At 66.8% G+C, this 57450-nt stretch carries 50 protein-coding genes (1 of these 50 cut by a window edge); 23 read left to right on the top strand and 27 right to left on the bottom strand.

Going from position 1 to position 57450, the window contains the following annotated elements; translation table 11 throughout:
• The first annotated feature begins 193 nt into the window (after positions 1 to 193).
• From A3CW_RS47285 to A3CW_RS0123180, 4 genes are all read left to right on the top strand, one after another.
• Positions 194 to 799: a diacylglycerol kinase gene (locus A3CW_RS47285; protein WP_051481657.1), complete on the top strand. Its 606-nt coding sequence runs from the start codon at positions 194 to 196 to the stop codon at positions 797 to 799.
• Positions 800 to 994: 195 nt separating this feature from the next.
• Entirely contained in the window at positions 995 to 1717 is a 723-nt protein-coding gene (locus A3CW_RS0123170) for a TetR/AcrR family transcriptional regulator (RefSeq protein ID WP_028205698.1), read from the top strand.
• Positions 1718 to 1730: 13 nt separating this feature from the next.
• A complete protein-coding gene (locus tag A3CW_RS0123175; RefSeq protein ID WP_028205699.1) occupies positions 1731 to 2315 on the top strand; it encodes an LOG family protein in 585 nt (194 codons plus the stop codon).
• A gap of 73 nt (positions 2316 to 2388) precedes the next feature.
• Positions 2389 to 3135 carry an SDR family oxidoreductase gene (locus A3CW_RS0123180; RefSeq protein WP_028205700.1) on the top strand — a complete coding sequence of 249 codons (747 nt, stop codon included), beginning with the start codon at positions 2389 to 2391 and terminating at the stop codon, positions 3133 to 3135.
• Between the two features lie 19 nt (positions 3136 to 3154).
• On the opposite strand, the gene A3CW_RS47290 is transcribed toward A3CW_RS0123180, so the two are convergent.
• The 16 genes from A3CW_RS47290 to A3CW_RS0123260 form a co-directional block, all read right to left on the bottom strand.
• The gene (locus A3CW_RS47290; RefSeq protein ID WP_035513696.1) at positions 3155 to 3742 is read right to left on the bottom strand and encodes a DUF924 family protein; all 588 of its coding nucleotides are present in this window, start codon (positions 3740 to 3742) and stop codon (positions 3155 to 3157) included.
• Positions 3739 to 4476, bottom strand: a complete 738-nt coding sequence (locus A3CW_RS0123190) for an alanyl-tRNA editing protein (protein ID WP_028205701.1) — start codon at positions 4474 to 4476, stop codon at positions 3739 to 3741. The genes A3CW_RS47290 and A3CW_RS0123190 overlap by 4 nt, the downstream gene beginning before the upstream one ends.
• Before the next feature lie 159 nt (positions 4477 to 4635).
• The gene (locus A3CW_RS0123195; RefSeq protein ID WP_028205702.1) at positions 4636 to 5046 is read right to left on the bottom strand and encodes a group II truncated hemoglobin; all 411 of its coding nucleotides are present in this window, start codon (positions 5044 to 5046) and stop codon (positions 4636 to 4638) included.
• A gap of 96 nt (positions 5047 to 5142) precedes the next feature.
• Positions 5143 to 7692: an ABC transporter permease gene (locus tag A3CW_RS0123200; protein ID WP_028205703.1), complete on the bottom strand. Its 2550-nt coding sequence runs from the start codon at positions 7690 to 7692 to the stop codon at positions 5143 to 5145.
• 170 nt (positions 7693 to 7862) lie between these two features.
• Complete coding sequence (locus tag A3CW_RS0123205) at positions 7863 to 8477, bottom strand: DUF4126 domain-containing protein (RefSeq protein ID WP_028205704.1); 615 nt, start codon at positions 8475 to 8477, stop codon at positions 7863 to 7865.
• Between the two features lie 211 nt (positions 8478 to 8688).
• Positions 8689 to 9009, bottom strand: coding sequence for a quaternary ammonium compound efflux SMR transporter SugE (sugE, locus tag A3CW_RS0123210; RefSeq protein ID WP_028205705.1), 321 nt, complete (start codon positions 9007 to 9009; stop codon positions 8689 to 8691).
• A 115-nt stretch (positions 9010 to 9124) separates the two neighbouring features.
• Positions 9125 to 9823, bottom strand: a complete 699-nt coding sequence (kdpE, locus tag A3CW_RS0123215) for a two-component system response regulator KdpE (protein ID WP_028205706.1) — start codon at positions 9821 to 9823, stop codon at positions 9125 to 9127.
• Complete coding sequence (locus A3CW_RS47295; RefSeq protein ID WP_081771770.1) at positions 9816 to 12788, bottom strand: sensor histidine kinase; 2973 nt, start codon at positions 12786 to 12788, stop codon at positions 9816 to 9818. Before A3CW_RS47295 ends, kdpE begins: the two co-directional genes overlap by 8 nt.
• A gap of 132 nt (positions 12789 to 12920) precedes the next feature.
• Entirely contained in the window at positions 12921 to 13499 is a 579-nt protein-coding gene (kdpC, locus tag A3CW_RS0123225; protein WP_028205707.1) for a potassium-transporting ATPase subunit KdpC, read from the bottom strand.
• A 44-nt stretch (positions 13500 to 13543) separates the two neighbouring features.
• Positions 13544 to 15628, bottom strand: coding sequence for a potassium-transporting ATPase subunit KdpB (gene kdpB / locus A3CW_RS0123230; RefSeq protein WP_028205708.1), 2085 nt, complete (start codon positions 15626 to 15628; stop codon positions 13544 to 13546).
• Positions 15629 to 15660: 32 nt separating this feature from the next.
• Positions 15661 to 17466, bottom strand: coding sequence for a potassium-transporting ATPase subunit KdpA (kdpA, locus tag A3CW_RS0123235; protein WP_028205709.1), 1806 nt, complete (start codon positions 17464 to 17466; stop codon positions 15661 to 15663).
• Complete coding sequence (gene kdpF, locus A3CW_RS0123240) at positions 17463 to 17555, bottom strand: K(+)-transporting ATPase subunit F (protein ID WP_027819619.1); 93 nt, start codon at positions 17553 to 17555, stop codon at positions 17463 to 17465. Before kdpF ends, kdpA begins: the two co-directional genes overlap by 4 nt.
• Entirely contained in the window at positions 17552 to 17674 is a 123-nt protein-coding gene (locus A3CW_RS0123245) for a hypothetical protein (protein WP_028205710.1), read from the bottom strand. Before A3CW_RS0123245 ends, kdpF begins: the two co-directional genes overlap by 4 nt.
• A 265-nt stretch (positions 17675 to 17939) precedes the next feature.
• Complete coding sequence (locus A3CW_RS0123250) at positions 17940 to 18914, bottom strand: quinone oxidoreductase family protein (protein WP_028205711.1); 975 nt, start codon at positions 18912 to 18914, stop codon at positions 17940 to 17942.
• 59 nt (positions 18915 to 18973) lie between these two features.
• Positions 18974 to 19363 (bottom strand): methylglyoxal synthase, encoded by a 390-nt coding sequence (locus A3CW_RS0123255; protein ID WP_028205712.1) that lies wholly within the window; start codon positions 19361 to 19363, stop codon positions 18974 to 18976.
• A 102-nt stretch (positions 19364 to 19465) separates the two neighbouring features.
• On the bottom strand, positions 19466 to 20245 hold the full coding sequence (locus A3CW_RS0123260) for an SDR family oxidoreductase (protein WP_028205713.1): 780 nt from the start codon (positions 20243 to 20245) through the stop codon (positions 19466 to 19468).
• Between the two features lie 373 nt (positions 20246 to 20618).
• On the opposite strand from A3CW_RS0123260, the gene upp reads away from it, so the two are divergent.
• From upp to mnmH, 10 genes are all read left to right on the top strand, one after another.
• Positions 20619 to 21269, top strand: a complete 651-nt coding sequence (gene upp / locus A3CW_RS0123265) for a uracil phosphoribosyltransferase (RefSeq protein ID WP_028205714.1) — start codon at positions 20619 to 20621, stop codon at positions 21267 to 21269.
• Positions 21270 to 21641: 372 nt separating this feature from the next.
• On the top strand, positions 21642 to 22370 hold the full coding sequence (locus A3CW_RS0123275) for a YebC/PmpR family DNA-binding transcriptional regulator (RefSeq protein WP_028205715.1): 729 nt from the start codon (positions 21642 to 21644) through the stop codon (positions 22368 to 22370).
• 123 nt (positions 22371 to 22493) lie between these two features.
• Complete coding sequence (gene purD, locus A3CW_RS0123280; RefSeq protein WP_028205716.1) at positions 22494 to 23768, top strand: phosphoribosylamine--glycine ligase; 1275 nt, start codon at positions 22494 to 22496, stop codon at positions 23766 to 23768.
• Between the two features lie 336 nt (positions 23769 to 24104).
• Positions 24105 to 25040, top strand: coding sequence for an oxygen-dependent coproporphyrinogen oxidase (gene hemF / locus A3CW_RS52465; protein ID WP_028205717.1), 936 nt, complete (start codon positions 24105 to 24107; stop codon positions 25038 to 25040).
• Positions 25041 to 25044: 4 nt separating this feature from the next.
• Positions 25045 to 25773 (top strand): nicotinate-nucleotide adenylyltransferase, encoded by a 729-nt coding sequence (locus tag A3CW_RS0123290; protein WP_028205718.1) that lies wholly within the window; start codon positions 25045 to 25047, stop codon positions 25771 to 25773.
• Between the two features lie 2 nt (positions 25774 to 25775).
• The gene (rsfS, locus tag A3CW_RS0123295) at positions 25776 to 26243 is read left to right on the top strand and encodes a ribosome silencing factor (protein ID WP_028205719.1); all 468 of its coding nucleotides are present in this window, start codon (positions 25776 to 25778) and stop codon (positions 26241 to 26243) included.
• Positions 26244 to 26279: 36 nt separating this feature from the next.
• Complete coding sequence (rlmH, locus tag A3CW_RS0123300) at positions 26280 to 26750, top strand: 23S rRNA (pseudouridine(1915)-N(3))-methyltransferase RlmH (protein WP_028205720.1); 471 nt, start codon at positions 26280 to 26282, stop codon at positions 26748 to 26750.
• Between the two features lie 125 nt (positions 26751 to 26875).
• Positions 26876 to 27499 carry a Maf family protein gene (locus tag A3CW_RS0123305; protein ID WP_028205721.1) on the top strand — a complete coding sequence of 208 codons (624 nt, stop codon included), beginning with the start codon at positions 26876 to 26878 and terminating at the stop codon, positions 27497 to 27499.
• 8 nt (positions 27500 to 27507) lie between these two features.
• Positions 27508 to 28977 (top strand): ribonuclease G, encoded by a 1470-nt coding sequence (gene rng / locus A3CW_RS0123310; RefSeq protein ID WP_028205722.1) that lies wholly within the window; start codon positions 27508 to 27510, stop codon positions 28975 to 28977.
• Between the two features lie 36 nt (positions 28978 to 29013).
• On the top strand, positions 29014 to 30114 hold the full coding sequence (mnmH, locus tag A3CW_RS0123315) for a tRNA 2-selenouridine(34) synthase MnmH (RefSeq protein ID WP_028205723.1): 1101 nt from the start codon (positions 29014 to 29016) through the stop codon (positions 30112 to 30114).
• Positions 30115 to 30168: 54 nt separating this feature from the next.
• Here mnmH and A3CW_RS0123320 read toward each other — a convergent pair whose 3' ends face one another.
• Positions 30169 to 30486, bottom strand: a complete 318-nt coding sequence (locus A3CW_RS0123320) for a DUF4148 domain-containing protein (protein WP_028205724.1) — start codon at positions 30484 to 30486, stop codon at positions 30169 to 30171.
• A 179-nt stretch (positions 30487 to 30665) separates the two neighbouring features.
• Positions 30666 to 31592: a glycosyltransferase family 2 protein gene (locus tag A3CW_RS0123325; RefSeq protein WP_028205725.1), complete on the bottom strand. Its 927-nt coding sequence runs from the start codon at positions 31590 to 31592 to the stop codon at positions 30666 to 30668.
• Between the two features lie 377 nt (positions 31593 to 31969).
• Between A3CW_RS0123325 and A3CW_RS47300 the strand changes: the two genes are divergently transcribed.
• Positions 31970 to 33052, top strand: coding sequence for a glycosyltransferase family 9 protein (locus A3CW_RS47300; RefSeq protein ID WP_051481658.1), 1083 nt, complete (start codon positions 31970 to 31972; stop codon positions 33050 to 33052).
• A 100-nt stretch (positions 33053 to 33152) separates the two neighbouring features.
• Here the strand turns inward: A3CW_RS47300 and msbA are convergent, their stop codons facing one another.
• Complete coding sequence (gene msbA / locus A3CW_RS0123335; protein ID WP_154678010.1) at positions 33153 to 34937, bottom strand: lipid A export permease/ATP-binding protein MsbA; 1785 nt, start codon at positions 34935 to 34937, stop codon at positions 33153 to 33155.
• Between the two features lie 289 nt (positions 34938 to 35226).
• Between msbA and A3CW_RS47305 the strand changes: the two genes are divergently transcribed.
• Both A3CW_RS47305 and A3CW_RS0123345 read left to right on the top strand, forming a co-directional pair.
• Positions 35227 to 36042 carry a glycosyltransferase family 2 protein gene (locus A3CW_RS47305; RefSeq protein ID WP_035513698.1) on the top strand — a complete coding sequence of 272 codons (816 nt, stop codon included), beginning with the start codon at positions 35227 to 35229 and terminating at the stop codon, positions 36040 to 36042.
• Positions 36039 to 36872 (top strand): glycosyltransferase family 2 protein, encoded by an 834-nt coding sequence (locus A3CW_RS0123345; RefSeq protein WP_028205727.1) that lies wholly within the window; start codon positions 36039 to 36041, stop codon positions 36870 to 36872. The genes A3CW_RS47305 and A3CW_RS0123345 overlap by 4 nt, the downstream gene beginning before the upstream one ends.
• 72 nt (positions 36873 to 36944) lie before the next feature.
• Here the strand turns inward: A3CW_RS0123345 and dnaE are convergent, their stop codons facing one another.
• A complete protein-coding gene (gene dnaE, locus A3CW_RS0123350) occupies positions 36945 to 40502 on the bottom strand; it encodes a DNA polymerase III subunit alpha (RefSeq protein ID WP_028205728.1) in 3558 nt (1185 codons plus the stop codon).
• Positions 40503 to 40802: 300 nt separating this feature from the next.
• Here dnaE and A3CW_RS0123355 point away from each other — a divergent pair, with 300 nt between their 5' ends.
• Both A3CW_RS0123355 and gluQRS read left to right on the top strand, forming a co-directional pair.
• Positions 40803 to 41684: a sulfurtransferase gene (locus A3CW_RS0123355; protein WP_028205729.1), complete on the top strand. Its 882-nt coding sequence runs from the start codon at positions 40803 to 40805 to the stop codon at positions 41682 to 41684.
• 9 nt (positions 41685 to 41693) lie between these two features.
• On the top strand, positions 41694 to 42644 hold the full coding sequence (gluQRS, locus tag A3CW_RS0123360) for a tRNA glutamyl-Q(34) synthetase GluQRS (RefSeq protein ID WP_028205730.1): 951 nt from the start codon (positions 41694 to 41696) through the stop codon (positions 42642 to 42644).
• A 70-nt stretch (positions 42645 to 42714) separates the two neighbouring features.
• Here the strand turns inward: gluQRS and A3CW_RS0123365 are convergent, their stop codons facing one another.
• From A3CW_RS0123365 to purT, 5 genes are all read right to left on the bottom strand, one after another.
• Complete coding sequence (locus A3CW_RS0123365) at positions 42715 to 44202, bottom strand: DEAD/DEAH box helicase (RefSeq protein ID WP_028205731.1); 1488 nt, start codon at positions 44200 to 44202, stop codon at positions 42715 to 42717.
• Between the two features lie 599 nt (positions 44203 to 44801).
• On the bottom strand, positions 44802 to 46238 hold the full coding sequence (locus A3CW_RS0123370; RefSeq protein WP_028205732.1) for an aldehyde dehydrogenase family protein: 1437 nt from the start codon (positions 46236 to 46238) through the stop codon (positions 44802 to 44804).
• Positions 46239 to 46262: 24 nt separating this feature from the next.
• Positions 46263 to 47909, bottom strand: coding sequence for an acetolactate synthase large subunit (locus tag A3CW_RS0123375; protein ID WP_028205733.1), 1647 nt, complete (start codon positions 47907 to 47909; stop codon positions 46263 to 46265).
• A gap of 115 nt (positions 47910 to 48024) precedes the next feature.
• Entirely contained in the window at positions 48025 to 48420 is a 396-nt protein-coding gene (locus A3CW_RS0123380; protein ID WP_035513701.1) for an MliC family protein, read from the bottom strand.
• Positions 48421 to 48470: 50 nt separating this feature from the next.
• Positions 48471 to 49694 carry a formate-dependent phosphoribosylglycinamide formyltransferase gene (gene purT / locus A3CW_RS0123385; protein WP_028205735.1) on the bottom strand — a complete coding sequence of 408 codons (1224 nt, stop codon included), beginning with the start codon at positions 49692 to 49694 and terminating at the stop codon, positions 48471 to 48473.
• Positions 49695 to 49950: 256 nt separating this feature from the next.
• Here purT and A3CW_RS47310 point away from each other — a divergent pair, with 256 nt between their 5' ends.
• Positions 49951 to 50550 carry an META domain-containing protein gene (locus tag A3CW_RS47310; protein WP_051481665.1) on the top strand — a complete coding sequence of 200 codons (600 nt, stop codon included), beginning with the start codon at positions 49951 to 49953 and terminating at the stop codon, positions 50548 to 50550.
• Positions 50551 to 50577: 27 nt separating this feature from the next.
• Here A3CW_RS47310 and A3CW_RS0123395 read toward each other — a convergent pair whose 3' ends face one another.
• Complete coding sequence (locus tag A3CW_RS0123395; RefSeq protein WP_028205736.1) at positions 50578 to 50763, bottom strand: hypothetical protein; 186 nt, start codon at positions 50761 to 50763, stop codon at positions 50578 to 50580.
• Between A3CW_RS0123395 and A3CW_RS0123400 the strand changes: the two genes are divergently transcribed.
• Positions 50762 to 55246 (top strand): DNA translocase FtsK, encoded by a 4485-nt coding sequence (locus A3CW_RS0123400; protein ID WP_028205737.1) that lies wholly within the window; start codon positions 50762 to 50764, stop codon positions 55244 to 55246. The two genes, A3CW_RS0123395 and A3CW_RS0123400, sit on opposite strands and share 2 nt — an antisense overlap.
• A gap of 54 nt (positions 55247 to 55300) precedes the next feature.
• Here the strand turns inward: A3CW_RS0123400 and A3CW_RS0123405 are convergent, their stop codons facing one another.
• Positions 55301 to 56599 carry a lactonase family protein gene (locus A3CW_RS0123405; RefSeq protein WP_028205738.1) on the bottom strand — a complete coding sequence of 433 codons (1299 nt, stop codon included), beginning with the start codon at positions 56597 to 56599 and terminating at the stop codon, positions 55301 to 55303.
• 232 nt (positions 56600 to 56831) lie between these two features.
• On the opposite strand from A3CW_RS0123405, the gene A3CW_RS51150 reads away from it, so the two are divergent.
• Complete coding sequence (locus A3CW_RS51150; protein ID WP_081771773.1) at positions 56832 to 56981, top strand: DUF3096 domain-containing protein; 150 nt, start codon at positions 56832 to 56834, stop codon at positions 56979 to 56981.
• Between the two features lie 176 nt (positions 56982 to 57157).
• Positions 57158 to 57450, top strand: the 5' portion of a protein-coding gene (locus tag A3CW_RS0123420) for a glycoside hydrolase family 15 protein (RefSeq protein WP_028205739.1). Its footprint extends 1570 nt past the window's final position; 293 of the gene's 1863 nt are visible here — the first part of the coding sequence; its start codon is at positions 57158 to 57160; its stop codon lies beyond the right edge, outside the window.

Consider the following 57450-nt stretch of genomic DNA (forward strand, 5'->3'; position numbering starts at 1 on the left):
CCGCGAGCGCGCCGGGGACACGGACGGCCCCGGCGCAACCGCCTCCCACGCGTGCGATACTGGGGTATTACCTGGCACCACCATGACGCCACGTCCTCCGTTACCGCCGCATAGCGCCCAGGGCGCACGCAGTCCCAATCCGCCAGCCAGCCAGCGTGCCGGCGGCTCTACGCGCGCCGCACGCGCCGCCGAAGTGCTCGATCCGCGCGCGCCCGCTTCCGCCGTTGCTGCACCTGGCGTTGCGCCGCCAGCCGAATCCGCAGCCGCGAGCGAGCCCGCCAAGCCCACTGCACCCACTGCACCCGCTGCGCCGCGCGCTGCCGCCGCGGAGCCGCCCGAGCCGCCGCATCTGCATGAACCGCTCGGCCCCGACGATCCGCTCGCCCCGCTGCCCTTCAACCCCTACAAGGGCAACCGCGGCATCACCCGTGCATGGAAGGCGCTCAAGTACTCGATCAAGGGCTTTCGCGCCGCCATCCGCGAGGAAAGCGCATTTCGTCAGGAGCTCACGCTCTCGGCCATCCTCGTGCCGATCGGCGTGCTCATCCCGGTCGAGCCCGTCGAGCGCGTGCTGCTGCTCGGCTCGGTCATCCTCGTACTGATCGTCGAGCTGCTCAATTCGAGCATCGAGAACGCGGTGGACCGCATCGGCCTCGAGCGCAACGAGCTCTCGGGCCGCGCCAAGGATCTGGGTAGCGCGGCGGTGACGCTCGCCTTGCTGCTTTGCGTCCTGACCTGGGGGCTGATCCTCGTACCCCGTTTCGGGCCGCTGCTGCTGCACGGAATCGGCGTACTCTAGCGCCACACGCCCCCGTACCGCGGGGGCCACGCCTCTCCTCCCCACTCCTGACAGACGCAAGCTGTCGGTGCGCGCGGGCCGTCGGTTTATAATCGAACGACAGTCTTATAACGACCAACCGCGTCCGGGCCGCGCGCACCGCAACATACGAGCGGGGCGCCTGAGCCCGGCACTGCATTTTCAGGGCCGGACGACATGGATGCCAAACCTCCCCGCCGTACACGCGAACGGATTCTCGAGCTGTCGCTGAAGCTGTTCAACGAGATCGGCGAGCCGAACGTCACTACGACGACCATCGCCGAGGAAATGGAGATCAGTCCAGGCAACCTGTACTACCACTTCCGCAACAAAGACGACATCATCAACAGCATCTTCAGCCAGTTCGAGCAGGAGATCGAAAAGCGTCTGCGCTTTCCCGAGGACCATCGCGCCACCATCGACGAGATGTGGGCGTACCTGCAGTACATGGTCGACTTCACGTGGCGCTACCGCTTTCTCTATCGCGACCTGAACGACCTGCTCGCGCGCAACCGCACGCTGGAGATGCACTTCAAGCAGATCATCAGCCACAAGGTGCACTTCGCGAAGCAGTTCTGCGAGCAGCTCATGGAAGACGGCGACATGGTCGCCACGCCGGCCGAGATCGACGTGATCTCGACCAATATCGGTGTGATCGCCACCTACTGGCTCTCGTACCAGTTCGTGATGAATCCGCGCAAGTACAACGACCAGGAAGCGATTCGCGACGAGCTGCACCAGGTGAGCGTGCAGATCGTCTCGCTGATGGCGCCGTATCTGCGTGGCCGCGCGCGCGAGCTGTTCGACGATCTCGTCTCGGGCAAGCTCGCCAAGCGCGAGTTCTACGACTACCTGCCGCCGCGCGAAGGCGCGGGCGCCGCCAAGGACAACCGGGAATAAAGGCCAAAGCCGAATGAAAGCAGTCTGCGTGTATTGCGGCTCCTCACCTGGAGTCAACCCGATTTATACCGAAGCCGCACAGGCATTCGGCCGCGCGCTCGTCGCCGCGAACCTCGCGCTCGTCTATGGCGGCGGCAAGGTCGGCCTGATGGGCGTGATCGCCGACACCGTGATGGCGGGCGGCGGCCGCGCCATCGGCGTGATCCCCGAGCTGCTGGTGGACAAGGAAGTGGGCCACGTGGGCCTCACCGAGCTGCACGTCGTGCCCGACATGCACCAGCGCAAGAAGATGATGGCCGACCTCTCCGACGCCTTCGTCGCGATGCCGGGCGGCGCGGGCACGCTCGAAGAGCTGTTCGAGGTCTATACGTGGGCGCAGCTCGGCTATCACCACAAGCCAGTGGGCGTGCTGAACATCGGCGGCTTCTACGATCCGCTCATGGCGCTGCTCGATCACACGGTGCGCGAAGGCTTCATGCGCCAGACCTACCTCGACATGCTGCAGACCGACAGCGACCCGGTCGCGCTGATCGCGAGGCTCAAGCGCTATCACGCGCCCGCGAAGGACAAGTGGGCGGACTTGCGCGAGAACGTTTGATCCCGCCCGCTTAGCGCTGTTCGCCCGACAAACCGAAGTCACCACGCGCAGTCACTACGATGGGTACATCGCGATGAGCAAGGTTGTCCTGATCACCGGCGCAAGCCGCGGCATCGGCCGCGCGACGGCGCGTCTGCTTGGCGCAAACGGCTGGACCGTGGGCGTCAACTATCTGCACAACGAACCGGCCGCCGACGAAACCGCCGCCGAAGTGGGCCGCGCAGGCGGCCACGCGCGCGTGCTGCGCGGCGACGTCGCGAGCGAGGCAGACGTCGTCGCGATGTTCGACGCGCTCGAATCGGCCTATGGCCGCATCGATGCGCTCGTGAACAACGCGGGCATCGTGGCCCCGGGCAGCCAGGTCGCCGACATGAGCGCCGAGCGTCTGAAGCGCATGTTCGACGTGAACGTATACGGCGCGTTTCTGTGCGCACGCGAAGCCGCGCGGCGCATGTCGAAGGATCGCGGCGGCGACGGCGGCTCGATCGTCAATGTGTCTTCGGCTGCCGCGCGGCTCGGCTCGCCCAACGAATACGTGGACTATGCGTCGTCGAAAGGCGCGGTCGACACGATGACGATCGGGCTCGCCAAAGAACTCGGCCCGCAGGGCGTGCGCGTGAACGCGGTACGCCCGGGCCTCATTGACACCGAAATCCACGCGAGCGGCGGCCGCCCCGATCGCGCGGCCGTGCTCGGCGCGCAAACGCCGCTCGGCCGGCCCGGCAGCGCCGACGAAGTCGCGCAAACGATCGTGTGGTTGCTGAGCGACGCCGCCTCGTATGTCACAGGCGCCCTGCTCGACGTGAGCGGCGGACGCTGAACGCGCGCGCCGGACTCAGCTAGAACGACGAACCCCGCTCGCGCAAAAACGCGGCCTCTTCGTCGGTGGAAATGCGGCCCAGTTGCGCGTTGCGATGCGGGAAGCGCCCGAAGCGCTCGATGATCTTCGCGTGGCGCACCGCATAATCGTAGTAGCCCTTCCCCTCAGGATCCTTCGCCAGCTCGCCGAACAGACGCAGCGATTCGCGCTGCGCTTCGGCGCCTTCGGCGTGTTCGAACGGCAGATACGCGAAGGAGCGGTGCTGCAGCGTGGGCAAGCGCAGATCCGCGCCGCTCGCCACCATCATGCGCGCGATGCCGAGCGCCTTGTCGTCCGCGGAGAACGCGTGCCGCGTGCCGCGATGGCAGTTGCGCGAGAACTGGTCGAGCACGATCAGAAGCGCGAGCGCGCCTTCGGGCGTCTCGCACCATGCGTCGAGTTCGCCCGCACACGCGGCGTCGAGCAGCGCGCCGAAGCGTTCGCGCAGCCTGGCGTCGAACGCGGCGTTCTTGCGGAACCACATCTTGCGCTCGCGGCCGAATTCCTCCGAGCCCGGCGCGCCGAACCAGAAGTCGAGCACCTCGCGCGCACGCGCGTCGAGATTCATTCCGCCAGTTCCAGCACGAGACGCCGCGTGCGCGCGCTCTTCTTCTCGAGCTTCGCCACCCGCAGCGCGCCGATCTCCTGCGTATTGCGCACGTGCGTGCCGCCGCAGGGCTGCAAATCGACATTATCGATACGCAAGAGGCGCACACGGCCCAGGCCCATCGGCGGCTTCACGCTCATCGTGCGCACGAGTTCGGGACGTTGCGCCATTTCCTCGTCGGTGATCCATTCGGTCGCCACCGCATGCGCGCCCGCAACGAGTTCGGCGAGCCGCGCCTCCACCATCTCGCGCTCGATCGGCTCGACGGTCGCGAAATCGAGGCGCGCGTAGTCGGTCGTGATGCTGCAGCCGTCCACGGAGTATGGCAGCACCGCGCACATCAAATGGCTCGCGGTATGCAGGCGCATGTGCCGGTGACGGCGCGCCCAGTCGATCTCGGCGCGCACGCGCTCGCCCGCGGCGAGACGCGCGAGCAGCGCTTCCTGGCCCGGCGCGGGAACGTGCAGCGCGTCGTCCGGCGTCGCGCCTTCGAACTTCGCCTTGCGCGTGTCGGCAATCTCGATGCGCGTGCCGTCGGCGAGCACCAGCGCGCCGGCGTCGCCGGCCTGGCCGCCGCCGAGCGGATAGAACACGGTCTGGTCGAGCCGCACACCGTCCTCGCCAACGGCAAGCACGGTCGCTTCGCACTGCGTGAGATAGGCGTCTTCGCGAAAGAGCGCGCGGGTGGTCGTCATCGTGGGTGTCTCCTTGTTTTGCGTACGGCGGGCCGTGCGCAGCCGCTCGCCCGCCAAAAGGCCATTATGGCCGCGAGGCAAACCACCCCGCTGGACGGCCGCGATGCATGAGCGCCTGACTGTACCGGCCCACCGACCGGAACAATCGTGCCCAGCGAATCAGCCCGGATGATTGCGCATCCAGTCGGCGGTATCGAAGAACGAGTGCAGCAGGCGTTCGCGCAGCGGCTCCGGCAGGCCCACGTCTTCCATCGCGCAGGCCATGCAGCGCAGCCACTGGTCGCGCTCCGACGAGGCGATCGCGAACGGCAAATGGCGCGCGCGCAGGCGCGGATGGCCGAAGCGTTCGATATAGTGGTCCGGGCCGCCAAGCCAGCCGCAGAGGAACCAGAACAGCTTGTCGCGCGAACCGTCGAGCGTTTGCGGATGCATCGCGCGGATGCCCGCGAAATCGGCCTCGAGGTCCATCAGGTCATAGAAACGGTCGACGAGTTCGCGCACGCGCGCCTCGCCGCCGACGAGTTCGAAGGCCGTGGGTTTCTGCGGCGCTTCGTCGGCTGGATCGGTCATACGGTTGAATCAGGAAAAAAGAGGGACGGCAGCGCACTGCCGTAGACCGATGATTTTCGCACAGCGACGCGTGACGGGTGGCCGCGGGTTGCTGCACTACGCGTCGCGCAGCGACTGCAGCGCCGGGCGCGCGAGCACGTGCCGCAAGCTGGTCCATCCGCCCACGCCCGCGCACACGACGCCTGCGGCGATGCCGGCCGGCAGGAGCCACGGATCGAACGGCAGATAGAAGAGAAACACGTGCGTGGCGAGCACCGAGCCCACCGCTTGCGCGCCGAGGGCCGCCATGAGCCCCGCGAGCGCACCCACGGAAATGAATTCGGCCACCTGCACCGCGCGCACCTGCTGGTGCGATGCCCCCAGCGCGCGCAGCAGCGCCGACTCGCGCATGCGCTCGTCGCGCGTGCCCGCGAGCGCCGCGTAGAGCACCAGCACGCCCGCGGCGAGCGTGAAGAGAAAGAGGAACTGCACCGCGCCGATCACCTGCTCCAGCACGCGCTCGATCTGCGCGAGAATCGGCGCGATGTCGATTGCGGTGACGTTGGGATAGCGGGCCACGAGACCGTCTACGACCTGGCGCTGCCCGGCCGGCAGGTGAAAGCTCGTGATGTACGTCGCCGGAAAATCGCGCAGCAGTCCGGGCGGCATCAGCACGAAGAAGTTGACCTTGAACGAGCCCCAGTCGAGCTTGCGCACGCTCGTCACGGGCGCCGTGACTTCCAGGCCCGTCACGTCGAACTTGAGCACGTCGCCGGGCTTCACGTTGATGAGCTTCGCGAGTCCCTGCTCGATCGAAAGCTGCGGCGTGCCCGAATCGCCATACCAGGTGCCCGCCTCGATGCGATTGTCGTCGGGCAGCTTCGTCGTGTACGAGAGATTGAACTCGCGATCCACGAGCCGGCGCGCGTCCTCGCTCTTGTACGAGTCGGGATTCACAGGCTTGCCGTTGATCGAGATGAGGCGCCCGCGCACCATCGGCTGGAGATCGCTGTCGGCAGCCCCGGCAATGCCATGCGAGCGCAGCCACGCGGCCACGGCGTCGCGCTGATCGGGCTGGATATCGATGAGGAACTCGTTGGGCGCGTCGGGCGGTGTGGACTTGCGCCAGCCTTCGACGAGGTCGTTGCGCGTCATCGCGATCAGCAACAGGCACATGAGGCCGATGGCGAGCGCCGTGATCTGCAGCGCGCTTGCGCCCGGCCGCCGTTCGAGCGACGCCAGTGCGTAGCGCCAACCCACGCCCGCGCGCGCCTGGCCGGAGAGACGAGCGCTGCGCGCCACGCGCGCCGCGCACCAGAGCGCCACGCGCGCCAAGCTGGCGAACACGAGCAGCCCGATCGCGAAACCGCCAGCGACGATGCCGCCGAGCTTCAACTCCCCCGCCGCGATCACGAGCAGCCCCGCGAAGAGCGCAATGCCGACGCCATAGGCCGCCCACGCGGCGCGTCCTTCGTCGCCCCACTCGCGGCGTAGCACGCGCACCGGCGGTACGCGCGTGAGCGGCAAGAGCGGCGGCAGCGCGAAGCCGAGCAGCAGCACGAGCCCCGCGGCGATGCCTTCGAGCACGGGCAACGGCCCGGGCTGCGGCAGCACGACGTCGATGAGATTACCGAGCCACGCCAGCAGCGCGAGATGACCCGCGTAGCCGAGCGCCACGCCCGCTGCGCCGCCCACGAGTCCGAGCCCCGCGAACTCCAGCACGAACAGCGTGCGCAACGTGCGTTGGCTCGCGCCGAGGCAGCGCATCGCGGCGCAGGCGTCGAGATGGCGGCGCGTGTAGCGATGCGCGGCCATGGCGATCGCCACCGCCGCGAGCAGCGCCGTCAGGAGCGACACGAGCGTGAGGAAGTGACGCGCGCGGTCGAGCGTCTGGCGCACCTGAGGCTGGCCGTCCTGGAGCGATTCCAGCGCGACGCCGCGCATCTTGCCGCCATCCACGCGCGCACGCGACCAGGACGCGAACTGCGCGACGGCCGGATCGGCGCCCGCCACGAGCAGGCGGTAAGTCACGCGGCTGCCATAGCCGACCAGACCGGTCGACGCGACTTCGTCGGCGCGCATCATGAGGCGCGGCGAGAAGTTCACGAACGAAAAGCCGCGGTCGAGTTCTTTCGTGATGAGCGCGTTCACGGTGAACGTGCGCGTGCCGACCTTCACCGTGTCGCCGACATGGAGCTTGAGCGCGTCGAGCAGTTCGTCGTCCACCCAGACGGTGCCGGGCGGCGGAATGCCTTGCGCCGCGTGATCGGGCGCGCCCGGCGCCGCGGCGATGCGCAGCGCGCCGCGCAACGGATAGTCCGCCGAGACGGCCTTGACGGCGGCAAGGCGAGTGGCCGTTGCGCCCGGGGCGGCGGAAGCGCCCGCCGCTGCCGCGGCTTGTGGCGCCCCCGAACTCACCATGCTCGGGAAGATCGCCGTGGTCGCCGTGTGCAGCGAGAGCGACTGCGCCTCGCGCGCGAACATCGGATCGACGGGGTGATCGGCGCGCACGATGAAATCGGCGGCGATCATGCGCCGGGCATCGCGCTCGAGGCCGCGCTGCAGTCGGTCGGCGAGAAAACCGACGCTGGCGAGCGCCGCCACGGCCAGCACGAGCGCGAACAGCAGCATGGTGAGTTCGCCCGCGCGCCAGTCGCGCGCCGTCATGCGCGCGGCAAGATGCACGAGATCGGACCAGCTCGGCGTAGTGCGCACGGCAACTGGCCCGCCCGGGCCGCCCGGGCCACCAGCGGCACCCGGCGACTCAGCCTGCACGAACCCCGGGCCGCCTTCGCTGCGCGGAGGCTTTGCGTTGGAGGGAGAAGGCGCGCCGCCGCTCAATCGTGACGACCTCGCAACGAAAGCCGCGAAACCATGTGCGTCGCCATGCCGCGAAAACCGCCCTGCACGCCGCGCCACAGGCGCGGCAGTGCCCAGGCCGCGAGCACGAGGAACGCCACGAGCATGACGAGGAAGAGCAGCGGCACGAACAACGCGAGCAGCACGCCCACGAAGGTCATGCCGTCCTCGGCGCTCGATGTGACGACGTTCGACACCGGCTCAGGCGACAAATTGATGAGCGCGCGCGTGCCCGCCTTGGCGAGATGCGCCGTGCCCGCAAGCGTGCCGCCCGCCAGCGCGGCGACGGTCAGCAGCGCCGGATCGGCATGGCCGAGCGCGCCGGCCGCGAGCACAGCCCCGGCCGGAATGCGGATGAAGGTATGCACCGCGTCCCAGAGCGAATCGAACGCGGGGATCTTGTCGGCGAGAAATTCGAGCACCGTGAGCGCGGCGGCGATGCCGATCACCCACGGCGAAGCGAGCACGGCAAGCGTGTCGGGCAGGTGAATCAGGCCAAGGCGTTGCAGGACGCCGGCCATCAGCACCGTGAGATAGAGGCGCAGGCCGCTGCCCCAGGACAGGCCCGCTGCTAGCGAAAGTGGTTCCAGCATGGCTGCCTCCTCGCGCGGCGCGGCCGGGGCGCCGGCGCTCCGCGCGGGGAAGCGGGAGAGCAGGCGCTGTGCGCACACGCTCGCCGCTCATGCGGCGCGGAGTGTTATCGGGTTATGACCGTTCCATTATAGCCACGCTCGCTGCGGTGCCGCAGCGGTGTTGCGCGGCCGCGGCACAAGGTCCGTACCGGGGTATGCTCAGCGAATTTAATCAGGCGGCCGAAGAAAGCTTGAGTCCGATGAGGCCAAGCACGATCAGCGCCGCGCTCGCCACGCGCGCGGCGCTCACTGCCTCGCCCATCATGACGATGCCGAACACGAATGCGCCGACCGCGCCAATGCCCGTCCACACCGCATAGGCGGTGCCGAGCGGCAATTGACGCATGGCCATGGCGAGCAGGACGAAGCTGCCCAGCGCCGTGACCACGGTGAACACCGAGGGCCAGAGCCGCGTGAATCCTTCGGAAGATTTGAGACCGGCGGCCCACGCCACTTCGAGCAGGCCTGCGACAAGAAGAAGAAACCAGGACATGAGGAACGCTCCATTTAAAAAAATGGGGCCGTCCCCGATGACGTCAAAATCCGTAAGGCCGTCCTTACAGAGCTGTAATTATAGCACCGGCGCCGTGCAGGCTCGCAGTGTAGGCCTACTGTACGCCGACCAGCCGATATCCCACGCCCGTCTCCGTGATGATGTGCTCCGGCTGCGCGGGATCGCGCTCTAATTTCTGCCGCAGATGCGCCATGTAGATGCGCAGGTAATGGCTGCTCTCCACGTGCGACGGCCCCCAGACCTCGCGCAGCAGTTGCCGGTGCGTGAGCACACGCCCCGCGTCGCGCACGAGGGTGGCGAGCAAGCGGTACTCGATCGGTGTGAGATGCACGGGCGCGCCTTCGCGCGTGACCTGGCGCAGGCCCAGATCGACGTTCACGGCGCCAAAGCTCACCTGGGGCGCCTCGTTCGCCCCGCCGCGGTTGCGCCGCCGTAGCTGCGCGCGAATGCGCGCGAGCAGCTCCGACACGCCGAACGGCTTCGTGAGGTAGTCGTCGGCGCCAGCGTCGAGTGCGGCCACTTTCTCACTTTCCTGGGTGCGCGCCGACAGCACGATCACGGGCAGATCGCTCCAGCCGCGCAGTTCGCGGATCACGTCGAGGCCGTCGGTGTCGGGCAGGCCCAGATCGACGATCACGAGATCGGGTTTGCGCGTAGCGGCCTCGACGAGGCCCTGCTTGCCGGTCTCGGCGTCGTGCACGACGATGCCCTCGCCCTCCAGCGTTGCGCGCACGAATCGGCGAATCTGTTTTTCGTCTTCGATCAGGACGACGGCGATGCTCGGGTCACTCATTTGCGGATTTCGGATCGATGGTTTTGGGGGGGACGGCCTCCCGTGCGGCGGGCATCCGTGGGACGGCCTCCCGTGTGGCGGGCATCCGTGGGACGGCCTCCCGTGCGGCGGGCATCCGCGGGACGGCCTCCTCTGCGGCGGGCTCGAGCGGCTCGAGCGCTTCGTGTGCCTCTGGCGCATCGGTCACATCGGCGGGCAGCGGCGGCGGCGACTCTACGGGCAGCGCGAACCAGAACGTCGCGCCTTCCACATGGCCATCCGCGGCAACGCGATTGGACGCGCCGATTGTACCCCCGTGCGCCTCGACGATCGCCCGGCAGATGGCGAGTCCGAGCCCGATGCCGGGCTTGGCCGACTCCTTCTCGCCACGCGTGAACTTCTCGAACACGCGCTCGCCCATGCCGGGCGGCAGTCCCGGCCCGTTATCCTCGACCGAGACGCGCACGAACGGCTGGCCGCCCTCCTCCACGCGGCGCGCCGCGATGGTGAGCGGCGTGTCGGCGGGCGTGTACTTGGCCGCATTCTCCAGCAGGTTCGAGAAGAGCCGCTCCATCAGCACGGCGTCGAGCTGGAGCAGCGGCAGGCCTTCCTCCAGCTTCACCTGCACGGGGTGCCGCGCGAGCACGCGGCGGCAAGCAGCGAGCGCGGCGCCCACGGTTTCCTCGAGCAGCGTCCACTGACGATTGAGATTGAGGCTGCCCGCCTGCAGCCGCGCCATGTCGAGCAGGTTCGTGACGATGCCCGTCATGCGTAGCGCCTCGTCGTGAATCGCCTCGATCAGCTCACCCGAGCGCGAGTCGCGCGCATCCTCGGGCTCGTGCGTTTGCGCGAGCATCGACGAGAAACCGACGATCGTCGTGAGCGGCGTGCGCAGGTCGTGCGAGATGGCCGAGAGCAGCGAGTTGCGCAGCCGCTCCGACTCCATGTTGACGAGCGCGTCGCGCGCGATGTCCACGTAGTGCACGCGCTCGAGCGCGAGCGCGATTTGCGCGGCGAACGCGTCGAGCATGCGCTGCTGCTCGGGCACCTGGAGTTCGCGCGCGTCGCGCGTCACGACGGCGAGCACGCCGCGCGTGCGCATCGGCGCCTTGAGCGGCAAGTAGCGCGCCACGGCCGCCGGCAGCGTGTCGGTGCCGTTGCCCGCGGGCTTTTGCTGGTCGTACACCCACTGGCCCACGTCGATGTCGAGGTTCTCGGCTTCGAGCATGATCTTCGGATCGGGCTCCTCGATCTTCTGCTGCACCTTGTCGACGCTATCCGGCAGGAGCAGCGCCACGCGCGCGCCGAACACCTCGCTCACGTGGCGGCTGCCGATCGCCACGATCTGCTCGGTGGTAAGCGCCGCGGCCAGCTCGCGCGCCATCGCGTACATCGCGCCGGTGCGCTGCTCGCGCCGCTGCGCGACGCTCGCCTCGCGGCGCAGGCTCGACGTGAGATGGCTGATGACGAGCGAGGTGAGCAGCATGCCGACGAAAGTCAGCAGGTATTGCGTATCGGAGACCGAAAACGACATGCGCGGCGGCACGAAGAAAAAGTCGTACGCCGCGACGCTTGCAAACGAGAGCATCACGCCCGGCCCGCGCCCGAGCTTCGTCGCCGCGAAGATCACGCCGAGCAGATACAGCATGACGAGATTCGCGAGATCGATGCGGTCGATCAGCTGGTTCGCGATGAGCGTCACGCACGCGCAGATCACGAGCGCGGCCGCGTAGGCGCGCGGCGGCGAGCGCTCGGTGCCCCCGGCCGCAAGCGCATCGCGCCAGGCGTTGGCAGCTCGCGTGGCGGCACTGGCCGTACCTCCTGGCTCGCTGCCCCCACGCACGGCTTCGCCCGCACTCGCCCGCACGAGCGTGAGATCGACGTCGCCGGCTTTCTCGGCCAGGCGCTCGCCGAACGGGCGCTTCACCCAGCGTGACAAGCCCGTGCGCAGCGACCCGCCCGCCACGAGCTTCGACACGTTGCGCAGCCGCGCGTAGCCGACCAGCGTGGTCGCGGCGTCCTCGCCGGCGAGCGTCGCCGTTTCGGCGCCGAGTTCGGAGGCGAGCTTGAGCGCGCCGAGCGTGCGCTCGCGCGTCGCGTCGGGCAGACGCTGGAGCTTCGGCGTCTCCACGTACACGGCGATCCAGTCGGCCTTCAGACTCGCGGCGAGACGCGCGGCGGCGCGCACCAGCGCGTTCGCCTCGGGCCCCGGCCCCACGCAGACGACGAGGCGCTCGCGCGCCTGCCACACATGCTGGATCGAGCGGTCGGCACGATACTCGCGCATCTGCGCGTCCACCCGGTCGGCGGTGCGGCGCAGCGCAAGCTCGCGCAGCGCGATCAGGTTGCCCTTGCGAAAGAAGTTGCGCACCGCGCGCTCGGCCTGCGCCGGCATGTAGACCTTGCCGTCGCGCATGCGGTCGAGCAGTTCTTCGGCGGGCAGGTCGACGAGCGTGACTTCGTCCGCGCGGTCGAACACGCGGTCGGGCACGGTCTCCCAGACGCGAATGCCCGTGATCTGCCCCACCACGTCGTTGAGACTTTCGAGGTGCTGCACATTGACGGTCGTATAAACGTCGATGCCCGCGTCGAGCAGTTCGTACACGTCCTGCCAGCGCTTCATGTGACGCGCGCCGGCCACGTTCGAATGCGCCAGCTCGTCGACGAGCACGAGCTGCGGCTTGCGTTCGAGCGCGGCGTCGAGATCGAACTCCTCGAGCAGCCGCCCGCGGTAGGCAATGCGCTGGCGCGGCATCACTTCGAGGCCGGCGGTGAGCGCGGCGGTCTCGCTGCGCCCATGCGTCTCGACAATGCCGACCACCACGTCCACGCCTTCTTCGGCGCGGCGGCGCGCGGCCTGCAGCATTGCATAGGTCTTGCCGACGCCGGCTGACGCGCCGAAGAAAACCTTCAGCTTGCCGCGGCGGCGTTTTTCTTCGTCGCGCTGCAGCCGGTCGAGCAGTTCGTCGGGATCGGGGCGGTTCATGCGGAAATCGGGATGAATATCAGGTGGGTTGCGCCTCGCGCACGAAAGATCGTCTCACCGTGGCACGGAAATGGCAAACCGCACGCTCGACGCGCCAGGCGTCGAGCGTGCGGTGCGGCTCAGCGCTCTCGTTCAGCTCACCTCTTTGCCGTCGAGCGCGAGGTTCAACTCGAGCACGTTCACACGCGGCTCGCCAAAGAGGCCGAACTGGCGGCCCTTCGTATTGCGGTCCACGAGCGCCTGCACGTCGTTCGCGCTCATATGGCGCGCTTGCGCCACGCGCGCCACCTGGTAGGCGGCCGCGGCCGGCGAGATCTCGGGGTCGAGTCCGCTGCCCGAAGACGTCACGAGGTCGGCGGGGATGGGCTGCGAGATATCGGTACCCGCGGCCTTGAGGGCGGCGATGCGGCCTTTAACCTCGTCGGCGAGCGCCGGGTTGGTCGGCCCGAGGTTCGAGGCGCCCGAGCTCGTCGCGTTGTACGGCATCGGCGAGGTGGCCGAGAGACGGCCCCAGAAGTACTGGGGCGCGTCGAACTGCTGGCCGATGAGCGCGCTGCCCACCACCTTGCCGTCGACTTCGACCAGACTGCCGTTGGCCTGGCGGTGGAACGCGGCCTGGCCGAACGCGGTCATCACGGCCGGATACACGAGGCCGGTGATGACCGTTAGCACGGCGAAGATCACGATCAGAGGACGAAACTGCGATTTCATTTTGGCTTCCTATGTATCTATCCGTGTGTGTCTGTCTGCGCGGCTCAGACCCAGCCCAACGCGGCGAGCACCATGTCGATCAGCTTGATGCACGGGAACGGCAGGAGAATGCCGCCGAGGCCGTAGACCAGCAGGTTGCGGCGCAGCAGCGTCGCGGCGCCGAGCGGCCGGTACTTCACGCCCTTGAGCGCGAGCGGAATCAGCATCACGATGATGAGCGCGTTGAAGATCACCGCCGACAGGATCGCCGACGAGGGCGACGTCAGATGCATGACGTCGAGCACGCGCAGTTGCGGATACGTCGAAGCGAACGCCGCCGGAATGATCGCGAAGTACTTCGCGACGTCGTTGGCGATCGAGAACGTCGTGAGCGAGCCGCGCGTCATGAGCATCTGCTTGCCGATCTCGACGATCTCGATGAGCTTGGTCGGGTTCGAGTCGAGGTCGACCATGTTGCCCGCTTCCTTCGCGGCCTGGGTGCCCGTGTTCATCGCCACGGCCACGTCGGCCTGCGCGAGCGCCGGGGCGTCGTTGGTGCCGTCGCCCGTCATCGCCACGAGCTTGCCTTGCGCCTGGTGCTCCCGGATCGTCGCGAGCTTGGTTTCAGGCGTGGCCTGCGCGAGGAAGTCATCGACGCCGGCTTCGGCGGCGATCGCGGCGGCGGTCAGGCGGTTGTCGCCCGTCACCATCACGGTCTTGATGCCCATCTTGCGCAGCTCGGCGAAACGCTCCTTGATGCCGCCCTTCACGACGTCCTTCAGCTCGATCACGCCGAGCACGCGCGCGGTGCCGTCATGCATTTCGGCCACCACGAGCGGCGTGCTGCCGCGGCGGGCCACATCGTCCACGGCGTTGTCGACTTCGCCGGGGAAACGGCCGCCATGGGTTTCGACGTATTGCTTGACCGCGTCGGCGGCGCCCTTGCGGATCTCGCGGCCGGGCATGTCCACACCGCTCATGCGCGTTTGGGCGCTGAAGGCGAGGAACACGGCGTGCAGCGAATGCATGTCGCGCTGGCGAATGTTGAAGCGCTGCTTCGCGAGCACGACGATGCTGCGGCCTTCCGGCGTTTCGTCGGCGAGCGACGAGAGCTGCGCGGCATCCGCGAGCACTTCTTCGGTCACGCCAGGCGCTGGCACGAACATCGACGCCTGGCGGTTGCCGAGCGTGATCGTGCCGGTCTTGTCGAGCAGCAGCACGTCCACGTCACCGGCGGCTTCCACCGCACGGCCCGAAGTCGCGATCACGTTGGCCTGCATCATGCGGCTCATGCCGGCCACGCCAATCGCCGAAAGCAGACCGCCGATGGTCGTCGGAATCAGGCAGACGAGCAGCGCCACGAGCGCCGTGATCGTGACCACGTGGCCCATCTTCGCGGCTTCGACCGAGAACATCGAGAACGGCAGCAGCGTCGCGGTGGCAAGCAGCAGCACAATGCTCAGCGCGACGAGCAGGATCGTGAGCGCGATTTCGTTAGGCGTTTTCTGGCGCTTCGCGCCTTCGACCATCGCGATCATGCGGTCGAGGAACGCTTCGCCCGGGTTCGCCGTGACGCGCACGACGATCCAGTCGGAGAGCACGCGCGTGCCGCCCGTCACCGAGGAAAAGTCTCCGCCCGACTCGCGGATCACCGGCGCGGATTCGCCCGTGATGGCCGATTCGTCCACCGATGCCACGCCTTCGATCACTTCGCCGTCGGCCGGAATCGTGTCGCCGGTCTCGACGAGCACCACGTCGCCGCGGCGCAGATCGGACGCCGTCATGATGCGGATCGGCGCCTTCGGATGCGGCTCGTTGAGCTTCTTGGCCATGACGTCTTTCTTGGCCTGGCGAAGCGACGCCGCCTGCGCCTTCGAGCGCCCTTCGGCGAGCGCTTCCGCGAAGTTCGCGAACAGCACCGTGAACCACAGCCAGAGCGCGACTGCGAGGATGAACCCCGCGGGCGCTTCGGCCTGCCCCACGAGCGCCGCGATCCAGAGGATCGTCGTGAGCACGCTGCCCACGTAGACGCAGAACATCACCGGGTTGCGCAACTGCGTGCGCGGATTGAGTTTTCTGAACGAGTCCACGATGGCCGGACGCACCAGCGCCGGATCGAACATGGACCGAGTTGCACTATGCTGATTCATTTTCGTTTCGCTCATGTTGCGAAGGCCCCCGTTCAATGCACGCCCATCATGATCAGATGCTCGACGCCGGGACCGAGCGCGAGCGCGGGCACATAAGTGAGCGCGCCGACCAGCAGCACCGTGCCGAGCAGCAGCACGACAAAGAGCGGGCCATGCGTGGGCAGCGTGCCGCCCGTCACTGCAATGCGCTTCTTGCTCGCGAGCGAACCCGCGATGGCGAGCACCGGCACGATGGTCCCGAAGCGGCCGAACCACATGGCAATGGCGAGCAGCCAGTTATAGAACGGCGTGTTCACGGTAAGGCCGGCGAACGCGCTGCCGTTGTTGTTGGCGGCCGAACTGAACGCGTACAGGATCTCGGAGAAGCCATGCGCGCCCGGATTGGCGATACCGGCCTTGCCCGCGTCGGCGAGCACTGCGATCGAGGTGCCGAGCAGCACGAGCAGCGGCGTGAGCAGCACGACGATCGAGACCATCTTCATCTCGAACGACTCGATCTTCTTGCCGACATATTCCGGCGTGCGGCCGATCATGAGCCCCGCCACGAACACCGCGAGCAGCGCGAACACGAGCATGCCGTAGAGACCCGAACCCACACCGCCGAAGATCACCTCGCCGAGCTGGATGAAGAGCATCGGAACGAGACCGCCAAGCGGCGTGAGCGAGTCGTGCGCCGCGTTCACGGCGCCGCACGAAGCCGCCGTAGTCGCGACCACGAAGATGCCCGTTTGCGCGATGCCAAAGCGCGTTTCCTTGCCTTCCATGTTGCCACCGGCCTGCAGCGCGCTTGCGTGCTGGTCGACGTTGAGCGTCGTGAACATCGGATTGCCCGACTGCTCGGCGGATAGCACGCCGCCCACGGCCACGGCGAACGCCACCGTCATCACCGCGAGCACCGCGACGCCTTGCCTGCGGTCTCCCACCACGCTGCCGAACACGAGACACAGTGCGGCTGGAATGATCAGGATCGACAACATTTCGATGACGTTCGAGACCGGCGTGGGGTTCTCGTACGGATGCGCCGAGTTCGCATTGAAGAAGCCGCCGCCGTTGGTGCCGAGCATCTTGATCGCGACCTGCGAGGCGACCGGGCCCATGGCGAGCGTTTGCGACGTGACCTTCGTGTCCACCGTCTCGGGATTACCCTTCGCGTCCTTCACCGGGTTGCCCTGGGCATCGACCTTCGGCGCGGCATAGGTCGTGGTTTGCAGCACCGGCACGTCCTGATACGCCTTGAAGTTCTGGATCATGCCCTGGCTCATCAGGAGCGCGGCGATGATCGCCGACATCGGCACGAGGATGTAGAGCGTCGTGCGCGTGAGGTCGACCCAGAAGTTGCCGATGGTCTGCATCGAGTGGCGTGCAAAGCCGCGAATCAGCGCGATCACGACCACGATGCCCGTCGCCGCCGACAGGAAGTTCTGCACGGTGAGGCCGAGCATCTGCGTGAGATAGCTCACCGTTTGCTCGGGCGTGTAGTCCTGCCAGTTGGTGTTGGTGACGAAGCTCACGGCCGTGTTGAACGCGCCGTCCACCGTCATCGCGCCGAACTGCTGCGGGTTGCCGGGCAGCCAGCCCTGAATGCGCAGCAGCACATAGAGAAAGCCCACGCCGAGCACGTTGAACGAGATGGTGGCGAGCGCATAGCGCTTCCAGTTCATCTCGGCCTGCGGATCGACGCCGGCGATGCGATAGAGGAAGTTTTCGAGCGGCGCAAAGAGCCGCACGACGCGCGAGCGCCCGTCGAGCACGCGCGTCATGTAGCCCGATACGGGCACCGCGAGCGCGAGCAGGATGACGAGGAAAAGCCCCGCCTGGAGCAGTGTGTTGGCGTTCATTCGATATCCTCCGCGCGCAGGAGCGCATGGACGAGATAAACGAACAGCAACAGCGTTGCCGCCCCCGATAGCCAGAAGATCCAGGTCATGCGCGCACCCCCTTCGCACCTTGATCGCGGCGGTACTGCATCAGCTTCTCGCAGCCCGCGATCAACGCGTAAGTGAGCGCGGCGAAAACCACCAGCCCCCCGATATACAGCACATCCATTGTCGTGTTCTCCATTCGCGGATGACGGATGGCTGAAAGTTACCCGCTGCGGCATTAAATCCGGATCAAAGGTTTCGCCGCTGGTATAAAAAACGCGTAAACGCGGGCGCGATCACGGGCCGGGGCGCAAAGAAAAAAGGCGCGCAACGGTGGCGTTGCGCGCCTTTTGGGTCTCCATGACGGAGTCAAGGAACGTAAAGGTCGAATCAATGCGCCGGCGCCGATGGCATGCCCCGTGCGGCGCGGCAGTGCATCAATTGTTATGTCACGGGATCAGCACGGTCGAACCGGTGGTCTTGCGCGCTTCGAGATCGGCATGAGCCTGCCCGACGTCCTCGAGCGCGTAGCGCTGGTTGATCGACGTCTTGACCTTGCCCGAAGACACCACGTCGAACAGCTCGGCGGCCATCGCCTCGTAGTCGGCACGCTTGGCCATATACGTGAAGAGCGTCGGACGCGTGAAAAAGAGCGAGCCGCGCCCGGCGAACTCCGACGAATCGATCGCCGGCAGCGGCCCCGAAGCATTGCCGAAGCTCACGAACATGCCGAGCGGCGCGAGACAGTCGAGCGATTTCGTGTAAGTGTCCTTGCCGATCGAGTCGTACACCACGGGCACGCCCGCACCGTTCGTGATCTCGCGCACGCGTGCCGTGAAGTCCTCGCGCGTGTAGACGATCGGATGATCGCAGCCGTGCGCCTTTGCAATCGCGGCCTTCTCGTCCGAGCCCACCGTGCCGATCACGGTCGCGCCCAGCGCCTTCGCCCACTGGCACACGAGCAGGCCCACGCCGCCTGCCGCCGCCTGAATGAGGATGGTGTCGCCGGCCTTCACGCGATATGTGCGGCGCAGCAGGTATTGCGCGGTGAGGCCCTGCAGCATGATCGAAGCGGCGGCTTCGTCGCTGATCGCGTCGGGCAGCTTGATCACCTGGTCGGCGCGCAGCACGCGCTCCTGCGCATAGGCACCCGGCGGACGCGCGACGTAAGCCACACGGTCGCCCACTTTCAGCGCGCTCACGCCACGGCCCACCGCCGTCACCTCGCCGGCTGCTTCCATGCCGAGCCCGGCGGGCAGCGCCTGCGGATAGAGTCCCGTGCGGAAATACACGTCGATGTAGTTGAGGCCGCACGCGGCCTGGCGCAAGCGCACCTCGCCCTCGCCCGGCTCGCCCACGTCGACATCCACCCACTTCATCACTTCGGGGCCACCGGTCTTGTCGTAACGGATTGCCTTGGTCATCACGTCTCCTTGGTGTTGTCCTGGCTGGTTTCCTGAAATCGGGCTACGCGGCGCGCGCGTCAGACCGCGTTTTTCTGGCGCAGCGTGAGCACGTCGAGGAGCATGCGCGCCGTCGAGATGTTCGTCGCGCACGGCACGTCGTGCACGTCGCATGCGCGCACGAGCGCGTTGATGTCGGGTTCGTGAGGCTGCGGAGTCATCGGGTCGCGCAGGAAGATCACGATATCGACGTTGCCTTCCGCGAGCCGCGCGCCGATCTGCAGGTCGCCGCCGTGCGGGCCCGAGAGCATGCGCTCGACGTTCAGACCCGTCGCGGCCTCGATGCGCGAGCCGGTCGTGCCGGTCGCGATGATCTCGCATTGGCGCAGCGCATCGACGTATTCGCTCGCCAGCTTGACGATGTCTTCCTTCTTGTGGTCGTGCGCGATCAGCGCGACGCGGGTTGGCATGGCGTAAGTCTCCTTGACGTAGGGTTTGCGTGCGGAATAGTCGTGATGCGTGTCGTGATGCGGCGCCAGCGGCGCCGCGGCTGCCCAGCGCTGAGTCGGATATCAGTAGGTGCCCGGATAAGCCCCGCCGTCGATCAGCCAGTTCTGCCCGGTGATATAGCCAGCGTGCACGCTGCTGAGGAACGCGCAGGCGCGGCCGAATTCCTCGGGCGTACCGAAACGTCCGGCCGGAATCGTCTTCATGCGGCGCGCGCGCGCTTCTTCTTCCGAAATCTGGCTCGCCTTCGCCTGCGCGACGATGGTGGCCTGGATGCGGTCGGTGTCGAACGCGCCCGGCAGCAGGTTGTTGATCGTGACGCCCGTGGCCGCAACCTGGCGCGCCACGCCCGCGACGAAGCCGGTAAGGCCCGAGCGCGCGCCGTTCGAGAGGCCGAGCACGTCGATCGGCGCCTTCACCGAGGAACTCGTGATGTTGACGATGCGCCCGAAGCCGCGCGCAATCATGGCGTCGATGGTGGCCTGGATCAGCGCGATCGGCGTGAGCATGTTCGCTTCGAGCGCCGCGATCCACGCCTCGTGGGTGTACTTGCGGAAGTCGCCCGGCGGCGGCCCGCCCGCGTTGTTCACCAGAATGTCCGGCGACGGACACGCCGCGAGCGCGGCGGCGCGGCCCGCTTCGGTCGTGATGTCGCAGGCCACCGCCTTGACGTCCACGCCCGTGCTCCTGCGGATCTGCGCGGCGGTTTCCTCCAGCGTCTGCGCGGTGCGCGCGACGATCGTCACGTTGACGCCTTCGGCGGCGAGCGCCTCGGCGCAGCCGCGCCCAAGTCCCTTGCTGGCCGCGCACACCAGCGCGTTGCGTCCTGCGATGCCCATGTCCATCGTTTTCGTGTCCTTTTTGCGTGGATGACCGTCCTGTGACAGGACGGACACGGCCAGGCCCTGCGCCGCGCCGCCCTGCGACCTTTTTGGGATTCTAGAAGAATCGGGCGCGGCGCGTGGAAGGCCGATGGCGCGAGGCCCGGCAAGCGGTCCGCGAAGTGGCGTCGCAACGCGCCAGGCGCGCGCCCGCCCGCGCGTGCTTACCGTATACTTGCGGCTGTAGCGCGGCCCGGCGCCCTCGCAAGCCTTGAGCGCTTGCCGCGCGCGGCGGGCCGTGCTCGCCGCCACCGCACAACCCGGACGTGAGCTTCGGGCTCGCGCGGCAACGGCACGACCGATTCTCCGATTCCCTTGCAGCCTTGTGCGCCCCGCCATGAAACAGGACAGCCGTTTCCCGAATCTCTTCATCCTCGATCACCCGCTGATCCAGCACAAGCTCACGCATATGCGCGACAAGGACACGTCCACGCGCACGTTCCGCGAGCTGCTGCGCGAGATCACGCTGCTGATGGGCTATGAAATCACGCGCGACCTGCCGGTCGCGTCGCGCCGCGTGAAGACACCGCTCGTCGAAATCGATGCGCCGGTGATCGCGGGCAAGAAGCTCGCCATCGTGCCGGTGCTGCGTGCGGGCGTGGGCATGTCCGACGGCCTGCTCGAGCTGGTGCCCTCCGCGCGCGTCGGCCATATCGGCGTGTATCGTGCCGACGACCATCGCCCGGTCGAATATCTCGTGCGCCTGCCCGACCTCGAGGACCGCACCTTCATCCTCTGCGATCCGATGGTCGCGACGGGCTACTCGGCGGCGCACGCCATCGACGTGCTCAAGCGCCGCGGCGTGCCCGGCGAGCGCATTCTATTCCTCGCGCTGGTGGCCGCGCCCGAAGGCGTGGACGTGTTCCAGAAGGCGCACCCGGACGTGAAGCTCTACGTGGCGTCGCTCGATTCGCATCTGAACGAGCACGCCTACATCATTCCGGGCCTGGGTGACGCCGGCGACCGGCTCTTCGGCACGAAGAACTAACAGCGGCGCCGCGGTTGTTCAGGGGCGGCCGGGGGAAACTGGCCGCCCTGGCCCCCTTCCCCGCCTTGCGCGGACACGCCCGATCCCGCCCCCTTAGCACCCTCTGCGGGCGGCGTAACCGGCCATCGTCCGGCGTTGCATTACGTAGGCAGGCGAAGCCGGTCGGTCCCGGCGTGATAAAATTCAGATCCACCTGAACGGGCGCTGCGTCCCGTCCTGCCGGCACGTGGTGCTACGCGGGCGTGATGCGCGAGGCACGCGCAAAATCACGCGCGCCGCGCGAACGACGCGCGAAGGCCGCGCCCGGGAACATCGCAACGACAACAGCACATTGCACACTGCACGCGCATGGCGCGTGAGACGGAGAAAGGTATGGCGGGTCATTCGAAATGGGCCAACATCAAGCACAAGAAGGCTGCTGCTGACGCGAAGCGCGGCAAGGTCTGGACGCGGCTCATCAAGGAAATCCAGGTCGCGGCGCGCATGGGCGGCGGCGACATCGACTCGAACCCGCGCCTGCGTCTGGCTGTGGACAAGGCGTACGACGCCAACATGCCCAAGGACAACATCAACCGCGCCATCCAGCGCGGTGTGGGCGGCGTGGACGGCGCGAACTACGAGGAAATCCGCTACGAAGGCTACGGCATCGGCGGCGCGGCCGTCATCGTCGACACGATGACCGACAACCGCACCCGCACGGTCGCGGAAGTGCGCCACGCGTTCTCGAAGTTCGGCGGCAACATGGGCACGGACGGCTCGGTCGCGTTCATGTTCGATCACGTCGGCCAGTTCGTGTTCGCGCCGGGCACGCCCGAAGACGAACTCATGAACGCCGCGCTCGAAGCGGGCGCGGACGATGTCGTGACGAACGACGACGGCTCGATCGAAGTGGTCTGCCCGCCGTTCGACTTCACGAAGGTCAAGACCGCGCTCGAAGCCGCGGGCTTCAAGGCCGAAATGGCCGAAGTCACCATGAAGCCGCAGAACGAGGTCGAATTCACGGGCGACGACGCCGTGAAGATGCAAAAGCTGCTCGACGCTCTCGAAAACCTGGACGACGTCCAGGACGTGTACACCAACGCGTCGATTGCCGAGGAATAAGGCGTCGGCCCGGGAGGCCGCGTCGAGGTCTGTTTTGGCCCCGCCTCCTGCTTGCGATTTTCACGGCCGGCGCACTGTGCGCCGGCCGCAACTGTTTCTGGTCTTGGTCTTTCGGGGATTCACATGAAGTTACTCGTCGTCGGTTCTGGCGGCCGCGAACATGCGCTGGCGTGGAAGCTCGCGCAGGCGCCGCGCGTGCAGCTCGTCTACGTCGCACCCGGTAACGGCGGCACCGCGCAGGACGAGCGGCTCGCCAACGTCGACATCACGGATATCCACGAGCTCGCCGATTTCGCCGAGCGCGAAGGCGTCGCCCTCACGGTGGTCGGCCCGGAAGCGCCGCTCGCGGCCGGCATCGTCAACGTGTTCCGCCAGCGCGGCCTGAAGGTATTCGGCCCGTCGAAGGAAGCCGCGCAGCTCGAAAGCTCGAAGGACTTTGCCAAGGCGTTCATGAAGCGCCACAACATCCCGACCGCGGCCTACGAGACCTTCTCGGACGCCACGGCCGCGCACGCCTACGTCGAGAAGAACGGCGCGCCCATCGTCATCAAGGCCGACGGCCTCGCAGCCGGCAAGGGCGTGGTCGTGGCAATGTCGCTGGAAGAAGCGCACCAGGCCATCGACATGATGCTCGCCGACAACAAGCTCGGCGACGCCGGCGCGCGCGTGGTGATCGAGGAATTTCTCGCGGGCGAGGAAGCGAGCTTCATCGTCATGGTGGACGGCAAGCACGTGCTCGCGCTCGCCTCGAGCCAGGACCACAAGCGCCTGCAGGACGGCGACCAGGGCCCGAACACGGGCGGCATGGGCGCCTACTCGCCCGCGCCCATCGTCACGCCGCAGCTGCACGCACGCGTGATGCGCGAAATCATCCTGCCGACCGTGGCGGGCATGGAGAAGGAAGGCATCCGCTACACGGGCTTCCTCTACGCCGGTCTGATGATCGACGCGCAGGGCAACCCGAAGACGCTCGAATTCAACTGCCGCATGGGCGACCCCGAAACGCAGCCGATCATGGCGCGCCTGAAGGGCGACTTCTCGAAGGTCGTGGAGCACGCGATCGCCGGCACGCTGAATCAGGTCGAGCTCGAATGGGACCGCCGCACGGCGCTTGGCGTCGTGCTCGCGGCGCACAACTATCCGGAGACGCCGCGCAAGGGCGACCGCATCAGCGACATTCCTGCGGAGACCGCCGATTCGGTGACGTTCCACGCGGGCACGCAGAGGGTGGACGGCAAGCTCGTGACCTCGGGCGGCCGCGTGCTGTGCGTGGTGGGTCTCGCCGATTCGGTGCGCAGCGCGCAGAGCGTGGCGTACGAGACCGTGAACCGCATCTCGTTCGACGGCATGCAGTATCGCAACGATATCGGCTATCGCGCCGCGGGGCGCAAGCAGTAAGCGCAGCGCCTGGTTGGGGCCGCCCGCTTCGATGCGGCCCCAAACGAGGCGGGCGGCTATGCGAGCCCCGCCTGGCTACGCGCCGTGGCCGCTACGCAACGGCGCTCTCGCGGCGTTTTTGTCTGGCCGCTTGCACGCCGAAAAGCCATCCACCGCGCAGCAGCCCGAAACGCGCGCGACAGGCAGCCCGCGCGGCCGCCGTTGGCGCCGGGCGTCGCGCCAATCGGCGCTACACTGCCGCTGTCAGGCCGCCCCGGGCGGTCTATCCGAATAACCCAACGAATAACCCGACGAATAACCGATTCCAGTGCCCGCGCTGCCGTCCCCATTTCATCGATGACCGACACCCCTAACAGCGCCTACCCCGACAGCGCCGCCGTCCGCGCCTGGCTGGCTGGCCTGCAGACGCAGATCGCCGACACGCTCGGCGCCTTCGACGGCATGCCGTTCGCGACGGACAACTGGCAACGAGAGCCCGGCGAGACGCTCCGCGGCGGCGGGTGCACGCGCATCATCGAAGGAGGCCAGTTCTTCGAGCGCGGGGGCATCGGCTTTTCCGACGTTTCCGGCGACGCCTTGCCGCCCTCGGCAACGGCCGCGCGCCCCGAACTCAACGGCCGCGGCTTCGAGGCGATGGGCGTTTCGCTCGTGCTGCATCCGCGCAATCCGTATTGCCCGACCGTGCATATGAACGTGCGCATGCTGCTCGCCACCAAGGCGGGCGAGGCGCCGGTGTTCTGGTTCGGCGGCGGCATGGATCTCACGCCCTATTACGGCTTCGAGGAAGACGCGCAGCACTTTCACGGCGTGTGCCGCGACGCGCTCGCGCCCTATGGCGCGGACCTGTACCCGCGCTTCAAGCGCTGGTGCGACGAGTATTTTTTCCTGAAGCACCGCAACGAAGCGCGCGGCGTGGGCGGCATTTTCTTCGACGATTACGCCGCCGGCGGCTTCGACGAGGCGTTCGCCATGCTCAGGAGCGTGGGCGACGGTTTCCTGAAGGCGTATCTGCCGGTCATCGAAAAGCGCCGCGCAACGCCCTATGGCGAAGCCGAACGCGAATTCCAGGCGTACCGGCGCGGCCGCTACGTCGAATTCAATCTGGTCTGCGACCGCGGCACGCATTTCGGCCTGCAAAGCGGCGGCCGTACGGAATCGATCCTCATGTCGATGCCGCCGGGCGCCACCTGGCGCTACGACTGGCAGCCGCAGCCGGGCACGCCGGAAGCGCGCCTCTACAGCGACTTCCTGCCCGTGCGCGACTGGGTCTGACGCCGTGACGCAAGCTTTCACCGTCCCGCCCACCGCGCTCGAACGGCGCGTCGGGCTGCTCGGCGGCACGTTCGATCCGATCCACGAGGGCCATCTCGCGCTCGCGCGCCATTTTGCGCGTGTGCTGGGCCTCAACGAGCTGATCCTGCTGCCCGCCGGGCAACCGTGGCAGAAGCCGGGTGTGACCGCGGCGCAGCATCGGCTCGCCATGACGCGCGCCGCCGCGGCCTCGCTCGCGCTGCCTGGCGTGACGGTGACGGTGGACGCCGACGAGATCGAGCACAACGGCCCGACCTACACGGTCGACACGCTGCGCCGCTGGCGCGCGAGGCGCGACGTCAACGGCGAGAGCAACGCAAAAGCGGCGCTCACGCTGTTAATGGGCGCCGATCAACTGCTGCACCTCGATTCGTGGCACGAATGGCGCGAGCTTTTCGCGCTCGCGCATCTGGGCGTGGCGAGTCGCCCCGGCTTCGATTTTTCGGCGCTGCCGCCCGAAGTCGCGCGCGAAGCCGCCGCGCGCCGCGCAGGCGCCGGCGCGCTTGCGACCACGCCGCACGGGCACCTGCTGGTCGACGACACGCTCGCGCTCGACGTTTCGGCGACCGAAATCCGGCGCGACCTGCCGGCCTGCGTGGCACGCGGGCAACGTCTCGGCACTGCCGCCGACAAGCTTCCCGCGGCCGTGTGGGACTATATCCTTCAACATCATCTCTATCTGCATCACGGGTAACTATGGACATCCGCAAACTTCAACGCGCCATCGTCGACGGTCTCGAAGACGTCAAGGCACAAGACATCCGCGTCTTCAACACGAGCCATCTGACCGAGCTGTTCGACCGCGTGGTCGTTGCGAGCGGCACCTCGAACCGCCAGACCAAGGCGCTCGCCAACAGCGTGCGCGAGAAGGTCAAGGAAGCGGGCGGCGACATCATCAGCACGGAAGGTGAGGACATCGGCGAATGGGTGCTCGTGGATTGCGGCGACGCGGTCGTCCACATCCTCCAGCCCGCGCTGCGCCAGTACTACAACCTCGAGGAAATCTGGGGCGACAAGCCGGTGCGCGTGAAGCTCACGGCCAACACGGGCTTCGTGGGTGCGCGCCCGAGCGAGCCGATGGACGACGAGGACGAAGACGAAGAAGCCGCGCCGGCCGTCAAGAAGCCCGCGCGCAAGAGCGCTGCGCGTAAAGCCGCGAAGTAAGCGCAGCGCGTTCGCGAACGACAATCGACCCGCACGATGAAACTGCATATCGTCGCCGTCGGCCACAAGATGCCGGACTGGATCGCCGAGGGCTTCGAGGAATATACGAAGCGCATGCCGCCGGAGCTGCGCATCGAGCTGCGCGAGGTGAAGCCCGAGCAGCGTTCGTCGGGCCGGTCCGCCGAAAGCGTCATGGCGGCCGAGCGCACGCGCATCGAAGCCGCGCTGCCGAAGAACGCGCGCATTGTCGCGCTCGACGAACACGGCCGCGACTGGACCACGATGCAGCTCGCCAAGGCGCTGCCGCTGTGGCAGCAGGACGGCCGCGACGTGGCGTTCCTGATCGGCGGCGCGGACGGCCTCGACCCCGAACTCAAGTCGCGCGCCGACACGCTCCTGCGCCTGTCCTCCCTCACGCTGCCGCATGCGATGGTGCGCGTGCTGCTCGCCGAGCAGCTTTACCGCGCGTGGACCATCACGCAGAATCACCCCTATCATCGCGTGTGATGCAGGTTTAAAGCGCGCCCGCGCCGCTTTTCGTCGTGCGCCGGCGCCCCGCTTGCGCCCCCGCTTGAGCCCGGAATGGCAGGCGCGCACGTCAACCCGAAGTCCGTAACGACAAAGACGCTCCGATGCCCACCAACGCGCCCTATCCGTTCGTCTATCTAGCCTCGCAGAGCCCGCGCCGCCAGGAGCTGCTGCAACAGCTCGGCGTGCGCTTCGAGCTGCTGCTGCCGCGCCCCGACGAAGACGCCGAAGCGCTCGAAACCGCGCTGCCCGGCGAGCAAGCCGCCGTCTATGTCGAGCGCGTGTGCGCCGCGAAGGCCGACGCCGCCCGCGCGCGCCTCGTCGCGGGTGCGCACAAGCACGCGCCGATTCTCACCGCCGACACCACGGTCTCCATCGACGGCCATATTCTCGGCAAGCCGCACGATGCCGCCGAAGCCTATGCGATGCTCGAGCGCCTCGCCGGACGCGAGCACGAAGTGCTCACCGCGGTGGCCGTCGTGAACGCCGAAGGGGTTTGTCTGCCCGTCACGGTCTCGCGTTCGCACGTGCGATTTGCCCCTGCGATGCCCGCCGCGATCGCGCGTTACGTGGCGAGCGGCGAGCCGTTCGGCAAGGCCGGCGCATACGGCATACAGGGCCGGGCGGCGGAATTCGTCGAGCGAATCGACGGGTCCTATTCGGGTATCATGGGTTTGCCACTATTCGAAACGGCCGCCCTCCTGCGCGCCGCGGGCATCGACTTCTAGAACAAATCATGAACGAAGAAATCCTGATCAACGTCACGCCCCAGGAGACGCGCGTCGCATTGGTCCAGCAAGGCGCAGTACAGGAGCTTCACGTCGAGCGCACGCTGTCGCGCGGGCGCGTCGGCAACGTCTATCTCGGCAAGGTCGTGCGCGTGCTGCCGGGCATGCAGTCCGCGTTCATCGACATCGGCCTTGAGCGCGCCGCGTTCCTGCATGTGGCCGATATCTGGCATCCGCGCATTGCCGGCGAAGCGCATGCGCCCGTGCATCATCAGCCCATCGAAAAGACCGTGTTCGAAGGGCAATCGCTCATGGTGCAGGTCGTGAAGGATCCGATCGGCACGAAGGGCGCGCGGCTTTCCACGCAGGTGAGCATCGCGGGGCGCACGCTGGTCTATTTGCCGCAGGAACCGCACATCGGCATCTCGCAGAAGATCGAGAGCGAGGCCGAGCGCGAAGCGGTGCGCGCGCGCCTCACGGCCGTGCTGCCCGCCGACGAAAAAGGCGGCTATATCGTGCGCACGATCGCCGAAGACGCCACGAGCGAGGAGCTTGCCGCGGACGTCGCGTATCTGCGCAAGACGTGGGCGACGATACTCGCCCAGGCGCAGCGCGTGCCCGCCACGAGCCTGCTGTATCAAGACCTGAATCTCTCGCAGCGCGTGCTGCGCGACTTCGTGAACGACGAGACCTCGCGCATTCAGGTCGATTCGCGCGAAACGTTCCAGAAGCTCACCGAGTTCGCCACCGAATTCACGCCCGCCGTACTGCCGAAGCTGCATCACTACTCGGGCGAGCGGCCGCTGTTCGATCTCTACAACATCGAGGCCGAAATCCAGCGCGCGCTCTCGCGCCGCGTGGACCTCAAGTCGGGCGGCTACCTCGTGATCGACCAGACCGAGGCGATGACGACCATCGACGTGAACACGGGCGGCTACGTCGGCGCGCGCAACTTCGACGACACGATCTTCAAGACCAATCTCGAAGCGGCGCATACGATCGCGCGGCAATTGCGTCTGCGCAATCTGGGCGGCGTGATCATCATCGACTTCATCGACATGGAGAACGTCGAGCATCGCGACCAGGTGCTCGGGGAGCTGAAGAAGGCGCTTTCGCGCGACCGCACGCGCGTGACCGTGAATGGCTTCTCGCAGCTGGGGCTCGTGGAGATGACGCGCAAGCGCACGCGCGAATCGCTCGCGCACGTGCTATGCGAGCCTTGCCCGATTTGCCTCGGCAAGGGCCAGGTGAAGACCGCGCGCACCGTTTGCTACGACGTGCTGCGTGAAATTCTGCGCGAGTCGCGCCAGTTCAATCCGCGCGAGTTTCGCGTGGTCGCTTCACAGCAGGTCATCGACCTCTTTCTCGAGGAAGAGTCGCAGCATCTCGCCATGTTGATCGACTTCATCGGCAAGCCGGTTTCGTTGCAGGTGGAGTCGAATTTGAGTCAGGAACAGTACGACATCGTGCTCATGTAGCGCGACGCCGTTGCAGGCATCACCGGAGCATCGCAGTTGAATCACCAGCGCGTCACCATTGAACAGATCGGCGAATTCGACGAGATCGTCGACGTACGAACGCCGCTCGAATTTGCCGAGGATCACGTTCCCGGCGCGATCAACGCGCCCGTGCTCAGCAACGAGGAGCGCGTGATCGTGGGGACCATGTACAAGGACTCGCCCTTCGAGGCGACGCGCGTGGGCGCAGCCATGGTGGCGCGCAATATCGCCATGCATCTCGACACGCTGTTCGCCGACCGTCCGCGCAACTGGCGCCCGCTCATCTACTGCTGGCGTGGCGGCAAGCGTTCCGGCTCGATGACGGCCTGGTTCAACATGATCGGCTGGCGCGCGCGTCAACTGGATGGCGGATACAAGGCGTACCGGCATACGGTCGTAGAGGCGCTCGGCACGTTGCCCGAAGGGTTTCGCTATATCGTGCTGGCCGGGCCGACCGGCAGCGGCAAGACGCGCCTGTTGAAGGCGCTGGGACAAGCCAACGCGCAGATGCTCGATCTCGAAGGACTCGCCGCGCATCGCGGCTCGTTGCTGGGTGCGCTGCCCGAGCGGGCGCAGCCGTCACAGAAGTCGTTCGATACGGCGCTCGTGCAGACGCTGCGCGGCTTCGACGCCACGCGCCCCGTGTTTGTCGAGGCCGAGAGCCGGCGCATCGGCGTCATCACGCTGCCGCCGGCGCTCGTCGAAAGTCTCCACGCCGCGCCTTGTGTCGTACTCGATGTCGCGCGCAACGAACGTATCGACTTGCTGCTCGAGGAGTACGGGCACTTGTTTGATGAACGTACCTATTTCCGCGAGCAACTGAACAAGCTCACGCCGCTGCACGGGCGCGAGCGTATCGAATCGTGGTGCAAGCTGCTCGATGAAGATCGACGGGCGGAGCTTTACGAGACGCTCGTCGCTCAGCACTACGATCCCGCCTACACGCGCAGCACGCGGCGCAACTTCGCGAAGCTGGAAAAATCGCTGCACTTCGCGTTCCAGCCGATGACGCGCGACACGCTCGCGCAAGCCCGCACGCTGCTCGCGCGGCTGGAGGAAACGTCGTACGCCGCGGAACCCGCGGGCAGCGAAGCCGAAGCGCCTCGCGCCGTCTGACGCATCCCCTTCCCCTGGCGCGGACTTCACCTCCAGCGCGCGCGCCGCGATGACTTAGCGCGAGTACATCGCGTTCCAGTCTTCAGGCGAAACCGTGGCGCGGCCACCCGATTGCGAGGCGTTCGCCACGCCGCCGTAGCTGCTGTTTGCGCCATTCAACGCGGCGACCTTCGCCTGGGCGGCCTGGATCGCTTCGGGATAGTGAGCGTTGTCGCCATCGCCCACGCGGTAGCCCACCTGCTGAAGCTGCACGAGTTCGGCGCGCACCTGGGCGCGGGTGATGGTCGAGTGCGACTGCGCGAACGAAGCGGTGGGCAGAGCGGCAGCGGCAAGGACGGCGGCGACGGCAACGGCTTGAATCAGGGACTTCATGGAAACGACCTCCAGTTGGATCAGGCGGTCGACGTGCGACGGTATGTGCATGCGACCGATGTACGCATCGTATGCCCACGACTCACTAGGGTTAACCCCTAGAATCCTAAGGCACTGTTCCAATTCGAGGCAAAGTCCGCGCGATCCGGCACCGAAGGGCGCCGTCGGCGTTAGCGCGATTAGCGGCGCGGCGTGGCGGGTTGAGTCAATGAAGCGGTGTGTTGAAGCTGCGCGGGCAGATCGGGCTCCCACGCTTCGAGATCCTGAGTCGGGTAAAGGCCGAACGCGTAGATCACCCGCTTGAGACGGCTCACGAAGTTGGGTCGCGGCACGTTGGGAAGCGTGCCCGGCGCGGCGTCGGCTGTGCGGGCCATGTAGTTGTACTTGAAATCGCGCTGCGTCACGCCCCACTTCAGGAGGAATTCGCGGCCGCCGCGATTGCGGCGTATGCGTCCCGTCGTACGGCAGCCGAAATGGTAGATGCGGCTCGCGCCAATCGAGCGGAACGTGCGGCAGCCGACCAGCCAGAGTTTCATCAGGAAGTCGTCGTCGCTGCTCATGCCCGGCCCGAACTCGATGCTGTAGCCGCCCACGCGCAGCCAAAGCTCGCGGCTCACGAGTGTCGGCTGCAGCGCGATGCCGTTGCGGTCGGCCGTGTTCATCTTCGCGGCGAATTCGAGCAGCCCCGCCTCGTTGAAATCGGCAGGACCCGTGCCGAAGTGGGCGACCGTCACGAGGCCGTTGCCGGTGTCGGTCGGCTCGATGATCTGCGAGGCGAGATAGGCAGGCGCCTCGCCGATTTCGCGCAGTGCGTCGACGAAGGCCGAATCCCAACCGGGCGTGCAGAACATGTCGTCGTTCATGAACAGGATCCACTCCGTCGTGGCGAGGCGCGCCACGTCGTTCACGGCGAGGCATACACCCACGTTCCCCTTGCTCCACGTATGGCGGATGCCCTGCTCACGGACCCAGTCTAGCGTGCCGTCGCTGCCGTCGTTGACGTGCACGAGAATCTCGTGCTCGAACGAAGAATGGCGCCGGATGCTGTCGACGCACATCTTGAGGTACGGCAGGTTATTCCAGGTCGGGATCAGAATACTGAACATGAAGGTTTGCCCTAGAAAGGGTCAGATTTGGCATCCGTGCCTTCCGTGCTCGCCGCGAGAACGGCCAGCATGGACGCGTGGAAAATGGGTTCTCTCATAACGTCTTGACTACGCGGCTTTTTGGGTGCGAAGCATGACGAGAAACGCGATATTGTACGCATACATTCTTCTTACCCGAACCCGCCGCGGAAGTTCGTATCCTGCAGTGCCCGCCCATTCAGCCGCCCCTAATTCTTCGTGAAGCGCGCAGGCCACTATCGTGTGATAATAAGAGGTTATCTTGAAGACCAAGTAGACCCGTGTTTCAGCAGACCAACTCAAACACTTCGTGGGTTTCGCCGGCAAGCTGGCTCGACCGGACCGTTTCCCGGTCCTGCATGATCCCCTATCAGGGCGTGCCTTACGAGCCGGAGCCATTTCTTCGCAGCACCAGCCGCATCAAGATCGCGAAGAAATACCTGCACAAGCAGTTTCTCCTGCAGGTGCACGGCCAGATGCGCCTCGAACAGGCGCATCTGGACCCTTCGCAGCGAATCCTGTGGGTCTACGCCAAACGCAACTTCGGCGACGCGACGATGGACATGGCCGGCCGCGCGCTGCTCAAGGGCCTGGGCATGCGCATCGATCTGCTCGCGCTGCCGTCGCTGGTGCCGCTTTTCAGCGAAGACGACGTATTCGGCAAGGTCTACGGCGACCCGGGCGAAGTTGACGCGAGCCGCTACGACGCAATCCTGCTCTCCGAGTACAACCTGCCCTCGATTCGCATCAAGACCCAGCACTTCGCGAAGCTGCCGTACGCGGGCCTCTTCCGTTACTTCAACGGCCCCGACCGCAACCAGACCCGCTTCAGCTTCGCGAGCGTCAACGGCGTGTTCTCGCTCGGCCACGACGCCGATACGCTCACCGCGATCAGCAAGCCCTATCTCGCCAGCAAGCCGGCAACACGCGAGTCGGTGCGCGGCCTATTGCCTGCGCGTCCGTTCATCGCGATCGCGGCGGGTGGCGTGGACCCCGATCGTACCTACAACCGTTGGTCCGAAGTCATCGAATTGTTGAGCAAGTACGACAACGCGAGGGCCGCGAAGGAAATCGTCGTGCTCGGCTCGGACAACGGCACGCAAATCGCGGAGCAGTTGTGCGCGAGCGCGAGCGCCAACGTGCGCATCCGCTCGCTGACCGGCAAGCTCGCGTTCCTTCAGGCACGCGAGATCGTTGCGCACGCAGAACTGTTCGTGGGCGCCGACGGCGGCCTGATGCACGTCGCCCACACCACGCAAACGCCCAGCGTCTCACTGTTCCGGCATCAAGAGCCGCCCTACCTGCGCTTGACCGAAGCCTGCCGATCCATCGGCCTGCAGGGCAGCGGCAACGTGGACACCATCCCGCCCGCGCAAGTCGTTGGCGCGGTGCTGCGCCAACTCGCCGCTCGCGCACCCGCGGCAGCGCCCACCGCCGCCTGATAACCCCCGAACGTAGCGGCTTAGGCCCACGCAGCGCGCCGGCGCGCCTTCATGAGCGCGGCGCGGCTGAACTCGCGCGCCGCGTCATCGCCCTGAAGGATCAGGCAGCGCTCTGCTGATACTGGATCTTGTGCAGGTGCGCGTACATGCCGCCCTTCTCGAGCAGTTGCTGGTGCGTGCCGGATTCGACGATGTGGCCGCCATCCATCACGAGGATGCGGTTCGCGCGCTCGATCGTCGACAGGCGGTGCGCGATCACGAGCGTCGTGCGCCCGCGCATCAGCGTTTCCAGCGCCGCCTGCACGTGGCGCTCCGACTCCGAATCGAGTGCCGAGGTCGCCTCGTCGAGAATCAGGATCGGCGCATCCTTGTAGATCGCACGGGCGATCGCCAGGCGCTGGCGCTGGCCACCCGAGAACTTCATGCCGTTATCGCCGATCAGCGTCTCCATGCCCTCGGGCAGCGCCGAGATCGTCTCCCACAGGTTCGCGGCGCGCAGCGCGCGCTCCACGCGCTCGCGGTCGGCCGTCTGGCCATAGGCGACGTTGTTCGCGACCGTGTCGTTGAACAACACCACGTCCTGGCTCACCATCGCGATCTGGTTGCGCAGCGCATGTACGTCGTAATCGGCGATCGATACGCCGTCGACCATCACCTGGCCGCCGCTCGGATCGAAAAAGCGCGGCAACAGATTCACGAGCGTGGTCTTGCCGCTGCCGGACGGGCCGGCGAGCGCCACCATTTCACCGGGGTTGATGCGAAACGACACATGGTCGAGCGTCACGCGATGGCTCGCGCCATACGCGAACGACACATCGCGGAACTCCACCTCGCCGCGCGCGCGTTCGAGCGGCAAGCCGCCGCCCGCGGGCTCGGGCGGCTCGTCGATCAGCCCGAAGATCAGCTCGGCCGCGGTCATGCCGCGCTGCAGCGGCTGATTCACGTCGATCAGGTGCTTGAGCGGCGAGATCACGAGCAGCATCGACGTGACGAACGCCACGAAGCCGCCAACCGTCGTCTGGTCGTTCGAGGCCTGGACAACGGCAATGGTGATGACGATCGCCAGCGCGATCGAAGCGAGGAACTGCGTGAGCGGCTGCGCGAGCCCGCCCGACACCGTCATGCGCATCTGGTAGCCGCGCAGGCGGCGGCTCATTTCGCCGAAGCGCTCCTTTTCGTAGCGCTCGCCGTTGTGAACCTTGACGACCTTGTAGCCGCCCACCGTCTCCTCGACGATATAGGACAGGTCGTTCGTGAGCATCTGATGCTCGCGGTTCAGGCGGCGCAGACGCCGGTTGATCTTGCTGACGAGCCAGCCGATCGCCGGCAGGAGCACCGCCACGATCAACGTGAGCCGCCAGTTCAGATAGAACAGATAGCCGAGCAGGAAGATCACCGTGAGCGAATCGCGCACGAGCGTGACCAGCACGCCGAGCAGCACGCCGAGAATCTGGTTGACCTCGAACACGATCGCGTTGATGACCGTGCTCGCGGTTTCGCGCTGAAAGAAGCCGACGCTCGCGTGAATCATGCGTTCGAACATCTTGAGCCGCAGCGCGAGCAGCACGCGGTTCGACACGTACTGCAGCAAGTAACCGGACGCGTATTGCGCGAGGCCGCGCACGAGCGCCAGCCCGATGACGGCGGTGGGCACCAGCCACTTCGCTTTCGCATCGCCGCGCGTGCCGAAGCCGTGATCGAGCAGCGGCTTGAGCAGCGCGGGAATGCCGGCTTCGGTGGCGGCCACCACGGCCATCGCGAGCACGCCCGCGAGAAGTACCCACATAAGCGGCTTCACATACGGCCACAGCCGCCGGCCAATCACGAGCGGCGACGACTTGGTGTCGGAGCCGATCGGCTTGCTCAAGGTTGATCTCTCGCCCAAAATTTCCTCGAAAAAAATGCGGGTAATCTGCCCGCCCCCCGGCAAACAGGTACGCCATTGTAAACGTTCGGCCCAGGAGGCGATGTATCCGCCCGGCCGGGGTCGGCGCCGGAGCGCTTTCGTAGCCGCCGGTGTTTTTGTATATACTCAGCGATTCGGCTTCGGGGCACGAACGCGTGCGCAGCGAGACGCAGCAGGCGTCAGCGCGAAGTTCTCTCCGAACGCGAGGCCAGCTCCAGCCGGCCTCACCACTTCTTCACCTTCTTCCAGCCATCGCGAGCCAGCGCCGATGAACGACAGCGCCAAACCCGATGCGATCAGTGTCATCGTCATCGTCAAAAACGAAGCACACGATATTCGGGACTGCCTTGCTTCCGTGCACGGCTGGGTCGACGAAATCGTCGTGCTCGATTCGGGCAGCACGGACGGCACCCAGGCCATCTGCCGCGAGTTCGGCGCGACGGTCGTCGAAACCGACTGGCCCGGTTTCGGCCCGCAAAAGCAGCGCGCGCTCGACGCGGCCCGCGGCCCGTGGATTCTCTCGCTCGACGCCGACGAACGCATTTCCGCCCTGCTTCGCGACGAGATTCTCGCAAGCGTGAAGACGAGCGGCGCCGACCTGTTCCGCGTGCCTCGCCAATCGAACTACTGCGGCAAGTGGATCCGCCATTCCGGCTGGTCGCCCGACTATGTGACGCGGCTCTTTCGCCGCGACGCGGCGCGCTTCTCGAACGATCTCGTGCACGAACGTGTGATCGCCGCGCCCGAGGCGCGCGTCGGCACGCTCGCTCAGGCGCTGATTCACTACAGCTTCCGCGACTTCTCCGAAGTGCTCGGAAAAATCGACAGCTATTCGACCTACGGCGCGACCCAGGGCGCGGCGCGCGGCAAGCGCGGCGGCTTGCGCAAGGCGCTGCTGCATGGCTTCTGGTCGTTCGTGCGCAGCTGGATTATTCAGCGCGGCTTTCTCGACGGCAAGATGGGCTTCGTGCTGGCGATCTCCAACGCCGAAGGCACCTACTACCGCTACCTGAAGCTCATGCTCCTCGAGACACAGCAGTCCGCCGCCGCGAAAGCCCGCGACGCCGCACCGGAGAGCCGATGAGCGCGCATCGCGACACGCTGATTTCGGTGATCGTCAGCACCTATAACCGGCCCGATGCGCTCGAACGGGTGCTGGCCAGCCTGAGCGCGCAGTCCGACACGCGCTACGAAATCATCGTCGCCGACGACGGTTCGGCCGATACGACCCGCGCAACCGTAGAGCGCTGCGCGGCGTCGAGCCCGGTGCGCATGGAGCACGTGTGGCACCCGGACGACGGCTTTCGCCTCGCCGAGATCCGCAACAAGGGCGTCGTGCAGGCTCGCGGCGATTACCTGATCTTTCTCGACGGCGACTGCGTCGCGCAGCACGATTTCGTTGCGCGCCATCGGCAGCTCGCAAGCGAACACGCCATCATCACCGGCAGCCGCATCCTGCTCGACGAAACGCTCACGCAGCAGGTGATCGCACAGAGGATTCCGCTTGCGGATAAAGGCTTCGGCTTCTGGGTGCAGCAGCGCCTCTCTGGCCACGTCAACAAGATCGCGCCCCTCTTCGTCAAGCTGCCGGATCGCAAGTGGCGCGTGATCGAGCAGTTCAAGTGGCGCGGCATCAAGGGCTGCAACATGAGCGCCTGGCGCAGCGACATCGAGCGCGTGAACGGGTTCGACACCAGCTTCACCGGCTGGGGGCACGAGGACGCCGATTTCGTGGCCCGGCTCGCCAATTGCGGCGTGCACCGCAAGCTCGGCGCCTATGCCACGGAAATCTTCCACCTGTGGCACCGCGAGCAGCCGCGCGCGCAGGCAAGCTCCAACGAGGAAAGGGTCAAGGTGCGTATCGCGGACGGTACCGTGCGCGCCGAACGCGGTCTGGCCGAACTCGCGAGTTAACCGGGCGTTTCGCCGAACGACGCGACGGCGTGGCAGCGCGAAAACTGCGATGCCGCCCGCCACCCCATCCCGTCAGTAAACGATCTCGATTTCGCTGCCCGCGAACTCGCCACGCAGCGCGGCGAGCAGGTCGTCGGTGGGCTTGACGCGCCAGGCGTCGCCCAGACGCACTTCGCCTTCCGCCCGATCGTTGCGATAGGCGATCTGCACCGCTAATCCGTTCGGAATGACCGCTTGCGCGCGCTCGCCGCGATCGCGCCCGAAGCCGCCGCGCCCGCGCGTTTCCGTGGCAGGCGCCGGCAGCGAGTCGTCGGGCTTCGCGCGATACGCTTCGAGCACCGTGCGCAGCGCGCCGGCATTGGCATTGCCGTTCATCTGCAGCTTCACGGCTTGCGCATAGCGGCTGCGCGCGCGCTCGAGATCCATCACGGTGTCCACGGTGAAGCGAATGCCGCCGGTGAACGCGTCATTGCGCGCCCCGCCCTGCACGACGAGCAACTCGTCTTCCTTGAAGAGCGCCTTGTGCGCCTCGAACTGCTCGTTGAAGACCGTCACTTCGCACTGGCCGGTGCCGTCGTCGAGCAGCGCGATCAGCATCTTGCCGCGCTGGGTCATTTGCGTGCGCAACGATGCGATCACGCCCGCGATCAGCTTGTCGCGCCCTTCCTTCAGCTCGCCGATCTTCTGGCGCACGAAGCGGCGCACTTCGTCCTTGTAGGCGTCGAACAGGTGGCCCGAGAGGTAGAAGCCCAGCGCGGCCTTCTCTTCCTGGAGCTTGCGCTTCTCGCCCCACGCCGGCTCGTCCACCAGTTCGTGCGCGGCGAGCGGCGCGTCGCCCATATCGAAGAGGCCGGCTTGCATGGCGTTGGCGCTCGCCTGGTCGGCGGCTTCCATCGCCATCGGCACGGACGCGAGCAACTGTGCACGGTTCGCGTGAATCGTATCGAACGCGCCGGCGCGGATCATCGCTTCGATGGTGCGGCGATTCACGAGACGACGGTCGATGCGCTCGCAGAAGTCGAACAGGTCCTTGAACGCACCGCCCTCTTCACGCGCGCGCAAAATTTCTTCGATGGCGTTCTGGCCGCTGCCCTTGATCGCGCCGAGACCGTAGCGGATCGTGCGCGAGCGCTTGCCTTCGGCCACGCTGGCGTCGGACACCGGCTCGAAGCGGTACGCAGAGGCATTCACGTCCGGCGGCAGCACGACCATCTTGTTGGTCAGGCAGTCCTCGAAGAGGATCTTCACCTTGTCGGTGTCGTCCATGGCGAGCGACATATTCGCCGCCATGAATTCCGCCGGATGGTGCGCCTTGAGCCACGCCGTGTGATAGGCGAGGAGCGCGTAAGCGGCGGCGTGCGACTTGTTGAAGCCGTAGCCCGCGAACTTCTCCATCAAGTCGAAGGTCTCGTCCGCCTTCTGGCGCGTGAGGCCGTTCTTCGCCGCGCCTTCCGCGAAGATCTCGCGGTGCTGGGCCATTTCCTCGGGCTTCTTCTTGCCCATCGCGCGACGCAGCAAGTCCGCGCCGCCGAGCGAGTAGCCGCCGATGATCTGCGCCATCTGCATCACCTGCTCCTGGTAGACCATGATGCCGTAGGTCTCTTTCAGAACAGGTTCGACACGCGGATCGGGATACTCCACCACTTCGCGGCCGTGCTTACGCGCGCAGAAGCTCGGGATCAGGTCCATCGGGCCCGGACGGTACAAGGCCACGAGCGCGATGATGTCCTCGAAGCGGTCAGGCTGCGCGTCCTTGAGCATGCCCTGCATGCCGCGGCTTTCCAGCTGGAATACGGCGACCGTATTCGCTTTCTTGAGGATCTGGAATGACGGCGCGTCGTCGAGCGGCACCTGGGCGAGCGACCAGTCCTTCTTCGACGGATCGAGCATGCGGATATAGCGCTCGGCCCAGTCGAGAATCGTGAGCGTGGTCAGGCCCAGAAAGTCGAACTTCACGAGGCCGACGGCTTCCACGTCGTCCTTGTCGTACTGGCTCACGACCCCGCTTTCGTCGCCCTGCGTGTAGAGCGGGCAGAAGTCGGTGAGCTTGCCCGGCGCGATCAGCACGCCGCCCGCGTGCATGCCCACGTTACGCGTGAGACCTTCCACGAGCTGCGCGAGGTCGAGCAGCTGATGCACTTCGTCTTCGTTGTCGTAGCGCTCCTGCAGGAGCGGCTCTTCCTTCATCGCGTCGGCGATGGTGACGTGCTTGCCCGGCTTGAACGGAATCAGCTTGGCCACGCCATCGGTGAAGTTGTAGCCGAGATCGAGCACGCGGCCGATGTCGCGCACCGCGGCCTTCGCGGCCATGGTGCCGAAGGTGGCGATCTGCGACACCGCATCGGCGCCGTACTTCTCCTTCACGTACTGAATGACGCGGTCGCGCCCGTGCTGGCAGAAGTCGATGTCGAAGTCGGGCATCGACACGCGTTCCGGATTCAGGAAGCGCTCGAACAGCAGGTTGTAGCGCAGCGGATCGAGATCGGTAATACCGAGCGCGTACGCGACCAGCGAGCCCGCGCCCGAACCCCGGCCCGGCCCCACCGGCACGCCGTTGTTCTTCGCCCAGTTGATGAAGTCCGCAACGATCAGGAAGTAGCCCGGAAAGCCCATCTTGATGATGGTCCCGCACTCGAATTCGAGCCGCTCGTTGTAGCGCGCGCGTTCCTGCTCGCGTTCGGCCTCGTTCGGATACAGCTGCACGAGGCGCTTTTCGAGACCTTCTCTCGAAAGCTGCACGAGATAGTCGTCGAGCGAGAGGCCGTCGGGCGTCGGGAACAGCGGCAGCTTCGGCTTGCCGAGTTCGAGCGTGAGATTGCAGCGCCTCGCGATTTCGATGGTGTTCGCGATGGCCGAAGGAATGTCCGCGAACAGCGCGGCCATTTCTTCCTGCGTGCGAAAACGCTGATCGGTCGTGAAGCGCTTCTGGCGGCGCGGATTCGCGAGGATGTCGCCTTCCGAGATGCACACGCGCGCTTCGTGCGCGGTGTATTCCTCGTCGGTCATGAACTGCATGGGGTGCGTCGCGACCACCGGCAGCTTCAGTTGCGACGCGAGCGCCACCGCCTGCCCGACATACTGCTCGCCGCCGGGCTGACCGCAGCGCTGCAGCTCGATGTAATACGCGTTCGGAAACAGCTTCGCCCAGCGCTGCGCATGGCGCTTCGCGCTTTCCACATTGCCCGCCGCGAGCGCGAGACCCACATCGCCCTGTTGCGCACCCGAGATCGCGAGCAGGCCCTCGGCCAGCCCTTCTTCGAGCCACGCGACGTCGACTTCCGCGCGGCCGCGATACTGGTTCGTAAGCCACGCCTTGGAAAGCAGCTCGCACAGATTCAGGTAGCCGCGCTTGTTCTTCACCAGCAGCAGTAGGCGCGACGGCTTGTCGCGGTCGTCGGGATTCGTGATCCAGACGTCGCAGCCGGCGATGGGTTTGATCCCTTTGCCGCGGGCTTCGGTGTAGAAACGGACGAGGCCGAATGCGTTGCCGAGGTCGGTGAGCGCGAGCGCGCCCTGGCCGTCTTTGGCCGCCGCCTTGACGAGGTCGTCGAGGCGCACGATGCCGTCGGCAATCGAGAATTCGGAGTGGACGCGGAGATGGACGAAGCGGGGATCTGACATGGCCGTCATTGTACCTTCAGGGGCACGCGATTTTCGGCGCACGCTCGCATGAGCAAGTGATGTTGGCCGGGGCGGCCCAACCGCTCTGGCCAGGACCTTGCGCGGGCGCAGGGCCGCCGCACGGCATGTCGATTACGCCGCAGGCGGCGCGAGTCGCGATTGAGGGATAATAGCGGATTGCGCCCGCCGCGCGCCCTGCCCTAATTCCCGTTTTCGGGGGACCCGCAGTGCGGACCCGACGTTGACAGGCAGCACGCGCGCCCGGCTCCGGTTTCACGCGCCTTTTTGTGGCGCCTTTCCAGTTGCACCATGCGTATCCTCAACCTTTCCGCTTACCAGTTCGCCACGCTCGACAAGGCCGCCGAGTGGCGTCCGCTCGTGCTCGAGCGCTGCCAATCGCTCGATTTGCGGGGCACGATCCTGTTCGCGCCGGAAGGCATTAACCTGTTCGTCGCCGGCGATGAAGGCAACGTGCGCGCCTTCATGGACTACATCAACCACGATCCGCTCTTCGAGGGCAAGTTCGCGACGCTGCGGTTCAAGGAAAGTCTCTCCGAAACGCGGCCCTTCAACCGCATGCTCGTGCGCCTGAAGCGCGAGATCATCACGATGAAGAAGCCCGCGATCCGCCCCGAGGAAGGCCGCGCGCCTTCCGTCGCGCCCTTCGTGCTCAAGCAATGGCTCGACCGCGGCTTCGACGACGCAGGCCGCCCGGTCGTCATGCTCGACACGCGCAACGCGTTCGAAATCGACGTCGGTACGTTCGACAAGGCGCTCGACTACCGCATCGACAAGTTCAGCGAATTCCCCGGGGTGATCGAGGCGAACCGCGCCGACCTCGAAGGCAAAACGGTCGTGTCGTTCTGCACGGGCGGCATTCGCTGCGAAAAGGCGGCCATCCACATGAAGGAAGTGGGCATCGAGCACGTGTACCAGCTCGAGGGCGGCATTCTCAAATACTTCGAGGAAGTGGGCGGCGCGCATTACAACGGCGACTGCTTCGTGTTCGACCAGCGCACCGCGCTCAATCCGCAGCTCGAACCGACGGACACCGTGCAGTGCTTCGCGTGCCGCGCCGTCGTGACGCCGCAAGAGCAGGCTTCGCCGCTTTACGTAGCGGGCAAGAGCTGCCCGGCGTGCCATCCGGAGCGCGCGAGCGCGACGGATGCAGCGGCGCAGGCTGCCGCTTAAGCCGCGCGCGTGAGCGCAACGCCGCAAGGGTATCGCGGGCGCTTCGCGCCCTCGCCCACTGGCCCGCTGCACTTCGGCTCGCTCGTTTCGGCGCTCGCGAGCTGGCTCGACGCGCGAGCGCATGGCGGCGTGTGGCTCGTGCGCGTGGAGGACATCGACGGCCCGCGCACGGTGCCAGGTGCAGTCGAGGACATTCTCGCGACGCTTGCGGCCTTCGGCTTTCACGCCGACGAGCCACCCGAATGGCAGAGCCGCCGCATCGATCTGTACCGCGCGGCGCTCGACCGGCTGGTCGCCTCAGGCCACGTCTACCCGTGTGGCTGCACACGCAAGGAAATCGCCGATTCGCAACTGCGCGCGCACCAGCGCAACACCACGCTGATCTATCCGGGTACCTGCCGCGACGGCCTGCACGGCAAGCCCGCACGCGCGTGGCGGCTGTGCGTGCCTGACGAAGAATCTGCGCACGAACCCGGTGACGAACCTGTGAGCGTGCACGCCAATCCCGCACTGATCCGCTTTGACGACCGCTGGCAAGGCCCGCAGCACCAGAACCTCGCGACCGAAGTCGGCGATTTCGTGCTGCTGCGCGCGGACGGTCAATGGGCCTACCAGCTGGCCGTCGTCGTGGACGACGCCGACCAGCGCATCACGCACGTGGTGCGCGGCGCGGACCTGCTCGACTCGACGGCGCGGCAAATCTGGCTCCAGCAGTGTCTTGGCGTGCCGACGCCCGCGTATCTTCATGTGCCGGTCGTCACGAACGCGGAGGGCGAAAAGCTCTCGAAGCAGACCGGGGCGCAGGCGCTCGATGCGTCACGCCCTCTGGAAGCGCTGATGGCTGCGGCGCGGCATCTGGGCCTCGATTTGCACGATCCCGCGCCCGCGACGCTCGCAGCGTTCCAGTTCGACGCGATCGATGCGTGGCAGCGGCGGCTCGCGCAATTGCCGGCCGCATAAACAAAAACGGCATGCCGCTGAGCGCGACATGCCGTTTTTTCTGCGTTGCGCGATGATTTCGCGCTCGAACTTAGCTCGACGAAGACGACGTCGGCTTGTTGCGCCACGACGACCCGAGGCCGCCCAGCAGCGCCGCGAGCGGCTGCTTCGACTGCTGTTTTTGCGGCGCGGCGTTCGCGGGATTGTCTTCCGCCTTGCTGCGCGCACTCGCCGAGGGCTCGTAGGGCTTCAGGAAAAAGTCGTCGACCGGCTGCGAACGATGATGATGCGGGCGCTCGAAGGAGGCCGCCCGGCGGTGCGTGCCGCGCTCGCCACGCTCACCGCGGCCTTCGCGGCTCTCATGGCCGTCGCGCTCGCGGCGGCGGCCGCCACTTTCGTGATGCGGCACCGGCACGTCGACCACGAGGCGCTCCACGGTCAGCGGACGCTTGATGAGCTTCTCGATATCGGCGAGTTGCTTCTTCTCGTTCGGGCTGCACAGCGAAAGCGCATCACCCGAGGCGCCCGCGCGGCCGGTACGGCCGATACGGTGCACGTAGTCTTCGGCGTTGAAAGGCAGGTCGAAGTTGATGACGGCGGGCAGCTCGACAATGTCGAGGCCGCGCGCGGCCACGTCGGTCGCCACGAGCGCTTCGATTTCGCCGCGCTTGAAGGCGTCGAGTGCCTGCATGCGCTCGCTCTGCGTGCGGTCGCCGTGGATCGCGGACGCAACGATGCCCTGCTTTTCGATCTGGCGTGCGAGACGGCTCGCGCCGATCTTGCTGTTGCAGAACACGATCACCTGCTTCAGGCCCCGGTCGCGGATCAGCTGAACGACCGCGCCGGTCTTGTCGCCCTCGGCGACTTCGTACACCACCTGGGTGACGTTGGTCGCGGTGGAGTTGCTGCGCGCCACCTCAATGGTCTGCGGCGTGCGCAGATAGGTCGCGGCAAGCTTCTTGATCTCGCCCGAGAACGTGGCCGAGAAGAGCAGCGTCTGGCGCTCCTTCGGCAGCAGGTTCAGGATGCGCTGCAGGTCGGGCAGGAAACCCATGTCGAGCATGCGGTCGGCTTCGTCCAGCACGAGCATCTGCACCTGACCCAGGTTCGTGGTCTTTTGCTGCACGTGGTCGAGCAAGCGGCCAGGCGTCGCAATCAGGATTTCCACGCCGCGGCGCAGCTCGTCGGACTGCGGATTCATGTCGACGCCGCCGAACACCACCGCGCTGCGCAGCGGCGTGTGCTGCGCGTAGGTGCGCACGTTGTTGGCGACCTGGTCGGCCAGCTCGCGCGTCGGCGTGAGAATCAACGCACGCACCGGATGGCGGGCGGGCGAAGCGCTCGTGCTCGCCATCGGCAGGAGGCGTTGCAGGATCGGCAGCGAGAAGCTCGCCGTCTTGCCCGTACCCGTTTGCGCGGCGCCCATCACGTCGCGGCCCGTGAGCACCACGGGAATCGCCTCCGCCTGGATCGGCGTGGGCGTCGTGTAGCCCTGCTCCTTGACGGCCCTGAGGATTTCGGGGGCCAGACCAAATTGGTCAAAGTTCGCAGTGCTGGGCGTGACGGCTGTGTCGGACATGGTGGCTTCGCTATAAAGGCGCTATTCGCGCAAGGCGCGGGAGCGCCTCAAAAGGTCACTGCTGGGCATTGCAGATCAATGCAAAGGCGCCGGACAACACGTCAGGCACCCTGCTGCGACGGGCGGAACACACGCCCGCGAGGGCCTCCCGGCAAACGGATGGCCCGGGATGGCCCGTGGACGACGAGTAAATCTGCCGGGGACGGGGCGCTGGCTCCATCGCCGCGCTCGCTCGGGTTCAACCCAGCCAGACTCGCTCGATTCCAGATGGTTCCGGCGCCGTCCTGGTCTATTGACTGGCGTGCGCACCGGATATGTCAAAACGGCTCGATCGGCTTTTTCAGGCCGATCCAGCAAGCCTCGGGGCGGCTTGCTGCCGGCTTGCTGCTTGCGTTCTGCCTGCTTGCTGCCTGCTTGCTGCCGGCGTTCTGCCCGCCCTTTGCGGCAGGCGCAAAGGGCCGAAAGGCCGGTATTGTAGCACCTTGGCATAAATCCCTATGGCAGCGGGCCATGCGTTCTGCAACATGGCGCACGAGGAAAACCCGCGCGCCATGCGGCGAAGCATCGCACCCTTTTTCCGCCAGCCCGCTGCTCACCACTCACCACGTCTCGCGCATCACCATCAGCCGCAGTTCGGTCATATCCTCGATCGCGTAGCGTACGCCCTCGCGCCCGAGGCCCGAGTCCTTCACGCCGCCGTACGGCATGTTATCGACGCGAAATGACGGAATGTCGTTGATCACCACGCCGCCCACGTCGAGCCCGTCCCACGCGCGATGCGCGTTGGCGAGCGAATCCGTGAACACGCCCGCCTGCAGGCCGAAATCGCTGTCGTTGACGATCTCGAGCGCACGGCCGAAGTCGTCGAAACGCTCCAGGATCGCGACCGGCCCGAACGCCTCCTTGCGATAGAGGTCGGTGTCGCGGCGCACATCTTCGAGCAGTGTGGCCTCGAACATCGCACCGTCCACCTTGCCGCCCGCGACGATCTTCGCACCCGCGAGCACCGCGCTCTCCATCCAGCCCGCGAGGCGCTTCGACTCGGACTCGGAGATCATCGGCCCGACGAAGGTCGTCTCGTCCTTCGGGTCGCCCATCTTGAGCGTCTTGACCTTGGCGATCAGCTTCTCGCGCAGCGCGTCGTAAATCGACGCATGCACGAGAATGCGCTGCACGCCGATGCAGCTCTGTCCCGACTGGTAGTACGCGCCGAACGCGAGGCGCTCGACCACGTAATCGAGCTTGCCGCCCTGATCGCCGTCGACGATGGCCGCCGCATTGCCGCCCAGCTCCAGCACCACCTTCTTCTTGCCGGCCTTCTTCTTGAGGTCCCAGCCCACCGCGGGCGAGCCCGTGAACGAGAGCAGCTTGAAGCGCTCGTCGGTGGTGAAGAGGTCGGCGCCGTCGCGGTGCGCGGGCAGGATCGAGAACGCGCCCTTGGGCAGGTCGGTTTCCGCCAGCACCTCGCCGATGATGAGCGCCCCCACCGGCGTGCGGCTCGCGGGCTTCAGCACGAACGGCACGCCTGCGGCGAGCGCCGGCGCGACTTTGTGCGCAGCCAGATTGAGCGGGAAATTGAACGGCGAGATGAACGAGCACGGCCCGATCGGCACACGCTTCACGTAGCCGTGATAGCCCTTCGCGCGCGCCGAAATCTCGAGATTCACAATCTCGCCGTCGATGCGCACGCTCTCTTCGGCGGCCACGCGAAACGTGTCGATCAGGCGCGTGGCCTCGCCGCGCGAGTCGTTGATCGGCTTGCCCGCCTCGATGCACAGCGCCATCGCCAGCTCGTCAAAGCGCTCGCGAAAGCGCGCCACGCAATGGTCGATCACGGCCTGGCGCTTGTACGGCGGGAACGCGCGCATGGCGGGCATGGCGGCTTCGGCTGCCGCGATGGCTTTGTCGATCGCTTTCGCGTCGGCGAGCGCGACGCGCGTGGCGACTTCGCCGCTGTATTTATCGGTGACTTCGAGGTCGGTGTTGGCGGCGACGGCCTCATTGGCCAGATAGTACGGATAAGTCGGTTTGAGCATGACGGGTTCTCCGTAAGTGCGGCGTCAAAGCTGCGCGCTCAGGCGCTTGATGTCGCGATTGAGCACGCGCTCGTTGTCCGAATAGTCGATGGGCACGTCGATTACATGCACGCCCGGTTGCGCCAGGCACTGCTCGACGAGCGGCTTGAGCTGGTCCGCCGAGCCCACGCGGTGGCCATGCGCGCCGTAGCTCTGCGCATAGTCGACGAAATCGGGGTTCTGCAGCGTCATCCCGTAATCGGGGAAATTCATGTTCTCCTGCTTCCAGCGGATCATGCCGAACGCGTCGTCGCGCAACAGCAGCACGACGAGATCGAGCTTCAGGCGCACCGCGGTCTCCAGCTCCTGCGAATTCATCATGAAACCGCCGTCGCCGCACACCGCCACGACCTTGCGCTGCGGATGCACGATCTTCGTGGCAATGGCCGAAGGCAGCCCCGCACCCATCGAGGCGAGCGCGTTGTCGAGCAGGATCGAATTGGGCTCACGCGCGCGGTAGTAGCGCGCGAACCAGATCTTGTACATGCCGTTGTCGAGGCACAGGATGCCGTCCTCGGGCATCGCGCCGTACACGTCGTGCACGAGCCGCACCGGATACATGGGAAAGCGCTCGTCGTGCTGGCCTTTGGCGAGATGCGCCTCGAAATGGCGCTTGATCTCCTCGAAGCGCGCGAAGTCCCACGCGTGCTCGCGCGGTTTCAGGCTTTCCTTGAGCTGCCACACGGCGTTGGCGATGTCGCCCACCACCTCGATCTGCGGAAAATACACGGGGTCGACTTCCGCGCCGAGAAAATTCACGTGGATGACGGTTTTCTCTTCCGCGCTGCGCATGAAGAACGGTGGCTTTTCGATCACGTCGTGGCCGACGTTGATGATGCAGTCGGCGTGCTCGATCGCGCGGTGCACGAAGTCGCCGTCCGACAGCGTGGCGTTGCCGAGCCATAGCGGATGCGACTCGTCGATCACGCCCTTGCCCATCTGCGTGGTGAAGAACGGGATGCCGGTTTCGTCGACGAACTCGCGCAGCACGTTGCGCGTGGTCTTGCGATTGCCCCCGGCGCCGATCATGAGAAGCGGATGGCGCGCCTTGCAGATCGCCCCGACCGCGTGCGCGACGGCCTTTTCCTCGGCCACGGGCCGGCGGCTGAAGCTTTTGGGAATGGGCTTGCCGTCGCCTTCCTCGTCGGCCACATCTTCGGGCAGTTCGAGATGCACGGCGCCGGGCCGCTCCTGCTCAGCCTGGCGAAACGCCTCGCGCACGAGCGCCGGAATGTTGCCGATGGAGACGATCTGACGCGCGTACTTGGTGAGCGGCTCCATCATGCGCACCACGTCGACGATCTGGAAATGGCCCTGCTTGCTCGACTTGATGGGCTTCTGGCCCGTGACCATCAGCATGGGCATGCCGCCCAACTGCGCGTAGGCCGCGGCGGTCACGAAATTGGTGGCGCCGGGCCCGAGCGTGGCCAGACACACGCCGGTGCGCCCCGTCAGCCGTCCGTAAGTGGCGGCCATGAAGCCCGCGGCCTGCTCGTGGCGCGTGACGATCAGACGAATCTTCGAGCGCCGCAGCGATTCGAGCAGATCGAGGTTCTCTTCCCCTGGAATACCGAACACATAGTCGACGCCTTCGGCTTCGAGCGCCTTCACGAACAGATCCGATGCTTTCATCGACCACCTCGCTGGCAAGCGCGTGGCCGACGGCGCGGGCGGCAGCCGACCTTCGCGAACAGGCCGACAGGTTACTCCCGCCAGGCGGAATGTGTCGTGAAGCGTGCGTTCGGCGTTAGCGCATGATCGTCGCGCAGCCCGAGAGCACCGGCTTCGGACTCGCGTCGGACGTGACGTCGTAGAGATCCGCGCCAGGGCCCTTGGTCCACCACGTGTAGCGGTCGGCGACGTACTTCACGCCCGAAGCCGCGATCACGCCGACGAAAAGAAGCTTGCGGCCTGCCACGGGCACGAGCGCGAAGCTCTGCCCGTTGGCCGCGTTGAGATAGGTGACCTTGAAGGTCTTGCTGTTGGCGCAGGTGTAGCTGAACGTGTGGCGGGACTGCACCTGGATGTCACGCACTTCGAGCGGGGCCGCCGCATTTGCCGCATTCGCGGCGCCCACGTGCAGCGCGGCGGCGAGACCGCACGCAGCCGCCAGCCGGATTGCACCGCTTCGAGCATTGATCATCGTGTTCTCCGTGGGTTGCGTTGGCGTTGCGCCGGCCCAGCGCCCTACGCTCACTGTGCGGCGTCGCCCGGCACCGGACGCACCGCCGCGGCCGCTTCGCGGGCGCGCGAGCGGGCCTCGTCGGTGTCGGCGCCCGTGGCGAGCGCGACGCCCATGCGGCGCTTCACGAAGCTCTCGGGCTTGCCGAAGAGGCGCAAATCCGCGCCCGGCACGGCCAGCGCTTGTGCAACGCCTTCGAACGCGATGCCGCGCGCGTCCATGCCGCCGTAGATCACGGCCGAAGCGCCCGGACCGCGCGCCGTCGTATCGACGGGCAGGCCGAGAATCGCGCGCGCATGCAGTTCGAACTCGGAGAAGCGCTGCGACGCCAGCGTGACGAGCCCCGTGTCGTGGGGGCGCGGGCTCACTTCCGAGAACCACACCTCGTCGCCGCGCACGAACAGCTCGACGCCGAAGAGACCGCGGCCGCCCAGCGCTTCGGTCACCTTGTGCGAGATCTCGCGCGAGCGCTCGAGCGCCTTCGCGCTCATCGGCTGCGGCTGCCACGATTCGACGTAGTCGCCGTCCACCTGGAGGTGGCCGATCGGATCGCAGAAATACGTTTGCACCTGGCCGCTGGCCGGGTCGATCGCGCGCACGGTGAGCTGCGTGATTTCATAGTCGAAGTTGATGAAGCCCTCGACGATCACGCGCCCGCGGTTCACGCGGCCGCCCGCCAGCGCATATTCCCAGGCGCGCTCGACGTCGGCGTCGCTGCGCACGACCGACTGCCCCTTGCCCGACGACGACATCACCGGCTTCACCACGCATGGATAGCCGACCTTGGCGACGCCCGCCTTCAGCTCGTCGAGCGAATCGGCGAACGCATAGGGCGAGGTGGCGAGGCCGAGTTCCTCGGCGGCGAGGCGGCGGATGCCTTCGCGGTTCATCGTGAGCTGCGCGGCGCGCGCGGTGGGGATCACCTCGGCGACACCCTCGGCCTCGACGGCGGCGAGCGCGTCGGTGGCGATCGCTTCGATTTCGGGCACGACGAGATGGGGGCGTTCGGCGTCGATGAGCGCGCGCAGCGCCTTGGGATCGGCCATGTCGATCACGTGTGCGCGATGCGCGACCTGATGGCCGGGCGCGTTTTCGTAACGATCGACGGCGATCACCTCAACGCCGAGACGCTGCAGCGCGATGATCACTTCCTTGCCAAGCTCGCCCGCGCCGAGCAGCATGACACGGGTGGCGGAAGCGGAAAGCGGTGTGCCGATGCGGGGGCGGGTTTGCATGATGTCTCCGGAATGGCGGTATGGCGCAAATGCGTAAGAGCGCCGATGTTAACACGCGGCCTTGCCGTGGCGAGGCGCTTTGGGCCGTGGCCGGCCGCCCGCTTCAGGCGCGGCGTACGCACGTTTGCGCTCGCATGCTGCAGCGCGGTGCGTTACGCTTACGCCTTCGTCGATTACGAGGAACGATGCGATGCCTAATAGCCAGACGGCGAGCCGGACGCCGAGCCAGGCACCGAGCCAGAGTCCGCGCGTGAAGATGCGCCTGCGCCCTGCCCGAGGCGGACTCGCGCGAAAACTGACCTCGCGCACGGCGATGCTCGCTGCGGCCCTGCTGGTGTGCGCGTGCAAGCTGCCCGTGCATACGGACGCCTCCGCGCCGCTACCCGATCCGTTCAACCCCGCCACGACGCAGCTGCTCGACAACACGCACTGGCAGCTCGTGGAATGGAAGCGCGCCGACGGCACGATGCGCGCCCTGCCGGGCCGCGACGCCGATGCCGGCAACACCGAAAACCCCGACGCTCGCCCGATCACGCTCGACCTCTCGACCGAGAGCGGCCAGCGCCGCGCAAGCGGCTTCTCGGGCTGCAACCGCTATTTCGGCGCCTATACGCTCAAGAACGGCCTGCTCTCGTTCAGCCAGCTCGGCGGCACGCGCATGGCCTGCATCGGCGCGGGCGGCGATATCGAGGGCGCTTATCTGGAAGCGCTCTCGCATATCGCGCGCTCGGGCGTACAGATGCGCCATCCGCAATCGCTCTTTCTCGTGCTCGAAAACGGCGACCGCCTGACGTTCGGCGAGCAGGGCGCCGAGCCGGCCCCGACGCCCGCCTCCGAAGCCAAACCGGCGCAGTGAACGCTGCGCGCATGAGCCGCCGCGCCCTTACCCGGCGCGGCGCTTTTTTTGTTGCGCGCGAACCAAAGCGGCGCGCGCAAGGTCTTTGGCGTGTCGGGCGCGCAACGCCTGCCGTGCCGCGCGCAACACCGCCCTCAAGTGGATGGCGGCGCGCAGGGGCCGAGCGGTTACACTCCACACGTCGCACACCTTCTCTACGTACATCTTCGGCATGCACACGGTAGTTCCTGGCTGGTTCGGCGTTTCGGCCGTCTGGTTCATCCCTCTGATCTGGCGTCTCGTCAAGTCCGTGCTGCCGGGCGGCGCGGGCCTGCGCGGCCCGGGCACGATCCGGCTCTGGCTCGGCTTCGTCGGCGTGCTCGTGGCGAGCTGCGCGCTCGAGGCGACGCTAATCGACATCGCCGGTTTCGACGCGCTCGGCCACGCGCTTTCGGGCGGGCTCGGCAAGCTCATCGGCCACGTGGCGGCACCGCTCGCGATGACGGCGCTCTTCCTCGTGAGCTTGCCGTGGCTGCTCGACTTCCATTGGCGCGAATTCCTCGCCTGGGCCGACATCTCGCTCGGGCTCGGACTGAACATCCGCGCCGCGCGTGAGACCGAAGACAGCCCGCGCCGCGAACGGCGCAGCCGCCGCGCCGCGGCCGAAGAGGGACTTCCCGCGCATAGCGCCGCCACCTTCAATCCGCCGATGCCTGGCGACAGCGCGCAACGCAAACGGCCGACGATCTGGCGCCCGCCGGCGCGTGACGCGCGCGAGGGTCGCGATAACCCGCGCACAGCCGGCGCGATGGCCACAGGATTCGGCGCAGCGTCGGCCGCTGCCACCGCACAGGACGCGTTTGCGGATCCTGCGTCGTGGCGTGCCGAACCCGGCTTCCGTGGTCCCGCCGATCCCTCCGCGGCATGGGCGCGCACCGAGCCGACCGCGGCCGCCGACTGGCTGCGCGGCACGCGTGCGCCGGTGCAAACGCCGCCTGCGGGTGCGTCGCGGGCAGCGATGGAGGCGCCGCGCGCGCCGTTGCAGCCAGGCGCGCCGCTCGGCGACGCGCGCCGCCCGCCGGCGCGCGGTGCGAGCGCGGTGCAGGACGTGGCAGGTATGCATGGGGCGCAGGGCGTCCCTGCGCAGCCCAATGCGCCGTGGCGGGCAGAGACGACTCTCACGCGGCCGGCCATGGCCGCCGCGATGACGGGCGCGAGTGCGCGCACGGCTTCGGCTTCGGCTTCGGCGGCGGTGCACGGCGCGCCGCTCGCGGCCGGCGCCGCCGCAGCCGCGGCCGCCGCGCGCAGTGCCGCGTTCGGCACGATGCCGGCACCGCTCGATCCGTTGACTTCGCCGTTCGCACAACCCGTCATGCCGCGCCGCACGGCACCGCCGCCCGCGGCGGGCAGCACGGCAGCACGCGCTGCGGCCGCCACGCCGCCGCGCGTCGCGAAGCCGCCGAAACCGTACGTCTGGCAGGGGCAGCCCGCGCGCGTGAACCCTCGCCCGCCCATGGGTGCGCCGCGCGCGGCGCCGTTCGGCTCGCATCTGGCAGAAACGCCGCCCGCGACGCCCGCCTACTCGCGCCCCGCGCCCACCAGCGCGCCGCAGGCGGAGGCGCCGCTCTCGATGAGCGTGCTCGAAACGTTGCGCTCGATCGAAGAGAACGCCGCACGCTGGACGACGCTCGCCGGCGCGAGCCTCGCACGCCGCACCCTGGACGAAGCGGGCGCGCTCACGGGCGAGGAACAAACGCACGGACAATTCCCGAGCGCATCGCCGGACCTCGCGACGGCGGCGCTGCCGGTGACGCTTTCGGGCGGGTCGCTGGAAACGACGTCCGCTCCGGTCACGCAGCTGGACGGTGGCTACGTTGCGTCAAACCCGGGTGTGCAATCGTTCGAGGAAGCGCACGCCGTACCGCAGCCGCACGACACGACGTCAGGCGTGACGCCAGCTACGCACTCTGCCCCCTACCCTGCTGCGGCTCAGAGCCCGGTATCGTCCGAGCCGAATCTGGTCAGCGCCGGCTATACGGCTGCGCCGACTGCCTGGCAATCGATGCCGGCCCACGCGGTCGAAGCCACGCAAAACGCCTCGAACGAGGCAACGCGCGTCGAACCTGTGCAAGCGGCGGCGGAGGAAGCCGCAACGCCTTCGCCGTGGCCAACGCTGGATCACGGCATGCCGTGGATCCTGCTCGACGACGAACCATCGGCCGCCGCCCCCGCCGAGACGCACGCCGCCGAACCGTTCTTCACGTTCAGCCCATCGACGGTGCAGGAGCAGGCACCTGCGCCAGCCGTAGCGGTTTCTCCCGTTGTGGCAACCGCGCCAGCGCCAGCGCCCGTAGCGACGCAAACGCCGGTCGCAGCAAGCCCACAGACCGAGCAACCTGCTCCGGCCGAATCGCATGATGCGCACGAAGCACACGACCAGCTCGACACATCGGCCGCGTCGAACATCGTGCACTTCCCCCGCGTTGCCCGCGAGGCGCAACCCGACGCCGCCGCGACGCCTGCTCAGCACGTAGCGCCCGTTAGCGGGCAACCGCTCGAAGCAAGCACCCGCGCCGACGTAGTGGTCGATCCGGCGTCGACGGCGGCCCGCGACGAATCGGCGTACGGCACGTACGGCAGCACGTTCGAAACCTCTGCGCGCGCGACGCCCGCACACGTCGCGCCGACGGTTGCGCATGCGGCTCCCGCGACGCCTTTCGACGCAGCGCCTTCGCCTGTGGCCGAGCAGAAGGCGAGCGAGTCTTTCGCGCCCGTCGCGCGGAGCGAATCCGCCGGCGTCGACGAGCACCCCGCGTCGATGGATGAAGCGCAAGGCGTTGCGAACGAAGCCGCCGAGGCCTTGCCGGCACCCGGCGCGCCGGCAACCCAGGCAACGGCTTTCGAGGCGACGCCCCTGCCCGCAGCGCAAGCGCCCGCACCCGCAGCAACGCCGCCGTGGATTGCCGAATCGCAGCCGGAAAGCCGTCCTGCAGTTGCCGAGGCCACGCTCACGCCGAATCCCGCGCAGCCCGCGACGTCGATCGCCGCCCCGATTGCGGCGCCCTACCCCGCCATCGCGACCGAGCCGAGCGCCGCGAGCCCCGACTTCGAGTCCGTATCAGAAGCCATCGAAGCCCCCGAAGCGGTCGAAGCCCCCGAGCCCGCAGTCCAGCGCGCTCCCGTGCGCGGCCACGCGCCCACGTCCTTCGTGTTCGAGCCGCTAAGCGCATCGGCAGTCGAACTGCCCGGGCTCGATCTGCTCGAGCGCGCATCGTCCGAGATCGAGCCTGTCTCCGAGCAGAAGCTCGCCGAAACGAGCCAGCTCATCGAGCAGCGTCTCCAGGAGTTCAAGGTCCCCGTGACGGTGGTCGGCGCCTCGGCGGGCCCGGTCATCACGCGCTTCGAAGTGGATCCCGCGCTCGGCGTGCGCGGCAGCCAGATCGTCGGCCTCATGAAGGATCTCTCGCGCGGCCTCGGCCTCACGTCGATCCGCGTGGTCGAAACGATCCCCGGCAAGACCTGCATGGGCCTCGAACTGCCGAACGCCCGCCGCCAGATGATCCGCCTCTCAGAGATCCTCGAATCGGCGCCGTACCATCGCTCTCAGTCGAAGCTCACGATCGCGATGGGCAAGGACATCGTCGGCCATCCGATCGTCACCGATCTCGCCAAGGCGCCGCACATGCTCGTGGCGGGCACGACCGGTTCGGGCAAGTCGGTCGCGATCAACGCGATGATCCTGTCGCTGCTCTACAAGGCGACGCCCGAGGACGTGCGGCTCATCATGATCGATCCGAAGATGCTCGAGCTTTCCGTGTACGAAGGCATTCCGCATCTGCTCGCGCCGGTCGTGACCGACATGAAGCTCGCCGCCAACGCGCTCAACTGGTGCGTGGGCGAAATGGAGAAGCGCTACCGGCTGATGTCGGCGGTGGGCGTGCGCAATCTCGCGGGCTTCAACCAGAAGATCCGCGATGCCGAAGCCCAGGAAAAGAAGATCGGCAACCCGTTCTCGCTCACGCCGGAAGCCCCCGAGCCGCTCTCGCCGCTGCCGATGATCGTGGTCGTGATCGACGAACTCGCCGACCTCATGATGGTCGCGGGCAAGAAGATCGAAGAATTGATCGCGCGTCTCGCCCAGAAGGCGCGCGCCGCCGGCATCCACCTGATTCTCGCGACCCAGCGTCCTTCGGTGGACGTCATCACGGGTCTCATCAAGGCGAATATTCCGACGCGGGTGGCTTTCCAGGTGTCGTCGAAGATCGACTCGCGCACGATTCTCGACCAGATGGGCGCCGAGTCGCTGCTCGGCCAGGGCGACATGCTGTTCCTGCCGCCGGGCACGGGCTATCCGCAGCGCGTGCACGGCGCGTTCGTCGCCGACGAGGAAGTGCACGCGGTCGTGGAGTATCTGAAGCAGTTCGGCGAGCCCGAATACGTCGAAGGCATACTCGACGGCCCGGCTGCCGAAGGCGCGCCGCAGGACCTGTTCGGCGACTCGCCCGACGCCGAAGCCGACCCGCTCTACGACGAGGCGGTCTCGTTCGTCGTGCGCACGCGGCGCGCGTCGATCTCATCGGTGCAGCGGCAACTGCGCATCGGCTACAACCGCGCCGCGCGTCTGGTCGAACAGATGGAAACGGCGGGACTCGTTTCGCCGATGGGCATCAACGGCAGCCGCGAAGTGCTCGCGCCCGGCGGCGGCCAGGGCGAGTAAGGAAGAAGGCGCGCCTCGCGCCTTCTTGCGTCATCTCGAGACGCTATGGCTCGACTATTGCGCGACGAACTTGAAATCGACCGGCGAGCCGATGTCGATGCGCTTCGGGTTCGGCTCGAGCAAACCCGTCTGCTGATCGCGGCGGAACACGTAGGCGGTATCGCTGTTCTGGTTGCCGACGATGAGCCACTGCCCGGTCGGATCGATCGCGAACTCGCGCGGCGACTTGCCGAGGCTCGACTGGCGCCCCACGCGCTTGAGCTTGCCGCTCTCGCCATCGACGGCAAAGATCGAAATATCGTTGGCGTCGCCGCGATTGGAAACGTAGAGGAACTTGCCGTCCGGCGACAGATGGAGCGCCGCCGCGCCCTGCGTTCCCTTGAAGCCCGGCTCCGCGAGCTTCTCCACTTGTTCCAGCTTCATGTGGCCGTCGTGATACGCAAACACCGTCACGGTGGCGGCCAGTTCGCTCGTGAGATACGCGTGACGGCCGTCATTGCCGAAGATCAGGTGGCGCGGACCACTGCCTGACTTCACATCGGTATAACGCCACTCAGTGGGGCTCACCAGGCCGCGGCTGCCGTCCGGCGAATAGAGATACGTCCAGAGCTTGTCGGTGCCGAGATCCTGGGTGAAGAGATAGTGCCCATCCGGCGAAAACACCGTCGAATGCACGTGCGCGTTGTCCTGACGCCCCTTCACGGGGCCGCCGCCCTCGTGGTGCACGGTGAGCACGGACTCGCCCAGCTTGCCGTCTTGCTGCACGGGCAGGACTGCGAAGCTACCGCCCGGGTCGGCGGCGACCGAGTAGTTCGCCACGAAGAGATAGCGGCCGTCCGGCGAGAGGCTCAGATAGCACGGATCGTTGCCCTGCGCCGACACCTTGTTGAGAAACGTGAGCTGACCGCTTGCGGCATCGAAGCCGAACGCGCTCACGTCGCCGCGCAGACTGGCGGGACCGTTGTCGCCCGGCAGCTCGTTCACCGCGTAGACGAAGCGGTTGTCCTTGCTCACCACGAGAAACGAAGGGTTCACCGTCTTCGCCACGCTGACCGGCTCCATATCGCCCGTCTGCGTATCGAAGTGGTAGACGTAGAGGCCCTCGCTCTTGCCGCCCGTATAGGTGCCGACGATCAGGTTGTAGACACCGCCCGCGGATGCGGTCGTGGATGCGGATTGCGCGAACGCATGCGTCGCGGCGACGGAAGCCATGATGACAACACCTTTGACGAACTGGGTGAGGAGATGCGCGGGGCGGCGCTCAGTGCGGCGCGATCGGGACAGGCTACCTGAATCGGCAGATGAGCGGGAGGGCACAGGCACGGCGTTTGCGGCGGCACGGCGAAGGAACATGTCGACCTCCTTTTTCTTGTCGATGCAGGGGAGCGGGTCGGCCCTCGTCGCAATGCCGACCGTATTCGTCTCGCTTTCGTCTGATACATGGGACACCGGCCCAGTATAAGAGAGGTCGCGAGCGCCCGCCCCGCAAGCGCGCAGCGACGAGTCCAGGCCAAAGTCGAAGCAACAACGAGCAACAAAGGCATCTACGCAAAGGTTCGAAACCCGCCGCAACCAGGGAGCCGTCATGAACATTCACGTCGCCATCGGGCCGCTCGTCGCGCTCATCGCAGGCATTCTGATTCTCGCCGTGCCGCGTCTGCTCAATTACATCGTCGCGCTGTACCTGATCATCATCGGGGTCATCGGGCTTTTCGGCGTGGGCGGCCATCTGTGACCCGTTCAGGTCACGCTCGACGGCGTTTGTTGACACAGGCGAGATGAGTATTTGCGCGTGCTGGCGCGCAAAACGCATTGCGCTGGCGGCCCCGCTGCCACTACTCTTGTGCGTGCATGCCGCGCCGCTGCGGCAAGCGGCTTTCGTTTTCGAGCAACGCTGTCAATCTGCTTACTATGCCCGCACCCATTGAAGACTACGCATTGATCGGCGACGGCCATACGGCCGCGCTCGTTTCCCGCACCGGATCCATCGACTGGCTCTGCTGGCCGCGCTTCGACTCCGGCGCCTGCTTCGCCGCCCTCCTCGGCACCGAGGAAAACGGCCGCTGGCTCATCGCGCCCGCGCAGCCCGAAGATGGCGCGAAAGTCGAGATCAAGACCACGCGCCGTTATCGCGGCGACACGCTGATCCTCGAAACCGACTTCGAAACGCCCGATGGCGCCGTGACGCTGATCGACTTCATGCC

The organism is Paraburkholderia nodosa DSM 21604 (genome assembly GCF_000519185.1).
Classification (GTDB): domain Bacteria; phylum Pseudomonadota; class Gammaproteobacteria; order Burkholderiales; family Burkholderiaceae; genus Paraburkholderia; species Paraburkholderia nodosa.

Bases quoted from the DNA above. Each gene is read 5' to 3' on its own strand.
- A3CW_RS0123320 (WP_028205724.1), bottom strand. From the start codon at position 30,486: ATGAAGTCCCTGATTCAAGCCGTTGCCGTCGCCGCCGTCCTTGCCGCT.
- A3CW_RS0123180 (WP_028205700.1), top strand. From the start codon at position 2,389: ATGAGCAAGGTTGTCCTGATCACCGGCGCAAGCCGCGGCATCGGCCGC.
- A3CW_RS0123400 (WP_028205737.1), top strand. From the start codon at position 50,762: ATGCACACGGTAGTTCCTGGCTGGTTCGGCGTTTCGGCCGTCTGGTTC.
- A3CW_RS0123345 (WP_028205727.1), top strand. From the start codon at position 36,039: ATGAGCGCGCATCGCGACACGCTGATTTCGGTGATCGTCAGCACCTAT.
- A3CW_RS47310 (WP_051481665.1), top strand. From the start codon at position 49,951: ATGCGCCTGCGCCCTGCCCGAGGCGGACTCGCGCGAAAACTGACCTCG.
- A3CW_RS0123325 (WP_028205725.1), bottom strand. From the start codon at position 31,592: ATGTTCAGTATTCTGATCCCGACCTGGAATAACCTGCCGTACCTCAAG.
- kdpA (WP_028205709.1), bottom strand. From the start codon at position 17,466: ATGAACGCCAACACACTGCTCCAGGCGGGGCTTTTCCTCGTCATCCTG.
- A3CW_RS0123190 (WP_028205701.1), bottom strand. From the start codon at position 4,476: ATGACGACCACCCGCGCGCTCTTTCGCGAAGACGCCTATCTCACGCAG.
- A3CW_RS0123200 (WP_028205703.1), bottom strand. From the start codon at position 7,692: ATGACGGCGCGCGACTGGCGCGCGGGCGAACTCACCATGCTGCTGTTC.
- sugE (WP_028205705.1), bottom strand. From the start codon at position 9,009: ATGTCCTGGTTTCTTCTTCTTGTCGCAGGCCTGCTCGAAGTGGCGTGG.
- A3CW_RS0123405 (WP_028205738.1), bottom strand. From the start codon at position 56,599: ATGTTCCTTCGCCGTGCCGCCGCAAACGCCGTGCCTGTGCCCTCCCGC.
- A3CW_RS51150 (WP_081771773.1), top strand. From the start codon at position 56,832: ATGAACATTCACGTCGCCATCGGGCCGCTCGTCGCGCTCATCGCAGGC.
- rsfS (WP_028205719.1), top strand. From the start codon at position 25,776: ATGGACATCCGCAAACTTCAACGCGCCATCGTCGACGGTCTCGAAGAC.
- A3CW_RS47305 (WP_035513698.1), top strand. From the start codon at position 35,227: ATGAACGACAGCGCCAAACCCGATGCGATCAGTGTCATCGTCATCGTC.
- A3CW_RS0123245 (WP_028205710.1), bottom strand. From the start codon at position 17,674: ATGGATGTGCTGTATATCGGGGGGCTGGTGGTTTTCGCCGCGCTCACT.
- kdpF (WP_027819619.1), bottom strand. From the start codon at position 17,555: ATGACCTGGATCTTCTGGCTATCGGGGGCGGCAACGCTGTTGCTGTTC.
- purD (WP_028205716.1), top strand. From the start codon at position 22,494: ATGAAGTTACTCGTCGTCGGTTCTGGCGGCCGCGAACATGCGCTGGCG.
- A3CW_RS0123250 (WP_028205711.1), bottom strand. From the start codon at position 18,914: ATGACCAAGGCAATCCGTTACGACAAGACCGGTGGCCCCGAAGTGATG.
- kdpB (WP_028205708.1), bottom strand. From the start codon at position 15,628: ATGAATCAGCATAGTGCAACTCGGTCCATGTTCGATCCGGCGCTGGTG.
- A3CW_RS0123260 (WP_028205713.1), bottom strand. From the start codon at position 20,245: ATGGACATGGGCATCGCAGGACGCAACGCGCTGGTGTGCGCGGCCAGC.
- A3CW_RS0123370 (WP_028205732.1), bottom strand. From the start codon at position 46,238: ATGCTCAAACCGACTTATCCGTACTATCTGGCCAATGAGGCCGTCGCC.
- A3CW_RS0123380 (WP_035513701.1), bottom strand. From the start codon at position 48,420: ATGATCAATGCTCGAAGCGGTGCAATCCGGCTGGCGGCTGCGTGCGGT.
- A3CW_RS0123195 (WP_028205702.1), bottom strand. From the start codon at position 5,046: ATGACCGATCCAGCCGACGAAGCGCCGCAGAAACCCACGGCCTTCGAA.
- rng (WP_028205722.1), top strand. From the start codon at position 27,508: ATGAACGAAGAAATCCTGATCAACGTCACGCCCCAGGAGACGCGCGTC.
- rlmH (WP_028205720.1), top strand. From the start codon at position 26,280: ATGAAACTGCATATCGTCGCCGTCGGCCACAAGATGCCGGACTGGATC.
- A3CW_RS0123175 (WP_028205699.1), top strand. From the start codon at position 1,731: ATGAAAGCAGTCTGCGTGTATTGCGGCTCCTCACCTGGAGTCAACCCG.
- A3CW_RS0123275 (WP_028205715.1), top strand. From the start codon at position 21,642: ATGGCGGGTCATTCGAAATGGGCCAACATCAAGCACAAGAAGGCTGCT.
- A3CW_RS47300 (WP_051481658.1), top strand. From the start codon at position 31,970: ATGATCCCCTATCAGGGCGTGCCTTACGAGCCGGAGCCATTTCTTCGC.
- dnaE (WP_028205728.1), bottom strand. From the start codon at position 40,502: ATGACGGCCATGTCAGATCCCCGCTTCGTCCATCTCCGCGTCCACTCC.
- A3CW_RS47290 (WP_035513696.1), bottom strand. From the start codon at position 3,742: ATGAATCTCGACGCGCGTGCGCGCGAGGTGCTCGACTTCTGGTTCGGC.
- hemF (WP_028205717.1), top strand. From the start codon at position 24,105: ATGACCGACACCCCTAACAGCGCCTACCCCGACAGCGCCGCCGTCCGC.
- A3CW_RS0123355 (WP_028205729.1), top strand. From the start codon at position 40,803: ATGCGTATCCTCAACCTTTCCGCTTACCAGTTCGCCACGCTCGACAAG.
- A3CW_RS0123365 (WP_028205731.1), bottom strand. From the start codon at position 44,202: ATGTCCGACACAGCCGTCACGCCCAGCACTGCGAACTTTGACCAATTT.
- kdpE (WP_028205706.1), bottom strand. From the start codon at position 9,823: ATGAGTGACCCGAGCATCGCCGTCGTCCTGATCGAAGACGAAAAACAG.
- A3CW_RS0123170 (WP_028205698.1), top strand. From the start codon at position 995: ATGGATGCCAAACCTCCCCGCCGTACACGCGAACGGATTCTCGAGCTG.
- kdpC (WP_028205707.1), bottom strand. From the start codon at position 13,499: ATGAAATCGCAGTTTCGTCCTCTGATCGTGATCTTCGCCGTGCTAACG.
- purT (WP_028205735.1), bottom strand. From the start codon at position 49,694: ATGCAAACCCGCCCCCGCATCGGCACACCGCTTTCCGCTTCCGCCACC.
- A3CW_RS47295 (WP_081771770.1), bottom strand. From the start codon at position 12,788: ATGAACCGCCCCGATCCCGACGAACTGCTCGACCGGCTGCAGCGCGAC.
- A3CW_RS0123305 (WP_028205721.1), top strand. From the start codon at position 26,876: ATGCCCACCAACGCGCCCTATCCGTTCGTCTATCTAGCCTCGCAGAGC.
- upp (WP_028205714.1), top strand. From the start codon at position 20,619: ATGAAACAGGACAGCCGTTTCCCGAATCTCTTCATCCTCGATCACCCG.
- A3CW_RS0123395 (WP_028205736.1), bottom strand. From the start codon at position 50,763: ATGCCGAAGATGTACGTAGAGAAGGTGTGCGACGTGTGGAGTGTAACC.
- A3CW_RS0123205 (WP_028205704.1), bottom strand. From the start codon at position 8,477: ATGCTGGAACCACTTTCGCTAGCAGCGGGCCTGTCCTGGGGCAGCGGC.
- A3CW_RS0123375 (WP_028205733.1), bottom strand. From the start codon at position 47,909: ATGAAAGCATCGGATCTGTTCGTGAAGGCGCTCGAAGCCGAAGGCGTC.
- A3CW_RS0123255 (WP_028205712.1), bottom strand. From the start codon at position 19,363: ATGCCAACCCGCGTCGCGCTGATCGCGCACGACCACAAGAAGGAAGAC.